The following is a 55,507-nucleotide window of genomic DNA, read 5'->3' on the forward strand; positions in this document are numbered from 1 at the left end:
GACGCGGCGCTGGCCGAGGCCGGCTACGTGATGCTGATGGGCAGCACCGGCGAATCGCCGGAGCGCCAGCACAGCGTGCTGGCCTCGCTGATCGAACACCAGCCGGCGGCGCTGATCCTGTCGCCGACCGAGAACACCGACGCGGCACGGCTGCGCCAGTTGCTCGGCACGCGGCTGCCGGTGCTGCTGTTCAACCGCGCGCTGGACGGCGACTGGCCGCTGCTGGCGCTGGACAACCGCCGCGGCGCACGCCTGGCCACCGAGCACTTGCTGGCGCTGGGCCACCGCGCGATCGCGTTCTTCGGCGGCCACCGCCAGTCCAGTTCCTGCGCCGAACGCCGCGCCGGCTACTGCGACGCGCTGGCCGCCGCCGGCATCGCCGCCGATCCGGCGTGGCTGATCGAATGCGCGCCGACCCGGCTGGACGCCGCGCGCCAGGCCGGCGCGCTGTGCGTGCGCGATCCCTTGCCGACCGCGCTGGTCTGCTACAACGACGTGGTCGCGCTGGGCCTGGCCAGCGGCCTGGCCGAACGCGGCCGCCACGCCGGCCGCGACTATGCGCTGATCGGCTTCGACGACATCGCCGAAGCCGCCGTCGCCACCCCGCCGCTGTCCACCGTCGCGGTCGCCCCGCGCGAACGCGGCATGCAGGCCGCGCAGCTGGTGCTGGACGCGCTGCGCCAGCAACGGTCACTGCCTGCGCTTACCATCGCCCCGTCCCGGCTGTGCCTGCGCGCCAGCAGCCGGGTCGTCCTATCGTCCGTTCCCGGAGTCGCTGCATGAGCCGTCGTCCGCTGTCCAACACTGCCGCCATCGCGGTGGTCAGCATGATCTTCTTCACCTGGGGCGGGTTGACCAGCCTCAACGATGTGCTGATCCCGCATCTGAAAGCCGTGTTCCAGATGAACTACGCGCAGTCGATGCTGATCCAGTTCACCTTCTTCGGCGCGTACTTCCTGATGTCGCTGCCGGCCGGTGCGGTGGTGGCGCGGACCGGCTACAAGGCCAGCATCGTGATCGGCCTGGTGGTCGCGGCGATCGGCGCGGCGATGTTCTATCCGGCGGCGCGGCTGCCGTCGTATCCGCTGTTCCTGACCGCGCTGTTCGTGCTGGCCAGCGGCATCACCCTGCTGCAGGTGGCGGCCAATCCGTACATCAGCCTGATCGGCGAACCGAGCAAGGCGCCGAGCCGGCTGAACTTCGCGCAGGCGCTGAATTCGCTGGGCACCACCGTGTTCCCGCTGCTGATCGGCCCACTGATCCTGGCCACCGCGGTGCTGTCGGCCGACAAGATCGCGGCGATGAGCGCGCTCGAACAGGCGGCCTATCGCGGCGCGCAGGCGCAATCGGTGCAGGTGCCGTACCTGCTGCTGGCCGGCGGCCTGTTACTGCTGGCGGTGTTCGTGCTGGTGATGCGCATTCCCTCGCTGCGCGAAGACGATGCCGGCAGCGCCGAATCGCATCACAGCTTCGGCGATGCGCTGCGCCAGTCGCACCTGCTGTGGGGCGTGGTGGCGATCTTCATGTACGTCGGCGCGGAAGTGTCGATCGGCAGCTTCCTGATCAACTACATCTCCGGCCCGACCACCGGCGGCCTGACCGAAGCCACCGCCAGCCGCTACCTGGCGTTCTACTGGGGCGGCGCGATGGTCGGCCGCTTCGCCGGCGCCGCGCTGCTGCAGGTGATCCCGGCGCGCAAGCTGCTGGCCGCGTTCGCCGGCGTCGCCTCGCTGCTGCTGATCGTGACCATGATCAGCACCGGCCACGTGGCGATGTGGAGCGTGATCGCGATCGGCCTGTTCAACTCGATCATGTTCCCGACCATCTTCACCGTGGCCATCGAACGCCTGGGCCCGCTGACCAGCAAGGCCTCGAGCCTGCTGATCATGGGCATCGTCGGTGGCGCGCTGGTGCCGCTGGCGCAGGGCGCATTGGCCGACGTGGTCGGCATCCAGCACGCCTTCGTGATCCCGCTGCTGTGCTACGCCTACATCCTCTGGTACGGCCTGCGCGGCTCGCGGCTGTCGGCCAACCTGCCGGCCGAGGCGCCGGGCGCCAAGCCGGTGGCGCGCGCGATGCATTGATGCGCGAAACGGGCGCGGCGGCGCGTTGCCGCCGCGCCCTGCGCGTGCCCGTCCCTCCCCTTCCCCCACTCACATGGCTCCCAGCGACCGCATGAACCTGCCTGCCACGCCCCTGCCCGACTTCGCCGATGCCGCCGTGCTGCGCGCGCATATCGCCGACACCATGGCCTTCTACCATCCGCGCGCGATCGATCCGGCCGGCGGCTTCTTCCACTATTTCCGCGACGACGGAAGCGTGTACGACGCCGGCCACCGCCACCTGGTCAGCAGCACCCGCTTCGTCTTCAACTACGCGATGGCGGCGAACGAATTCGCCGATTCGCCGCTGGCCGCCGAGTACCTGGACGCCGCGCGCCACGGCCTGCGCTACCTGCGCGAGGTGCACCGCGATACCGCCAGCGGCGGCTACGTGTGGACCCTGCGCGACGGCGTCGCCGAGGACCGCACCCAGCACGCCTACGGCGCCGCCTTCGTGCTGCTGGCCTATTCCACCGCGAAGAAGGCCGGCCTCGACACCGACGCGTGGATGGACGAGACCTGGCAGCTGCTGGAAACCCGCTACTGGGACGCCGCCGCCGGCCTGTACCGCGACGAGGCCACGCCGGAGTGGCAGTTCTCCAGCTACCGCGGGCAGAACGCCAACATGCACCTGTGCGAGGCGCTGATCGCCGCCTACGAGGCCAACACCGAACCGCGCTACCTGCAGCGCGCGCTGCTGCTCGCCGACCACATCACCCGCCGCCAGGCCGCGCTGGCCGGCGGCCTGGTGTGGGAGCACTACGATGCGAACTGGCAGGTGGACTGGGACTACAACCGCGACAATCCCAAGCACCTGTTCCGGCCATGGGGCTTCCAGCCCGGCCACCAGGTGGAGTGGTCGAAGCTGCTGGTGCTGCTGCAAGGGCATCTGCAGGCCGCCGAGGGCAGCGCGCCGGACTGGCTGCTGCGGACCGCCCGCCACCTGTTCGACACCGCGCTGGCGCACGGCTGGGACGCGCAATACGGCGGCATCGTCTATGGCTTCGCCTCCGGCAGCGAGGACGCGCCGGTGGTCGGCGTGCCCGACGTGGCGCGCCACCCGACCTACTTCTGCGACGACGACAAGTATTTCTGGGTGCAGGCCGAAGCGATCGCCGCCGCCGCGCGGCTGCTGGCCGCCAGCGGCGATGCGTCCTACCGCAGCGCCTACGACAGGCTGTGGGCGTATTCGTGGGAGCACCTGGTCGACCACCGCTACGGCGCCTGGTTCCGCATCCTCAGCCGCGACAACCGCAGCTACAGCGACGAGAAGAGCCCGGCCGGCAAGACCGACTACCACACCATGGGCGCCTGCCACGACGTGCTGGCGGTGATGCGCGGCAGCAAGGCGTTCGCGTAGGCGGATAGCGCGGAGATGCACTGTGGGAGCGACTTCAGTCGCGACGAGGCTTTACTGGGAATGCCCGTCGCGACTGAAGTCGCTCCCACAAGGGGTGGCTGACTGCTGACATGACAGCGCATGGCTGCGGCATGCACCGCCACCATGCGCAACATCACCAACGCCACGCCCACAAAAAAGCCCCGCACCTGGCGGGGCTTTTCGTTGCCGCGAACCGCGCTCGATCAGTCGATATCGAGGAAGCTGCGCAGCTGCTCGGAACGGCTCGGGTGACGCAGCTTGCGCAACGCCTTGGCCTCTATCTGGCGGATGCGCTCGCGGGTGACATCGAACTGCTTGCCGACTTCCTCGAGGGTGTGGTCGGTGTTCATGTCGATGCCGAAGCGCATGCGCAGCACCTTGGCCTCGCGCGGGGTCAACCCGGCGAGCACGTCGCGCACGGTCTCGGACAGGTTGATGTTGGTGGTGTTCTCGATCGGGGACTCCACGTTGGTGTCCTCGATGAAGTCGCCCAGATGCGAATCCTCGTCGTCGCCGATCGGGGTTTCCATCGAGATCGGCTCCTTGGCGATCTTCATCACCTTGCGGATCTTGTCCTCCGGCATGTCCATTTCCTTGGCCAGCTCCTCCGGCGTGGCCTCGCGGCCGTACTGCTGGAGCATCTGCCGGGAAATGCGGTTCAACTTGTTGATCGTCTCGATCATGTGCACCGGGATGCGGATGGTGCGCGCCTGGTCGGCGATCGAACGGGTGATGGCCTGGCGGATCCACCAGGTCGCATACGTGGAGAACTTGTAGCCGCGACGGTATTCGAACTTGTCCACCGCCTTCATCAGGCCGATGTTGCCTTCCTGGATCAGGTCGAGGAACTGCAGGCCGCGGTTGGTGTACTTCTTGGCGATCGAGATCACCAGGCGCAGGTTGGCCTCGACCATTTCCTTCTTGGCCTTGCGCGCCTTGGCTTCGCCATAGGCCATCGCCCGGCTGATTTCCTTCAGCTCGGTCAGGCTCAGGTAGGTCGCCTGCTCCACCGCCACGGTGGCTTCCTGCTCGGCGACGATCTGGTCCTTGACGTCGCGCAGCGCCGAGGACCACTTCTGCTTGCGCTTCAGGGCGTCGTCGACCCAGGCCACGTTGGTCTGGTTGCCTTCCCAGGAACGGATGAAGTCCTTGCGCGGCATCCGCGCCACGTGCGTGGCCAGGTGCAGCACGCGACGCTCGTGGTCCTTGACCTGGGCCATGGTGTCGCGCAGCTTGCGCACCAGCACGTCGGTCAGCGGCAGCGGCAGCTTCAAGGTGACGAACACCTCGGCGATGTCGGTGCGCAGCTTGGTGACCAGCTTGTGCTCGGCGCCGTTCTTGGCGTGCGCCTTCTTGAACTTGGCGTATTCGGTGGCCAGCACCTCCATGCGCCGCGCGACCTCGGCCGGGTCCGGACCGGTCGGGCCGGCCTCTTCCTCGGCGGCTTCGACTTCCTCGTCGTCGTCGTCGGCATCGGCATCGGCGGCATCGTCGTCGCTGGCGACCACCGCCGGCGGCACCGGCTCTTCCTCGATCAGGTCGTTGAAGCCGACCACGATCTCGGCCAGGCGCTTCTTGCCTTCCTTGTGCTGTTCGTAGTCCTCGAGCAGGGTCTCCACCGCCAGCGGGAACGCGCCCAGCGCGGCCTGGACCTGGCTGAGGCCTTCCTCGATGCGCTTGGCGATGGCGATTTCGCCTTCGCGGGTCAGCAGCTCGACCGTGCCCATCTCGCGCATGTACATGCGCACCGGGTCGGTGGTACGGCCACCTTCGGTGTCGAGCGCGGTCAGCGCCGCGGCGGCTTCTTCTGCCGCGGTGTCGTCGACTTCGCGGTTGCCGGTGTTGCCGTCGTTGAGCAGCAGGGTCTCGGCGTCGGGAGCGACTTCATGGACGTCGATGCCCATGCCGTTGATCATGCTGATGATGTCTTCGATCTGCTCCGGATCGACCAGGTCGTCGGGCAGATGGTCATTGACTTCGGCGTAGGTCAGATAGCCCTGTTCCAGGCCCTTGCTGATCAGTAGCTTGATGTCGGATTGCTGGGCAGGACGTTCGTTGGCCATGAGTGCTCGCGCCACCGGCAGGTAGATGAATGAGTGAACCTAGCATTATAACAGCCCGGACCGCCGCTTGCCGGACAAGGAGCGTGAATCGCTCCGCCAGGAGCGCCCCGGCTTAAGGCCGGAGCAGGAAAGTGACCGGGCCGTCGTTGACCAGGCTGACGATCATATGGGCACCGAAGCGCCCGCTTTCCACCCCTGGCGGGTGCCGCTCGCGGCAGATGTCCAGCAATCGGTTGAAGCCGCGTTCAGCCTCGGCCGGCGGCGCGGCGGTGGTGAAGCTGGGGCGCATCCCCGAACCGGTGTCCGCAGCCAGGGTGAACTGGCTGACCAGCAACAGGCCGCCGCCGGTGTCGCGCAGCGAGCGGTTCATGCGCCCGCTGGCGTCGGCGAACACGCGATAGCCGAGCAGGCGCTCGGCCATGCGCTGGAACTTGGCCTCGTCGTCGCCCGGCTCCACCGCGACCAGCGCCAGCAGGCCGGGACCGATACGGCCGACCACCGCATCGTCGACGCGGACTTCGGCTTGGCTGACGCGCTGGATCAGGGAGAGCATAGGCGGGACTCGGGACTCGGGACTCGGAAGCATCCGGGTTCGGTGGGGCGCTGTCACCCGCCGGGATCATGGCCGAATTGCAGCGACTGGCGAAAGCCGGGCCGTGCGCGACCGGGCCGATTCGTGACGCCGGGGCGGGCGGGTGCGGACGCGTCAACCTGACGCGATCGGCGCAGCGGATAAACTGGGGCGATGAAACCCGTAACGTTTGCGACTCTGCTGTACCGCTGCGCCACCGCCGTGGCGCGTCTGCCCTGGCCGTGGCTGCGGCGCCTGGCCGACGGCCTGGCCGGCCTGTGGCTGCGCCTGGACGCGCGCGAAAGCCGGGTCACCCGCCGCAACCTGGAGCTGGCCTATCCGGAGCTGCTGCCGAGCGAGCGCATCGCGCTGCACCGCGACGTGCTGCGCTCCACCGCGCGGCAGGCGTTCGAGACCCTGGTGCTGTGGACCCGGCCGCCGGCGCAGAACCTGGCGCGGCTGCGCCAGCGCAATGGACAGGACCTGTACGACGCCGCGCTGGCCTCCGGCCGCGGGGTGATCGTGGCCGCGCCGCACTTCGGCAACTGGGAGCTGCTCAACCAGTGGCTGGCCTCGCGCGGGGACATCGCCATCGTCTACCGCGCGCCGGCGTCAGACGTCGGCGACGCCTTCCTGCAGCTGGTGCGCAGCGGCGACAACGTGCGCCAGGTGCGCGCCGAGGGTCCGGCAGTGCGGCAGCTGTTCAAGGTGCTCAAGGACGGCGGTGCGGTCGGCATCCTGCCGGACCAGCAGCCCAAGGCCGGCGACGGCGTGTTCGCGCCGTTCTTCGGCGTGCCGGCGCTGACCATGACCCTGGTCAACCGGCTGGCCGAACGCACCGGCGCGATCGTGCTGTTCGCCTGGTGCGAGCGCGTCGGCAACGCACTGGAATTCGCGCTGCACGTGCAGCCTGCGCCGGCCGCGATCGCCGACCCGGATCCGCTGCGCGCCGCGACCGCGTTGAACGAGGGCGTGGAACGGGTGGCGCGCCGCGACCCGGCGCAGTACCAGTGGACCTACAAGCGCTACACGCTGCGTCCGGATCCGGCCGAAGCCAACCCCTACGCCACGGCCAGGCACCCGCACTAGCGGTGTCGCGCCTCCCGCGCAGCGGCTAGTCGTCGTGCGGGTCCGCCGGCGTGGCGAGGATGCGCTGGTAGAAGGCCAGATCCAGCCAGCGCCCGAACTTGAAGCCGGCCTCGCGCACGGTGCCGGCATGCACGAACCCCAATTGCTCGTGCAGCGCGATGCTGCCGGCGTTGCTGGCGTCGATGCCGCCCACCAGCACGTGCACGCCGCGTGCCTGCGCCGCCTCGACCAGGGCCAGCAGCAGGCGCCGCCCCAGGCCCTTGCCGCGATGGTCGCGGTGCACGTAGACCGAATGCTCGACGCTGTACTTGAACGCCGGCCAGGCGCGGAACGTGCCGTAGCTGGCGAAGCCGAGCAGGGTCCCGGCCGCATCCTCGACCCCGATCACCGGGAAACCGCCGGCACGCTTGGCCGCGAACCAGCCGGCCATGCTCTCCGGCGGACGCGGCCGGTAGTCGTACAGGGCGGTGGAATGCGCGATGGCCTCGTTGAATATCTCCAGGATCGCGGTGGCGTGGCGGTGTTCGGTGCATTCGACGAGATGCATGCGCGGCTCCTGGAAACGGGTCCTGCGTAGTAGAAATGAATCGCCCGCCCTTGAACATGCCCGCCCCCGGCTGCCGGGCGGTCGCGGCCGCGACCGGGTGAGTGACCGCGCACAGGTGGGCGGTTGCATGCGCCGCCTGCCGTCGCGGCGCACAGTGCGTTCCATCTTGCGCAGGCTGGCGGCGCGGCCAAACCACGCGACAATGGCCGCCCGGACGCGCCGCCCCACCCGCTTCCATGCGCCGCGACCGGGGTGCGCCGTCGCCGACCAGCCTTGAAGCGGCGCCGGATATCCCCATTTGGAGTCGTGCATGACCAGCCCCGCCCCCCCCTCCGCGCACCCCTTCGGCGATCCCGCCGCAATCCGCAGCGAGCGCGCGGCCTCGGAGCTGCGCGCCGGCCGCCCGGTGGTCATCGAGCACCATGGCCAGGCGCGCGCGGTGCTGGCGCTGGACAGCAGCACTGCGCAGTCCTACCTGAGCTTCGCCCAGGCGGCGGCGCAACGGCATTACCTGTTCCTGACCCCGACCCGCGCGCAGGTGCTGGGCCTGGCCGCGCCGCAGGGCGCGCGCATCGCCCTGGCCGGCCAGTCCTACGACACGCTGGCGGCGCTGGCCTACCTGCGCGACGGCGCGCTGCCGGCGCACTGGCTGCCGGGCGATGCGCTGGATGCCGGCGCGGTGGAGATCGCGCGCCTGGGCCTGCTGTTGCCGGCGATGATCGCGGTGGACCTGGGCGCGGACAGCAGCGCCTTCCAGGGTTGCCAGTCGCTGCAGCTGGACGACCTGGAACACGGCTGCGCGACCACCACCGCCGGCAGCTACGAACTGGTGACCCGCACCCAGGTGCCGCTGCGCGAGCTGGGCAGCAGCGAATTCGTGGTGTTCCGCGGCGGCGTGGCGCAGCGCGACCAGGTCGCGATCGTGATCGGCCAGCCCGACCTGTCCGTGCCGGTGCCGCTGCGGGTGCATTCCTCCTGCCTCACCGGCGACCTGTTCGGCTCGCTGAAGTGCGACTGCGGCGACCAGCTGCGGCATGGCCTGGCCAAGCTCAAGGACCTCGGCGGCGGCGTGCTGCTGTACCTGGACCAGGAAGGCCGCGGCACCGGCATCGCCACCAAGATGCGCGCCTACGGTTATCAGCACGACGGGCTGGACACCATCGACGCCGATGCGCAACTGGGCTTCGGCGCCGACGAGCGCCGCTACGGCAGCGCGGTGGCGATGCTGCGCGGGCTCGGCATCCAGCGCGTGCGCCTGCTGACCAACAATCCCTCCAAGGCCGAGCGCCTGCGCGCGGCCGGCATCGAGGTGGTCGAACGCATCCCGATCACCGGCGCGATCACCGCCGAGAACGAGGGCTATCTGCGCACCAAGGCCGCCCGTGCCGGCCATGCGCTGGACGTGGACGCACTGCTACACGCCGCGCGCTGAGCCGCGACGGCGTTAGCATCGGCGACGGCGACAGCGGCGCACGCCGAACGACCGGGCGTGCTGTGGATGGGGCCTCCAGAAGCCTCGCGCCCGCGCGCGAAGCACGCCGGGTGCCGCCCGCGTTACGATCGGGACCTACGCGGCGCGCGTGCGCAGTGCCCGCCCATCGCTTCGAGAGCCCACCGTGACCGCACCGCCGTCCCTGGACCCTTCCGCCGCCGCGCTTGGCGCCGCCCCCCAGGCCGCCAGCGCGTTCGCGCCTGCGGACGGCTGGCTGCCGCTGCCGCTGCGCGGCGCCTGGCTGGCCGCGCTCGGCGGCGGCTGCATCCTGGGCCTGTGCGTGCTGATCGGCGCGGCCATCTTCGGTTTCTCGTTGCACAGCCGCCAGGCCTTGCTCATCGGTGCCGGCGCCGCGGCGCTCGGCGCGCTGTTCGGTGCGTGCATCGGCTTCGTACGCCATCGCCGGATCCGCTGGCGGCTGAACGCGCAGGGCCTGGACCTGCGCCGCGGGCGGTTGTGGCAGAGCGAAGTGCATGTCCCGATCTCGCGCGTGCAGCACCTGGACCTGCGCCGCGGCCCGCTGGAACGCCTGGCGCGCCTGGCGACCCTGGTGGTGCATACCGCGGGCACCCGGCACACCGCGGTGGCCGTGCCCGGCCTGCACCAGGCCGACGCCGAGCGCCTGCGCGAACGCCTGGCGCACCAGCTCGACCACGACGACGACGCACTGTGAGCGCCGCCCTGGACGCCGAGGACACCGCGGTCCGGCGCCTGCATCCGTGGTCGTGGCTGTTCGTGCTGCTGCAGCACCTGCGGCATTTCCTGCTGCCGCTGCTGGCGCTGCTGGTGTTCGGCGGGCGCGACGGCCGCAACGACCATGTCGACCAGCTGCTGATGCTGCTGGTGGGCAGCGCGCTGATCGCGGTGTCGCTGCTGCGCTACCTCACCTACCAGTACCGGATCGGCCGCGACAGCCTGAGCATCCGCAGCGGCTGGCTGGAACGCAGCCTGCGCGAGATCCCGTTCGCGCGCATCCACAACGTGGTCGTGCACCAGTCGCTGCTGCATCGGCTGTTCGGCGTGGCCGAGGTGCGGCTGGAATCGGCCGGCGGGACCAAGCCGGAGGCGCAGATGCGGGTGCTGCGGCTGGACCAGGCGCTGGCGCTGGAGCGGCAGATCCGCCACCGCGCGCATGCCACCGGGACCGGGACCGCGGCGGTGGACGCCGCGCCGGCCAGCGACGTGCTGCTGGCGCTGCCCACCGCCGAGGTGCTGCGCCAGGGACTGATCTCCAACCGCGGCATGGTGGTGGTGGTGACCGCGTTCGGCGCCACCTACCACCTGTTCCCCGAGCGCATGGTCTCCAATGCGATCGAGCATTACGGGCGGCAGTTGTTCGGCTACGCCAGCCACCTGCAACTGGGCTGGATGGCCGGCGCGGTCACCGTGACGCTGATGCTGGCCACGCTGCTGCTGATCATGCGCGTGCTGTCGATGGCGCTGGCGCTGCTGCAGTACCACGGCTTCCGGCTCAGCGAGAGCGAGCGCAGGCTGACCGTGGAGCGCGGCCTGCTGACGCGGCTGCGCAGCAGCGTGGCGCGGCGCCGGATCCAGGCCTGGACCCTGCACGAGGGCGTGCTGCAACGCCTGCTGCGGCGGCGCAGCCTGCATATCGACACCGCGGTGATGGATGGGCACGGCGAGCAGGGCCGTGCGCTGAAGGAATTGGCGCCGCTGGCGACCCCGGCCGCCTGCGATGCCCTGCTGCACCGGCTGCTGCCGCAGATCGCGTGGCCGCCGCCGCACTGGCAGGGGATCGCCACGCGCTGCTGGTGGCGGTTGTGCCTGCCGGCGCTATGCCTGGTGCCGCTGCTGTGCGCCGGACTGTGGCAGGCCGTCGGCGCCTGGGCCGCACTGTCGCTGCTGTGGCTGCCATGGTCGGCGTTCAAGGCCTGGCGCCACACGCAGCGCATGGGCTATGCGCTGGACGCGCGCTACGTGGCGGTGCGCGGCGGCTGGTGGACGCGCTGGTGGCGGCTGGCCGAGATCGACAAGCTGCAGGCGCTGCAGCTGACCCGTTCGCCGCTGGACCGCTACTGCGGCACCGCCACGCTGTGGCTGGATACGGCCGGCGCCCGCCATGGCGAGCCGCCGTTGCGAGTGCGCCTGGTGCCCGCGGCCGACGCGCAGGCGCTGTATCTGCAACTGAGTCACGCGCTGGCGCGGCGCCGGCTGCGCTGGTAGCGGCAAGCGCCGCGCGCGGCCACGCGATGGCTCAACGCGCGCCGCGGCCCCAGTAGCCGATGCGCCGGCGGATCTTCAGCTTGCGCCAGAAATTCCAGGGCTTGCGCCTGGGATTGCGCGCACCCTCGGCGACGAAGGCGTCGATCGCGCGCAGCACGCGCTCGCTGGACTGGCCGTCGCGGTAGGGATGCAGGCCGTCGGCGAAGTCGCGGATCGCCGCCATCAGTTGCGGCGGCCGCGCCAGCGCGCGGCGGATCGCCGGCTCGAACTGCGCGGGGTCGTCGATGTCGATCAGCTGCGGGCCCGGGCGCCGGTTCTTGAACGTCACCACCGGCTTGTAGGTGAGCAGGAACTCGTTGAGCGCCGAGGAGGTGTCCGAGCACATCAGGTCCACCTGCGGGAACAGCTCCAGGATGTTGTCGTTGTCGGCGAAGCGCAGATAGTCGTTCTCCAGCGCGCGATAGCGCGCCACCACCTCCGGATCCATCTTCGGATGGAAGGTCACGATCCAGCGCCACTCGCCGCTGCGCGACAGCCGCTTGACCTCGTCGTGGAGGATGCCGGCCGCGCTCCACGACGGCGAGAACGTAGAGTGGTACAGGATCACCGGCGGTTGCCGCACAGGCGCGAGTTCGGCGCCGATCTCGCGCATGAACGGGTCGATCTTGGGGAAGCCGGTTTCCTTCACCGCGAAGTGGCCGAGCTTGCGCGCCAGCGCGCCGAACGCGGCGGTGTCGCGCGGGCCGGTGGTGCAGTACAGGTCGAAGAAACCGCGCACGTAGATGTGCCGCGGCTTGCCGGCGTCGAAACCGTGGAAGGTCTCGACCTTCACCCCGGGGAAGAAGTGCGGCACCGCGTTGCTGGAGGTGATCACCGCGTACGGATTCCACGCCAGCACGTCCTCCACGGTCGCCAGGTGGCGCTCGTCGGCGCTCAGATCGGCGGCGCCGGGACCGTCGAAGAACCACGCCGCCTGGTCGCCGCGCGCGCGGATCGCGGCCTGCAGCGGACGCAGGATCGCCAGCGCATAGCGTTCGGATCCGTACAGCAGGTAATGCTTGCTCATCAGTGCTCCAGATCGTGCCGTTGCAGCTGCGCCCGCGCCTGCTCCACCGAGGCCGGGTTGACCTGCATCTCGTAGTAGCGCATGCGCTTGTACAGCGCGTAGCTGGCCGCGGTCTGCGCCACCACGAAGCCGCGCCAGCCATCGAGCACCGCCAGGCGCAGCAGGTAATCCTTGAGGAAGGCGCCGGCGAACACGAACGGGCTCTGCCACATTCTCACCGGCTTGCGCTTGTCGCGCCAGCCGAGCGCCTTCAGTTCGGCGTAGCGCAGCACCTTCAGCTGTTTGTGCACCAGGGTCGGGTTGTGCAGGTGGTTGAACGGCGGCGCGAACTCGGCGCTGGCGCCGTCGAAGCGCAGCGATTCGTGCACCCGCGCATCGCTCCAGCGCGCGCGCCCGCGGTGGTACAGCCGCGCCAGGCGTTCGCCGACCATCGGCCGGTACCAGCGCATCGGCGCGCCCATGTACCAGGTGCTGCGGCGCAGCCACACCGCGTCCAGCCGATCCTCGGCCAGGAGTTGCGGCAGCCGCGCCAGGCATTGCGCGCGCAGCGCGTCGGACAGGAATTCGTCCGCGTCCAGCACCAGGATCCAGTCGTGCGCGGCCTGGGTGGAGGCGAAATTGCGCTGCGCGCCGAAGCCCAGCCAGGCCTGCTCGACCACGCGCGCGCCGTGCGCGCGGGCGATCGCCACGGTGGCGTCGGTGCTGCCGCAGTCCACCACCAGCTTGTCGGCGGCGAACGGCACGCTGTCCAGACAGCGCGCGATGTTGGCGGCTTCGTTGTAGGTCATCACCACCAGGCTGAGCGGCAGGGTGGTCGCGGCGGCGTCGGCCATGGCGCTCGGTATCCGGGGCAGCGGGGCACCTCGTGGGGCGCGGCGCGGACGGCGCCGTGCCGGTCGGCGGTGCGGGATCGGCAGTCTACCGGCTTCCGGCAGCGCCTTCAGCGGCATCGGCGCGCGCCCGCGGCGCCTGCGCATCGCAGGCCGCCAGCCCGATCAGCACGCCGACCAGCGCCACGTAGAAGCCGGTGGTGACCTGATGCGCGAACATCGACTGGGTCATGCCGCACAGGATGTAGCCGGCCACCACCATGATCCCGGCCGCGGCCGGGCCATGGAACTCGCGCTGCGGCCGCCGCCGGTACAGGCGCAGCAGCAGCCACAGCGGCACACCGTAGACCAGCAGGATCAGCACGGTGCCGGGCAGGCCCTGGGTCGCGCTCCACTCGGCCAGGTCGTTGTGCGCATGGCCCAGGTGGCAGCGCTCCACCCAGGTCTTGCTGCGGCAATCGGGCAGGCGCAGCATCGCGTTGTCGAAGCGGCCCACGCCGACCCCGACCAGCGGATGCTCGACGAAGGTCGCGGCCGCCACCTGCAGCCGTTCGATGCGCGCCCCGGCCGAGGAATCGCTGTCGCCGCGCTCGTAGCGCTGCACGTCGTGATGCAGTTCGGCCAGGCGGGTCTGCCGGGTCAGCGCCGGCACGCTCAGAACCAGGGTCGCCGCCAGCACGGTGAGCACGCCCAGGATCACCAGCCGCGCGCGGCCGCTGCGCCAGCGCACGCACAAGGCGATGGCCACCAGCAGCAACAGCACGCCCAGCCACACGCCGCGACTGCCGCTGAGCAGGATGGTCGCGCAGCCGGCGACGGTCGCGACGATGGTCCATGGCCAGCGCCCATGCGGCCGGCAGAACACCGCCACCATCATCAGCACCAGCACCACGTCGGCGAGCACGATCGCATTGGTCCAGCCCTCGGCACGCGGCTGGCCCTGCAGCACCTGCACGAGCGCCAGCACCAGGGTGGCGAAGATGCCAAGCAGCGCGCCCCACCACAGCAACTGCCGCGGCGGACGCAGCGCGTAGACCCACAACGCGGTCCAGGGCAGCACCAGGAAGCGGGTGCGGTTGTCGATGTCCTTCAGCGCCTGGCCGAAGTACAGCAATGAGAACACCGACAGCACGATCACCAACACCGCCAGCACCGTCAGCCAGCGCAGCGAGGGCTGCAGCCCGGCCGCCGCGCGGCGCATGCGCTCCAGCGCCAGCAGGCTGCTCGCCAACAGCAGCAGGCCGAACGGCAGCAGCCCGCCCGGCATGCTGACCACCAGCGCCGGCAGGCACAGCAGGCCCAGCGCGGCGCCCCAATCGGCCAGCGTGTGGCGATGGGACGGGAACGCGGCCAGCGGCGGTGCGGCGCGGGGCGGTGTGGCTTCTTCGGTCATCTAGGAGAGAACGGACGGAAAGACGATGGGGGGCGATGATCCAAGTGCGACCCCTAACCCGACCTGACCTGCACGCGGCCGGTCTCGGCCGGCGCCGACGTGGGCGCCGGCGGCACATCGCCGAGCAGATCGGCGACCGCCGACCGCAGGCGCTCGCCGAACTCGTGCTGGCGCGACTCGAAGAACGCTCGCGCCGCGGTGCCCAGCGCATCGCATTGCATCGGCGCCAGGGCCAGCGCCTGCGCCATCGCCCGTTCGATGCCGGCCGCGTCGATCCGGTAGCGCACGCCGAAGTTGTCCTCGCGCTCGTCACCAGGCTCGATCAGCACGCCGCGCTCGGCGGTCACCAGTTCGTTCATCGGCGCGCCATCGGTGGTGATCACCACCGCGCCGACGCTCAGCGCTTCCATGATGTAGTGGCCGAAGCCCTCGACCTCGGACGGGCACAGGTGGAAGCGATGCGCGTTCTGCAACCGGCGCAACTCGCGCTGGTCCAGATAGCCGGTGAGGTAATCGATGTTCTCGGCCTCGATCGGGCGCGACTTCTTCGCGCTCTGCACCACCGTCAGCCGCGGCCATTCCGGGTGCCGCGCCCAGGTCTGCAGCAGCACCGCGGTGCCCTTGGCCGAGCTGCGCCCGGCCACGTGCAGGCAGGCGCGCTCGCGCGGCACCTCCGGGCGGTAGCAGTCGTCGCTGCAGAACCCGATGAACGCGGTCGCCGGACCCAACGCGGCAAAGCGCTGCTCGGCCTGCCGGGTCTTGCACAGCACCCGCTCGAAACGCGGCAGCCAGCGCAGCCACTTGCGGCGGAACCACTCCGGATTGGGCACCAGGGCGTTGCGCCTGCCGGCGCCCAGGCAGCGCGGATAGACCCGCTCCAGGAAGATCTGCAGGTCGGCGCGGCCGCGCAACAGGCTGCGCAGGACCAGGCGCAGTTCGCGCAGATGGTTGGCGAAGCGCACGGTGCCGAAACCAAGCACCTCCACCCGGTAGCGGCCGCTGCTGCGCAGGACCTCGGCGACCACCTGCAGGTCGCGGCTCAGGCCGCCGCCGTTGTCGCGGCTGATGACCCGGATCAGGCGCATCGGCACGGCACACCTCCCACCAGCAGGGCGCCGAGGTCGAGACCGGAGGCGCGGCCGCGGCTCACTCGAAGCGGTCCTTGTCCTGCTCGCGCAGGCGGTCGCGGTCGCCGCTGGTGACCGTGCATTGCCCGTGCACGGCAGCGGCCGGCACCAGCCACCAGTTGCGGCGATTGGATACGCCGGCCAGGGTGCTGGCGCGGCGATCGACGCAGCCCAGCATCGCCGCCTCCTGCACCAGCAGCCAGCGCCGCTGCGGCGCCTGCGCCTGCCAGGCCACACCGCGGCGCAACTGCTCGTCCCACGGCACCACGAACCCGAAGGTGGTCGCGGCGCGATCGGCCATCAACAGGTTCTGTTCCTTCCATGCCACCAGGCCCAGTTCCGCGTCCGGACCGATGCGGCGGCCGGCCGCCTCCATCACCCCGCGTGCGGAACTGGAGAGATTGATCAGCGGATACACCATCAGCCCGATCAGCACCCACAGCACGCTCAGCGTGGACACCATCGCCAGCTCCGGACGCCGCCGCGCGAACACCGCCAGGCTGGCCACGCCCCACAGGCCGATCGCCAGCAGGATCCAGGCCAGCGCCTGCACGGTCGGCAGATCGACGCCGCGCTGCTCCATCATCTGCGCGCGGAAGCCGTGTCCGGCCAGGATCGCCGCGCCGACGCCGCCCAGCGCCACGGTCAGCACCACGGTGAACGCCAGCAGCAGCCGCCTGACCCCGGTCTTGCGCAGCAGCCCCGGGACCAGCGGCGCCATCGCCAGGCACAGCATCGGCAACGCCGGCAGGATGTAGACGTCGCGCTTGCCGGTGGGGATCGAGAAGAACAGCAGGATCAGCGCCCACCAGGCCAGCGGCAGCAGGTAGCGCGGATCGCGCCGGCGCAGGCGCCGCGCCCAGGCCGGGATCGCCCACGGCAAGGCCAGCAGCAGCGGCAGCCACATGCTCGGCATCACCCCGAAGAAATACAGCGGCCCGTGCGGGTGATCCCAGGACCTGGTGTAACGCCCGGCGGTCTGCCGGAACAGGATGTCGTCGAGGTAGGCGCGGTATTCGGGTTCGTGCGCCGACAGCGCCGTGGTCACCATCGGCAGCAGCCAGATCGACACCGCCGCCAGGAACGCCAGCGGCCCCAGCCAGAAGCGCGGATTGCGCGCGCCGATCCTGACCCCGCGCCACTGCGCCAGCGATGCCGCCGCGGCCGGCAGCAGGATCAGCAGCGCCAGCGCGCCCACGCCCTTGGTGATCGTGCCCAGGCCGGCGGCGAACCAGCCCAGCGCCCACATCCGCCAGTCGGGCCCGCGCAGCACGTGGCGCAACAGGCCGTAGTTGGCCAGGGTGATGTAGAACACCACCAGCGGATCGATCTGCGCCTTCTTCGCCTGGTAGGTGAAGTGGAACGCGAACAGCAGCGCATACGCCGCATACATGCCGACCCGGCGCGTCCACAGGCGCCGGCCCAGATCGTAGACGCAGGCCAGCGTGCCCAGCGCGGCCAGCAGCGACGGCAGCAGGAACGCCACCCGCCAGTTGCCGAACAGCTCGTAGAACGACGCCTGCAGCCACATCAGCATCGGCGGCTTGTCCGAGTACAGCTCGGTGCCGCGGTGCGGGAACAGCCAGTTGCCGCTGTCCACCATCTGCTTGGCGACCAGCGCGAAGCGCGGCTCGTCGGCCGGGTGCGGATCGCGCAGGCCGAGGCCGGCGCCGAGCACCAACAGCGCAAGCAGGGCCAGCAACCAGAATTCTCGGGACGCGCGGGTCTTCAGCATGGGACGGGATGATACCGGGGCCGCTTCACGCCGTCTTGCGCAGCCGCGCATAGAAGAACCCGTCGCGGTCCTGCTCGCCGGGCAGGCGCTGGCGGCCGCCGCCGGCCGCGTGGCCGCAGGCGGCGCCGGGATCCTCGGCCACGGCATCGGCGCTGCGCGCCAGGAACGCCTGCAACTGGCGCTCGTTCTCGTCCTTGAGCAGCGAGCAGGTGGCGTAGACCAGCACCCCGCCCGGCCGCAGCACCTGCCAGCCGGCATCCAGCAGCCGCGCCTGCAGCGCCTGCAGCGCGACCACGTCCTCGCGCCGCCGGTGCAGCAGCACGTCGGGCTGGCGGCGCACGATGCCGGTCGCCGAGCACGGCGCGTCCAGCAGCACCGCATCGAACGCCTCGCCGTCCCACCAGTTGTCCAGCTGCGCCGCATCGGCCGCCTGCAGCAAGGCCTGCGCGCCGGCACCGGTGCGTTCGAAGGTCTCGCGCACCCGCGCCAGGCGCCGCGCATCCACGTCCAGCGCGGTCAGGCGCAGGGTCGGGTCGCGCTCGAGCAGGTGCGCGGACTTGCCGCCGGGCGCGGCGCACGCGTCCAGCACGCGCGCGCCCGGCGCCTGCGCCAGCACGTCGGCGACCTGTTGCGCCGAGCCGTCCTGCACCGACACCCAGCCGTCGGCGAAGCCGGGCAAGGCGCTCATTGCCACCGATTCGGCCAGGCGGATCGCATCGGCCAGGTCCGGCACCGCCTGCGCGCCGATGCCGGCGTCGGCCAGCCGCTGCAGATAGGCGTCGCGCGTGCTGCGCTGGCGGTTCACCCGCAGCCACAGCGGCGCCGCCTGCTGGCTGGCAGCGAAGATCGCCTCGGCCTGCCCGGGCCAGTCGGCGTGCAGCGCATCGCGCAGCCACAGCGGCCAGCCGGCGTCGGCGGCGACCGCCGGCAGCCCGTCGCGCAGCGCGCGGCGCAGCAAGGCGTTGACCATGCCGGCCTGGCGCGGCCGGTCCAGCGCCCGCGCCGCCTCCACCGTCGCCGACAGCGCCGCGTGCGGCGCCAGGCCGAGCACGTCGAGCTGGGCGAAGCCGGCCATCAGCAGCGTGCGCAGTTCGGCGTCGCGCTGCGGCAACTGCTTCTGCAGCCACAGCCGCAGCGCGGCCTCGTAGGCCGGGCGCCGGCGCAGCACGGCGAAGCAGATCGCCTCGACCAGGGCGCGGTCGCGCGGATCGGGCAAGGCCGGCAGCGCGGTGGCCAGTTCGGCCTTCAGCGAACGGCCGCGGTCGATCACCGCGGCCAGCACGCGGGCGGCGGCCACGCGCGGGGCGACGCCCGGCGGCGGGGCGGCGGCAGGCATCGCGGCAGGCGCGTCGGTCATGGCCGGTCGCGCCGGTTCAGGCCAGCACCGGCAGATCGCGCCGGGCGTTGAGGTAGTCGGCGGCGGTGATCGCCTTGCCGCCTTCGCGCTGCAGCACGCGCAGGCGCAACGCGCCCTGGCCGCAGGCGATGTCGATGCCCTGTTTGGACGCAGCCAGTACCGTGCCCGGCGGCTGCGCATGCGCCAGCTCCAGCGCCACCGCGCCGTGGATGCGCACGCGTTCGCCGGCCAGCACCGCCTCGGCGATCGGCCACGGATTGAACGCGCGCACCCGCAGCGCCAGCTGCGCCGCCGGCTGCTGCCAGTCCAGCCGCGCCTGCGCCTTGTCCAGCTTGTGCGCGTAGGTGACGCCGGCCTCCGGCTGCGGCTGCGGCACCGGGCGGATGCCGGCGCGCAGCAGGCCCAGGCCGTCGGCCAGCACCTGCGCGCCGAGCGCGGCCAGGCGGTCGTGCAGCTGTCCGCCGGTCTCGCTGTCGCCGATCGGGGTGCGCTGCGACATCAGCACCGGGCCGGTGTCCAGGCCCGCTTGCATCTGCATCAGGCACACCCCGGTCTCGCTGTCGCCAGCCTCGATCGCGCGCTGGATCGGCGCGGCGCCGCGCCAGCGCGGCAGCAGCGAGGCGTGCACGTTCCAGCAGCCATGGGTCGGGATCGCCAGCACCGCCTTGGGCAGGATCAGGCCGTAGGCCACCACCACCATCAGGTCAGGCTGCAGCGCGCGCAGGGTCTGCAGCGCCTCCGGCGAGCGCAAGGACTCCGGCTGCAGCACCGGAATGCCGCGCGCGACCGCCTCCAGCTTCACCGGCGACGGCGTCAGCCCGCGGCCGCGCCCGGCCGGCCGGTCCGGCTGGGTATAGACCGCGATCACTTCATGGCGCTGCGCGGCCGCGCGCAACGACGGCACGGCGAAGTCCGGCGTACCGGCGAAGACGATTTTCATGGAGGCTGGGAACCGGGAATAGGGAATGGAGAATGGCAAAAGCGCGGACCCGGAAATGGACGGACACCGCTCTTACGATTCCCGTTTCCCCATTCCCGTCTCCCGGCTTCAGGCCACGTGCTTGCGCGCCTTGGCCAGCTTCTTGCGCACCATCTCGCGCTTGAGCGGGGAGAGGTAGTCGACGAACAGCTTGCCGTCCAGGTGGTCCATCTCGTGCTGCACGCACACCGCCAGCACACCGTCGGCGGACAGTTCCTGCGGCTGGCCGTGGCGGTCCAGGTAGCGCACGACGATGCTGTCGGCACGGGTCACGTCGGCATAGATGCCGGGCACCGACAGGCAGCCTTCCTGGTACACCTGCTCGCCGTCGCGCTGCACGATCTGCGGGTTGATGAACACCTGCGGGGTGTTCTTCTCCTCGCTGACGTCGATGACCATGAAGCGCTGGTGCACGTCCACCTGGCTCGCGGCCAGGCCGATGCCGGGGGCCTCGTACATGGTCTCGAACATGTCGTCGAGCAGGCGCTGGAACGCCGGCGCGGTCACGTCGGCAGGGTCGACCGGCACCGCCTTGGTGCGCAGGCGGGGATCGGGGAATTCGAGGATGGGAAGCAGGGCCATAGCGGTACCCAGATGGGGGCGCCGGAAAATTCGGCAAGACGTGGCAATTCTACCCCGTTCTGGCGCGAACGCTTGCGCCGCGCCCAGGGTTCTGGACTATAGTGCGCGGACCTGTTGGGGAATCAGGCTCCGCACTCATGTTCAATCGACTCCGTACGGTCGTCGCCGTGGCGATGCTCACCGTGGCGACCTATGCCGCTTCCGCGAGCATGGCTGCCGAACACCCTGACACCTACGTGGTGCGCAAGGGCGACACGCTGTGGGACATCGCCGGGCGCTTCCTCGGCAAGCCGTGGCTGTGGCCGGAAATCTGGCAGGCCAACCCGCAGGTGCAGAACCCGCATCTGATCTACCCCGGCGACGTGCTCAGCCTGGCCTACCTGGACCGCGTGGCGCGTGCCGCGGTCAAGCCGGGCCCGCGCCAGGACGCGCCGATCGATGCGATCCCGCTGTCCGACGTCGAGCCGTTCCTGAAGAACCTGCGCGTGGCCGACAGCATCGACGGGCTGCCCTATGTGGTGGGCTTCGAGGACAACCGGCTGCGCGCCACCATCGGCCAGGTGGTCTACGCGACCGGGCTCGGCGATGCGCAGGTCGGACAGCGCTACGCGGTGGTGCGCCCGACCGTGCGCTACGAGCTGCCCAGGCTCAGCGACGACCTGAACAACGAGGGCCGCAGCACCCAGGGCACCGGCAACCTGTGGCAGACCTTCGTGGCGCCGGACAACAAGCGCCGCGAGACGCTGGGCTACGAGCTGGCCCAGGTCAATATCGGCACCGTCACCCGCGCCGCCGCCGACAGCCAGACCACCGCCCTGCTGCTGCAGGACAGCGCCCGCGAAGTGCGCGCCGGCGACCGCCTGATCGCGGTCGAAGCGCAACCCTACGACCTGCAGTTCGTCCCGCATCCGCCCTCGGCGCAGGCGCTCGAGGTCGGGCTGCGGGTGCTGGCGGTGGCCGACGCGTTCAGCGCCGCCGGTCCGCGCGACGTGATCGCGCTCTCCGGCGGCCGCCGCGAAGGCATCGACAACGGCACCGTGGTGTCGCTGTGGCGCCATGGCACCCGGGTCAACGACCGCGTGCGGCGTCCGAACACCTCGCGCGCCGACGACGGCTTCACCGGCGGCAGCGGCACGGTCGCCCTGCCCGACGAATACGCCGCGCACGCGATGGTGTTCCGCACCTTCGACAAGGTCAGCTACGCGCTGGTCATGGACGGCATCAAGCCGACCCGGATCGGCTACGACGTGAAGCACCCGGACGCACGCTGACCCGCGCACGCGGGCAAGTCCTACATCCGCAACAGACGGCGCCCGAGGGCGCCGTCTGCGTTTGCGGCCTAGCCTGGGGCCCATGTCCGCCCTGCCCGACCACGCACACCCCACCCCCGCAGACCCCGCATTGCTGGCGCTGTCGCTGGCCGGCGGCGCCAGCGCCCCGCGCAGGCGCCTGCTCGAGCGACACGGCAGCCCTGCCGCCGCGCTGGCCGCCGGCGCGGCGGCCTGGCAGGCGGCGGGACTGGATCCGGCGCAGAGCGCGGCCCTGCGACAGCCCGACCGCGCCGCGGTGGACGCCGCGCTGGCCTGGCTGGCGCAGCCGCGCCGGCACCTGCTCGGCTGCCACGACCCCGACTACCCGGCGCTGCTGCTGCGCAGCCCCAATCCGCCGCTGGCGCTGTATCTGGAAGGCGACCCGGCGGCGCTGTGGCATCCAGCGGTGGCGGTGGTCGGCAGCCGCGCGCCCAGCGCCGGCGGCCGCGACAATGCGCATCGCTTCGCCCTGGCGTTGGCCGCGGCCGGGCTGGCGGTGACCAGCGGCATGGCCGCCGGGGTCGATGCCGCCGCGCATGCGGCGGCGCTGTCGCGCCAGGATGGGCTCACCGTGGCGGTGGTCGGCACCGGCGCGGACCTGGCCTATCCGCGCCAGCATGCCGCGCTGCGCGAGCGCATCGCCGCGCGCGGCGCGGTGGTCAGCGAGCATCCGCCCGGCACCCCGGCGCGGCCCGGCCACTTCCCGGCACGCAACCGGATCATCGCCGGGCTGACCCTGGCCACCCTGGTGATCGAAGCCGCCACCCGCTCCGGCGCGCTGATCACCGCGCGCCTGGCCGCCGAGGCCGGGCGCGACGTGTTCGCCGTGCCCGGCTCCATCCACAACCCCATGGCGCGCGGCTGCCACCGCCTGATCCGCGACGGCGCAGGACTGGTCGAGAACGCCGAGGAGGTGCTGGCCGGGGTTGCCCCGCTGGCCGCCGAACTGGCCGATGCCTTGCGCGGACGCCTGCGCGCCCCCACTGAGAGGAGCGCCGACGACCCCGGCGCCATGCCGCCCTTCCCCGATCCCGACTACCAGCGCTTGTGGCAGGCGCTGGGCCACGACCCCACCTGTATGGATTCAGTGATCGCGCGCACCGGATTGACGGCTGCGGCGGCCTCCTCCATGCTGCTGGCCATGGAACTGGATGGCTACGTGGCGGTCGAACGAGGTCGTTACACCCGCAAACCCTAGTTTCTTCACCTCCACAGCGTCTAGCGACGCAGGCCGAGGGGCAATGAAAGAGAGCATTCTGGATGTCCTGCTGTACCTGTTCGAACATTATTTCAGCGAGGATGCGGACCCGGTCCGCGATCGCGACTCCCTCCAGAATGGCCTGATCCAGGCCGGCTTCAGCCCCACCGAGATCAGCAAGGCGTTCGATTGGCTCGATGCCCTGGCCGACCAGCGGCCGGCCGTGGCGCAACCGCGCATCGACGGCCCGATCCGCATCTACCACGGCCCGGAGCTGGACAAGCTCGACGTGGAATGCCGCGGTTTCCTGCTGTTCCTGGAACAACACGGCATCCTCGACAGCGACCAGCGCGAGCTGGTGCTGGACCGGGCGATGGCGCTGGACCAGGACGAACTGGACCTGGACGACCTGAAATGGGTGGTGCTGATGGTGCTGTTCAACCAGCCCGGCGCCGAGGCGGCCTACGCGTGGATGGAAACGCAGATGTTCGTCGACGAGCCGGAGCCCGTGCACTGACGCACTGACGGGCCCTGTCCGCATGCACGAGGAACCCGCCCACAGCGCCTGGTACTACGCCGACGCGGCACGCCAGCGGCACGGCCCGCTGAGCACCGCGGTGCTGCTGCAACGCCTGCGCGACGGGCTGCTGGAGCGCAGCACCCTGATCTGGCGCGAAGGCATGCCGGAGTGGCGGCCGCTGCACGCGCTTGCCGACGAACTCGGCCTGCCGGCGACAGCGCCGCCGCCGCTGCCAGCAGCGGCGAGCGCCGCCCCGACCCTGCCCGCCGCGGCTCCGCGCAACGGCCTGTCCGGCTGCGGCATCGGCGCGATCGTCGCGGTCGCGGTCGGCGTGGCGCTGCTGGCGATGATCGGGATTCTCGCCGCCATCGCCTTGCCCGCGTATCAGGACTACACGCTGCGCACCAGGGCCACCCTGGCGATCGGCAGCGTCGCCCCGCTGAAGTCCCGGATCTCCGGCTTCGCCGCGCAGCAGGGGCGCTGTCCGGTCAACGGCGATCCCGGCTTCGGCACCGCCGCGAGCTATGCCAGCGAATTCGTCGCGCAGGTGCGGATCGGCCGTTTCGACAACGGCCATTGCGGCCTGGAAGCGACGCTGCACGCGCCCGGGAAGGCCAAGCTGGATGGCAAGGCGCTGTGGCTGGACTACGATGAGCGCGCTTCGGCCTGGAACTGCAGTTCCGAGCTGGACGACCGCTATCTGCCTGCGCATTGCCGCGGCGGTTGAGCGGAAATGGATTTTTCATCGCACCTCAGGGGAACAGGAATGAGTGAGTGGTACTACGCCGACGCCGCGCAGCAGCGTCATGGACCGATGCCGGCCGCCGACCTGCAGCAGCGTTTCCAGCGCGGCGAGGTCGGCCTGACCACGCTGGTGTGGCGCGACGGCCTCAGCGAATGGCATCCGCTGGCCGATTTCGTCGACGAACTGGGCCTGGCCCAGGCACCGGCGGCGATCGCGCCGAGCGACGCCGCCGAGGCGCCGCCGGCGCCGCCCGCGCAGGCATTGCCGGCGGCCTGGACCTCGCCGGAACCCGACGCCGCCGCGCATTCGCCCTACGCCGCCCCCGCCGCCCCGCTCAGCGAGGAGCCGCGCTTCGTCGCCGGCGGCGAGGTGGTGCAGGCCGGCTTCTGGAAGCGCACCGCCGCCTACCTGATCGACGGCATGCTGGTCGGCATGGTCTCGCAGGTGATCCAGTTCGCGGTGATGCTGGGTTTCTTCGGCTTCAGCAGCCTGGGCAGCGGCAGTCCCGATTTCAGCACCCCCGGCGGCATCGTCATGCTGGTGCTGGTGTACCTGCTGCCGCTGGCGATGTCGGCGCTGTACTTCGGCCTGTTCCACGCCTCGACCAAGCAGGCCACGCTGGGCAAGATGGCGGTCGGCATCAAGGTGGTGCGCACCGACGGCAGCCGGATCAGCCTGGGCCGCGGCATCGGCCGCTATTTCGGCTTCCTGCTGAGCAGCCTGACCATCTTCATCGGCTTCCTGATGGCCGCCTTCACCGAGCGCAAGCAGGCCCTGCACGACATGCTCTGCGACACCCTGGTGGTGGACAAATGGGCCTATACCGACCACCCGGAGTGGCAGCAGCACAAGCTGGGCACGGTCACCGTGGTGATCCTGTCGCTGTTCGGCGTGCTGATGGTCGGGGTGCTGCTGCTGGTGATCCTGCTGATCGGCGTGGCGGCCAGTGGCAATTGGCACTGAGGTCGGGAGTCGGGAGTCGGGACTCGGGACCGGGGACCCGGAGAACGGAAGTCGGTGAAGCCCCATGGCCGGTACTGGCCGGGCGACGGCGCTTGACAGCCGCGACCGGACATGTCCACTAATAAAAAAGAGCCGCAGCTGAACGCCCGGGGTACCCGCCTCGGGCGTCGGCCTCTCTGAACACCGCAACGCTTCACTAACCGGAGCAATTGCGCCACCCTACCGCCCCCAGGGCGCCCGCCCCGCCCATTCGAAGCCCACCCCATCATGTCCAAGCACCTGCTCATCGTCGAATCGCCCGCCAAGGCCAAGACGATCAACAAATACCTCGGCAAGGACTTCCACGTCCTGGCCTCGTATGGGCACGTGCGCGACCTGATCCCGAAAGAGGGCGCGGTGGATCCGGACGACGGCTTCGCGATGCGCTACGCGCTGATCGAGAAGAACGAAAAGCACGTCGAAGCCATCGCCAAGGCCGCCAAGCTCGCCGACGACATCTATCTGGCGACCGACCCGGACCGCGAGGGCGAGGCGATCAGCTGGCACATCGCGGAGATCCTGAAGGAGCGCGGGCTGCTCAAGGACAAGCCGCTGCACCGGGTGGTGTTCACCGAAATCACCCCGCGCGCGATCAAGGAGGCGATGGCCAACCCGCGGCAGATCGCGGTGGACCTGGTCGATGCGCAGCAGGCGCGGCGCGCGCTGGACTACCTGGTCGGCTTCAACCTGTCGCCGGTGCTGTGGCGCAAGGTGCAGCGCGGCCTGTCCGCCGGCCGCGTGCAATCGCCGGCGCTGCGCATGATCGTGGAGCGCGAGGAAGAGATCGAAGCCTTCCTCGCCCGCGAATACTGGAGCATCGGCGCCGACTGCCTGCACCCCTCGCAGCCGTTCGCGGCCAAGCTGGTCAAGCTCGACGGACAGAAGTTCGAGCAGTTCACCATCACCGACGGCGACACCGCCGAAGCGGCGCGGATGCGCCTGCAGAAGGCCGCGCAGGGCGCGCTGCACGTCACCGACGTGGCCAGCAAGGAGCGCAAGCGCCGCCCGGCGCCGCCGTTCACCACCTCCACGCTGCAGCAGGAGGCCTCGCGCAAGCTCGGCTTCACCACCAGCCGCACCATGCGCGTGGCGCAGAAGCTGTACGAAGGCGTGACCCTGGGCGAGGAAGGCACGGTCGGCCTGATCAGCTACATGCGTACCGACTCGGTGAACCTGTCGCAGGACGCGCTGGCCGAGATCCGCGACGTGATCGCGCGCGACTTCGGCACCGGCGCGCTGCCGGACAAGCCGAACATGTACCAGACCAAGTCCAAGAACGCGCAGGAAGCGCACGAGGCGATCCGCCCGACCAGCGCGCTGCGCACCCCGGCGCAGATGGCCAGGTACCTGGACGACGACGGCCGCCGCCTGTACGAGCTGATCTGGAAGCGCGCGGTGGCCTGCCAGATGGTGCCGGCGACGATGAACACCGTCACCGTGGAACTGGCCGCCGGCAACGAGCACAGCTTCCGCGCCAGCGGCACCACGGTGATCGACCCGGGCTTTTTGGCGGTGTACGAGGAAGGCAAGGACCAGAAGGCCGCCGAGGACGAGGACGAGGGCCGCAAGCTGCCGCCGATGAAGCCCGGCGACCGCATCCCGCTCGACCGCATCCACGCCGACCAGCATTTCACCGAGCCGCCGCCGCGCTACTCGGAAGCCTCGCTGGTCAAGACGCTCGAGGAATACGGCATCGGCCGCCCGTCGACCTATGCCTCGATCATCCAGACCCTGCTGTTCCGCAAGTACGTGGAGCTGGACGCGCGCCGTTTCCGCCCCTCGGACGTGGGCCGCGCGGTCAGCAAGTTCCTGTCCGGCCACTTCACCCGCTACGTCGACTACGACTTCACCGCCAAGCTCGAGGACGAGCTGGACGCGGTGTCGCGCGGCGAGGAGGAATGGCGGCCGCTGATGGAGAAGTTCTGGGGCCCGTTCAAGGAACTGGTCGAGGAGAAGAAGGAATCGGTGGACCGCTCCGAGGCCACCGGCGCGCGCGAGCTCGGCACCGACCCCAAGACCGGCAAGCCGGTCAGCGTGCGCCTGGGCCGGTTCGGACCGTATGCGGCGATCGGCAGCACCGCCGAGGACGCCGAGGACAAGCCCAAGTTCGCCTCGCTGCGGCCGGGCCAGAGCATGCACACCATCACCCTGGAAGACGCGCTGGAGCTGTTCCTGATGCCGCGCGCGCTGGGCCAGGACAAGGGCGAGGACGTCAGCGTCGGCATCGGCCGCTTCGGCCCGTTCGCCAAGCGCGGCAGCGTCTATGCCTCGCTGAAGAAGGAAGACGACCCGTACACCATCGACCTGGCGCGCGCGGTGTTCCTGATCGAAGAGAAGGAAGAGATCGCGCGCAACCGCATCATCAAGGAGTTTCCCGGCAGCGACATCCAGGTGCTCAACGGCCGCTTCGGCCCGTACATCAGCGACGGCAAGCTCAACGGCAAGATCCCCAAGGATCGCGAGCCGGCCACGCTGAGCCTGGAAGAAGTGCAGAAGCTGCTGGAAGAGACCGGCAAGCCGGCACGCCGCGGCTTCGGCGCCAAGAAGGCCGCGGCCAAGAAGGAAGCCGCGCCGAAGAAGAGCGCGGCCAAGAAGGCCGCGGCCGACGCCCCGGCCAAGCCCGCGGCGAAGAAGGCGGTCAAGAAGGCGGTCAAGAAGACCGCGAAGAAAGCCGCCAAGAAAGTGGTCAAGAAGGCCGCGACCAAGCGCGCCTGAGCCCGCGCCGCTGCTGCGGATGCGACATCCGCAGCAGCGCCCCCGGATGGCCGCGATGGCCATCCATCGCGCCACGCGATCGGACAACGCCTGCCGCGAAGCAGGCCCACCGGACCTGCTTCGGCCGCAGCGCCGCAGCGACTGAAACAATCGGGATGGCCGCAGCCTGCCCACCAAGCCCGCCCTCGCACCGCCCGCAAGCGATCAACCCCGGAACCGCAGCAAAGCGCGCTTCGCTCTTGCCAATCCCCAATCCCCAATCCCGGCCCCCCGCCGTTGCCGCAAAGCAACCGCCTGCCGCATCATGCGCGCATGACCGATCTGTCGCTCCGCCAAGCCGTCGCCGCCCTGCAGCAGGGCGGGGTCGTCGCCTACCCGACCGAAGCGGTCTGGGGCCTGGGCTGCGATCCGTACGACCAGGCGGCGGTGACGCGCCTGCTGCGGATCAAGCAGCGGCCGGTGGAAAAGGGCCTGATCGTGGTCGCCGCCGAACTGGAGCCGCTGCGCCCGCTGCTCGAGCTGTCGGCGCTGCCGCCGGCACGCCTGGCCGAGGTGCTGGCCAGTTGGCCCGGGGCGCACACCTGGGTGCTGCCGGCCGCGGCGCAGGCGCCGCCCTGGATCACCGGCGCGCACCGCAGCATCGCGGTGCGGATCAGCGCGCATCCGCAGGTGGCCGCCCTGTGCCGCGCCTGGGACGGCGCGCTGGTGTCGACCAGCGCCAACCGCGGCGGCGAGCCGCCGGCGCGGCAGCGCGGCGAACTGGATCCGCAACTGCTGGCCGCGCTGGACGGCGTGCTCGATGGCGAAACCGGCGGCCTGGCCCAGCCCACCCCGATCCGCGACGCGGTCAGCGGCGAGATCCTGCGCGCCTGAGCGCGTTGCCGATCCCCGCCCGCCTTCGCTTTCCCTGGCCGGCGAAGGCGCGCAAGATGCGCGCATGTCCTGCCTCGTTCGCCCTGCCCTGCTCCTGACCGCGCTGTTGCAGCTGGCCGGCGCCGCCTGGGCGCAAAGCACGCAGACCGTCAGCAGCGATGGCATGCAGGGCGCGGTGCGCATCTACCGCTGCATCGGCCACTCCGGCGCGGTCAGCCTGCAGAACGCGCCCTGCGAGAACGCACGCCAGCAGCAGGTGCTGGACATGCAGCGCCCGCGCGATCCGCCGCCGCGCCCGACCACCACGCTCAGCACCGATCCGGCGCGCGCCGCGGCCTCGCCGGCGCCGCTGCCGCAGCGCGAGATCCGCATCGTCAGCGTGCAGCCGCCGCAGCCGATGTACGAATGCGTCACCAGCGAGGGCCAGCGCTATACCAGCGACGACAACGAAGGCAATCCGCGCTGGGTGCCGCTGTGGACCATCGGCTATGCCGGCGGCGACGGCGACGGCTATCGCCACGGTCATGGCGGCGGCAATGGCGGCCGCCCACCGCCGGTGTATCCCGGCGCCGGCGTGGTGGTGCCGGCCGGCAGCACCCTGATCCGCGACACCTGCAATGCGCTGCCGCCGCAGGAAGTGTGCGCACGCCTGACCGACCGCCGCTGGGAACTGATCCGCCGCTACAACAGCGCGCTGCAGAGCGAGCGCCGCGCGCTGGAGACCGAACAGCGCGGCATCGACGCGCGGCTCGACCGCGACTGCGGCAGCGGCTGAGATGCGCGGCGGCGCCTGCCTCGCCGCGCTCCTGGCCTGCGCCGGCGCCGCGCAGGCCGAGCAAGTGGCGTTCTATCGCTGCACCGACGCGTACGACAACCTGACCGTGCAGAATCAGCCATGCCCCAAGGGCATGAGCCAGGAAAAGAAGATCATGCAGGGCGTCGGCCGCGCCCCCGCGCAGGTGCCGGTTGCCCCGCCGGTTGCACCGGCCGCGCCCGCACCGCCGGCGCCCGCACCCGCCGCTGTGGCCGCCACGCCCGATCCACCGGCACCGCCGCCAGCGCCACCGGTGCCGAGCGCGCCGCGCCTGCCGCCGCCCACGCTGTACGCCTGCACCACCTACGAGCAGCAGCGCTACGTCGGCGAAACCGCCGAGCCGCCGCCGCGCTGCGTTCCCATGCGCACCATGGGCCTGGACGGCGGCCCCGACAAGACCGGCGGCAGCGCCTGCGAGGTGCTTCGCGACCGCTGCGAGGCGCTGCCCGAGGCAGGCAGCTGCGAGGCCTGGAAGAGCTACGTGGCCGAAGCCGAGACGCACTGGCGCTTCGCGGTGCCCGAGCACGCAGAGCCGCTGCGGCAGGAATTCCGGCGCCGCCAGCAGGTGTTGGACGCCAGCAGCTGCGGCGCGCCGGAGCAGGACGCCAGCGCGCCGCCTCGCCCCCTGTAGGAGCGGTTTCAGCCGCGACAGCCGCTCCGGCAACGCCCCTGTCGCGGCTGAAGCCGCTTCTGCAAGAGCAAGGCGCCGGGCTCAGCCCTGCGCGTCCGGCTGCCGCTCCGGCCGCGCCGCCTCGACCGCAGGCAGCGCCAGGCAGGCCTGCTCGATCCGCGCGATGGTCGGATACGCCTGCATGTCCACGCCGAAACGGCGCGCGTTGAACACCTGCGGCACCAGGCAGCAATCGGCCATTCCCGGCTGTTCGCCGTGGCAGTAAGTGCCGGTATCGGGCGACTCGGCAAGCAACTGCTCCAGCGCATCGAAGCCCAGCACGATCCAGTGCAGCATCCACTCTTCGCGCTCGGACTGCGGCACGTTCCAGACGTTCTCGAAGAACCGGGTCACGCGCAGGTTGTTGAGCGGATGCACGTCGCTGGCGATCAGTTGCGCCAGCCCGCGCACCCGGGCACGGTCGATCGCCGCGTCGGGCAACAACGGTGGCTCCGGCCAGCGCTCGTCCAGGTATTCCAGGATCGCCAGCGACTGGCGGATCGGCTGGCCGTCGTGGCACAGCGTGGGCACCAGTTCCTGCGGATTGAGCCGCGCGTACTCGGGCGAATGCTGCTGGCCACCGTCGCGCAGCAAGTGCACCGGCAGCGCCTGATAGGCCAGCCCCTTCAGATTGAGGCCGATGCGGACGCGATAGGCGGCGCTGGACCGCCAGTAGGTGTACAGCTGCAACGCCTCTTCCACGCTCTGCCCTCTCCGCATCCGGACGATCACGATACCGGTGGACACCGCCGCCGCGGCGCCGCCGGTCGTCTTGGCACCGCCGCTGGCCGGGTCAGGGGCGGGACGCCGGCTCGATGCGCTGCTCGATCGCACCGAAGATGCTTACTCCGTCACGGTCCAGCATCTCGATCCGCACCACGTCGCCGAACTTCATGAACGGCGTGCTGGGCTGGCCGTCGCGCAGCGTTTCCACCACGCGCAGCTCGGCGAAGCAGGAGGCGCCGCGCGTGGTGTCCTGGTTGGCGATGGTGCCCGAGCCGATCACCGCGCCGGCCGCCAGCGGCCGGGTCTTGGCCGCGTGCGCGACCAGTTGCGCGAAATCGAACTGCATGTCCTCGCCGGCTTCCGGCGCGCCGAACCAGGCGCCGTTGATGTGGGTCAGCAGCGGCAGATGCAGCTTGTTGTCGCGCCAGGCCTCGCCCAGTTCGTCCGGGGTGACGAACACCGGCGACAGCGCCGAGCGCGGCTTGGACTGCACGAAGCCGAAGCCCTTGGCCAGCTCGGCCGGGATCAGGTTGCGCAGCGACACGTCGTTGACCAGCCCGACCAGCTGGATATGCGCGGCGGCCTGCTGCGCATCGACCGCCATCGGCACGTCGTCGGTGACCACCACGATCTCCGCCTCCAGGTCGATGCCGTAGTCCTCGCTGACCACCTTGACCGCATCGCGCGGGCCGTAGAAGCCGGCGCTGACCGCCTGGTACATCAGCGGATCGGTGTAGAAGCTCTCCGGCACCTCGGCGCCGCGCGCGCGCCGCACCCGCTCCACGTGCGGCAGGTAGGCGCTGCCGTCGAGGAATTCGTAGGCGCGCGGCAGCGGCGCGGCCAGCGCGGCCAGGTCCAGGTCGAACTGGCCATCGGCGCTGCCGTCGTTGAGCGACTCGGACAGCGCGTTCAGGCGCGGCGCCAGATTGCTCCAGTCCTCCAGCGCGCGCTGCAGGGTCGCGGCGATGCCGGTGGCGCGCACGGCGCGGGTCAGATCGCGGGAAACGACGATCAGGGTGCCGTCGCGACCGCCTTCCTTCAGGGAACCTAGCTTCATGTCCGTCCAGTGCTGGGGAGCCGATCGGGCGATTGTACGGCCAGACCGGATATTGGTTGCAACTGAAACGGAATCGCCGGCTGTCGGATGGCCCACTGCGGCTTTTGTGCAACGCGCCAATTCAGCGTAGACTGGCGCGGTCTGCATGCGGCCGTCCGTTTCCCTTAGGGATCGCCGGCGAGGCCAGGATCGTTCGATCCGCTCGCCCGCCCCGCCCGACGCCTTTCGTGGTGCCGACAAACCCGAGCGCTGTCTGCTCCGGGTTGATCCACCCTCTCGCAGCGCGGTTCACGGGAACGCTCCGAGCCTCACCCTACTTGCGTCTGCACGCCGGCACGTCCCGGCGACGGCGCGTTATCCGGAGCTTTCCTCGATGTCGTTCGAATCCCTGGGCCTGGCGCCCTTCCTGCTGCGTGCGTTGGCCGAGCAGGGTTATGAAACCCCCACCCCGATCCAGTTGCAGGCGATTCCGCTGGCGCTGGCCGGCCACGACCTGATGGCCGGCGCGCAGACCGGCACCGGCAAGACCGCCGCGTTCGGCCTGCCGCTGCTGCAGCACCTGGGCACCTCGCCGCAGCCGGTCGGCAATGGCGCACGCAAGCCGCGCGCGCTGATCCTGACCCCGACCCGCGAGCTGGCCACCCAGGTGCACGACAGCCTGCGCGGCTACAGCAAGTACCTGCGCATCCCCAGCACCACCATCTACGGCGGCGTCGGCATGGGCAACCAGCTCGACGCGCTGCGTCGCGGCGTGGACCTGCTGATCGCCTGCCCGGGCCGCCTGCTCGATCACCTCGAGCGGCGCAGCGTGGACCTGTCGGGCATCGAGATCCTGGTGCTGGACGAAGCCGACCGCATGCTCGACATGGGCTTCCTGCCCTCGATCAAGCGCATCCTGGCCAAGCTGCCCAAGCAGAACCGGCAGACCCTGCTGTTCTCGGCCACCTTCGAGGAAGGCATCAAGCAGCTGGCCCGCGAGTTCATGCACGACCCGCAGGAAATCCAGGCCACGCCGAGCAACACCGTCGCCGACACCATCACCCACCGCGTGCACCCGGTCGACGGCACGCGCAAGCGCGAGCTGCTGCTGCATCTGCTGGCCGCCGATTCGCGCATGCAGACGCTGGTGTTCGCGCGCACCAAGCACGGCGCCGACAAGCTGACCATGTTCCTGGACAAGTCCGGGCTGAAAACTGCCGCGATCCACGGCAACAAGAGCCAGGGCCAGCGCCTGCGCGCGCTGAGCGACTTCAAGGCCGGCCGCATCACCGTGCTGGTGGCGACCGACATCGCCGCGCGCGGCATCGACATCGACCAGTTGCCGAAGGTCATCAACTACGACCTGCCGATGGTCGCCGAGGACTACGTGCACCGGATCGGCCGCACCGGCCGCAACGGCTCGCAGGGCGAGGCGGTATCGCTGGTGGCGCAGGACGAGGCCAAGCTGCTGCGCGCGATCTCGCGCATGCTCAAGCGCGAGATGGACATTCGCGACGTGCCGGGCTTCGAGCCGTCCACGCCGATCCGCTGGGGCAACAACAATCCGGCCGACGAGCGTCCGGGCGGCCAGCGTCCGCCGCGCAAGAGCACCCATGCGCGGCGTCCGCACGGCGATGCGCCGCGCCCGCACGCGCATGCCGGGGCCAAGCCGGCCGGCGCCGCCCAGCCGGGTGGCGCACGCCGCCAGGGCGAGCGCCGTCGCGGCGGCGGCCAGCCCAGCGCCGCACGCTGAGCGCAGTTGACCGCAGCACCGCGAACGCCGCCTCCGGGCGGCGTTCGTGTTTTCGCAACGCGTCGCTGGCGCGACACCACGCCTCCGTTCCGGCGAGCCGCCGGCCGATTCCCCCGCCACTTACAATGACGCCATGGATATCTTCAAGATCTTCACCCTCGAAGCGGCGCACCGCCTGCCCAACGTCCCGCCCGGCCACAAGTGCGCGCGGCTGCACGGGCATTCGTTCCGGATCGAGCTGCACGTCAGCGGCGAACCTGGCGCCGACACCGGCTGGGTCATGGACTTCGGCGACATCAAGGCCGCGTTCCGTCCGATCTACGACCGCCTCGACCACCACTACCTCAACGACATCGAGGGACTGGAGAACCCGACCAGCGAACGCCTGGCGGTGTGGATCTGGGAACGGCTCAAGCCGGCATTGCCGCTGCTGAGCGAGGTGGTGGTCCACGAGACCTGCACCTCTGGTTGCCGGTATCGCGGTCCTGCTTGAGGCAGGGATTGGGGATTGGGGATTCGCAAGGGCGGGATGACGGGACCTGACGGATGTCCGGTGGCCGGCCCGCTCCGAGGGGCCGGCGGCGCAATCGGTGTCTGTCCGAGGGGCGGGCGAGCCGCGCCGGAGCTGCTCGACTCGGCGCCAACCCGTTGATCCGAAAGCCAGTTTGAACGAAACCTGAGCGGCTTCAGAAAATAATGTTGCATTGCAGCAGAATGCGCGTATGTTGCACTGCAACAGCAAATCGGCATTCCCCTGGAGTTGCATGATGTCCGCTCAATTCAACGATCAGTTCAGCAGCTACACCCAGCAGTTCGCCGCCGCCGCTTCGCGCGCCAACCGCCTGGCGTTGGAAAGCGCTGAAAGCGTGTTCGGCGTGCAGCTGAAGACCTTCGAGAAGAACGTCGCCGCGACCACCGGCTTCCTCGGCGAACTCACCGAAGCGCGCGACCTCGGCAGCGTGCAGTCGCTGTGGCCGAAGGGCCTGCAGATCGCCCGCGACAATTTCGAGCGGCTGGCCACGGCCAACCAGGAAGTGTTCGGGCTCGGCCTGAAGACCTCCGAAGCCATCGGCCAGCTCGCCAAGAGCCAGTTCGAGGCGGCCAGCGATCAGGCCGCACCGAAGGCCAAGACCAAATAAGTCCACTGCGGCGCAGCCGCACGACTGACCAGTGGTACGCGCGGGTCCCTCCCCCCGTGCAGCCAAGACCCGGTAGATCCCTCCCTCTACCGGGTCTTTTTTGTGGCCGGGATTCGGGATTCGGGATTTGGGATTCGCAAGTGCGGGCGTTCCTGCGCTGCCTGCCAGGGCCTAGGGCCGAAGTTTTCCAGTCCAGCATCCGGGCTGAAAGCCCCTCCTTCACAACAGTCCTTTCCTCGCGGAAGCGGCTCCTGCGCTGCGCGCGCTTCCGCCCAGGCGCCGGCTCAGTCCTGCGCCATCTGCGCGCCCTGCCATGGGCGCAGCGACGCCGCCAGCGCCGCCGGGTCCGGCTGCGGCCGATACGGCAAGCGCCCCCAGCAGGGTATCGGCAGCCGCTCCTGCAGCATGCGCATGTTGGCGTCGATGCGCTCCATCGCCGGATCGATCTCGTTGCCGATCCAGCCGATGCAGCGCAGGCCGTCGGCGGCGATCGCCGCGGCGGTGAGCCGGGCGTGGTTGAGGCAGCCCAGCCGCAAGCCGACCACCAGCACCACCGGCAGCGCCAGCGCGCGCGCCACATCGGCCTGCTCCAGGGTCGCCGACAGCGGCGCCGCCCAGCCGCCGACGCCTTCCACCACCACCACGTCGGCTTGCGCCCGCAACCGCGCGAAGGCGTCGGCGATCGGCCCCACTTCCACGCACACCCCGGCGTCGGCGGCCGCCAGTTCCGGCGCCAGCGGCAACGGCAAGGCGTAGGGGTTCAGATCGGCGTAGTCCGGCCGCGGCATGCTCGCCGCCTGCAGCGCCAGCGCGTCCTCGTTGCGCCAGCCGTCCGCGCTGCGCTCGCAGCCGCTGGCGACCGGCTTCATGCCCACCGCCGTCTGCCCGCGCGCGCGCAACGCGTGCAGCAACGCGGTGCTGGCGACGGTCTTGCCGATGCCGGTATCGGTGCCGGTGACGTAGAAGGCGGGGAAGCGCATCGTGGCAGGATCCTCGAGGTCGGCGCATGCGGCGCGGGCGCGCAGGATAGCCGGCGCGCCGCGGCGCGTCAGCGCTGCCGCGCCTTTCGCCGGTGCGCTCGGGACTGGCGCCTCGGGCTGCGGTCCTGCCTCGCGCCTCGACAGGCGCCGGCGCACAGGCCGCCATCGGCCGCTGCTAGACTCGCGTGATGTTCGCTTCCTCTTCGCTCACCGGCAGCAAGCCGGAACAGTACGCCCAACTGCTCGCCCAGGCCCGTTCCCTGGTCAGCGGCGAGCCCGACCGCATCGCCAATGCCGCCAACCTGGCGGCGCTGGTGTACCACGCGCTGCCGGCACTGAACTGGGTCGGCTTCTACCTGTACGACGGCAAGGAACTGGTGGTCGGGCCGTTCCAGGGCCTGCCCGCCTGCGTGCGCATTCCGCTGCACAAGGGCGTGTGCGGCGCCGCCGCCAGCACCGGCCAGACCCAGCGCATCGACGACGTCGAGGCCTTTCCCGGGCATATCGCCTGCGATGCGGCATCGCGCTCGGAGCTGGTGGTGCCGCTGCTGCGCGCTGGCGAGCTGATCGGCGTGTTCGACCTGGACAGCCCGGACCTGGCACGCTTCGATGCCGACGACCAGCGCGGCCTGGAAGCGATCGCCCAGGTCTTCGTCGACGCGCTGCGATGAGCCGGCGATGAGCACCGAGAAACTGCGCAACATCGGTCCCAAGAGCGCGGCCTGGCTGCGCCAGGTCGGCCTGCGCACGCAGCAGGACCTGGCCGCGGCCGGCGCGGTCGGCGCGTTCCTGAAGGTCAAGCGCGCCGGCTTCAAGCCCAGCCTCAACCTGCTGTATTCGCTGGAAGGCGCACTGACCGGCTGCCATTGGCAGGAACTGCCCGAGGCGCGGCGCGCGCAACTTCTCGGCGAGCTTGACGCCGCGGCGGCGCAGTTGCCGGCGCAGCGCGGCCTGCCGGTGGCCGGACCGGTGGCGACCACCCATTTCGACCGCGATGGCGACCGCAGCGACACGCCCTATGCGCACGACACGCACGACGCACCCGACGACCACGAACGCGACGACGGCCACGCCAGCGAGCGCGACGACGACTGATCCGCGCGCAACAGCGGCGATCGCGTACAATCGCGCCGCTTCAAGGTGACCTCCCGGCTCCGGCCTGCAGGTTGAAACGGGAAGCCGGTGCGTCTTGCGACAAGGCCGGCGCTGCCCCCGCAACGGTAAGCGATCCGCGCTGACGACTTGCGCCACTGTGCCTCGGGCATGGGAAGGCGTCGCAGCCGGGAGTCCGACTCCCAGATCGCCAGCCCGGAGACCGGCCTTGCAGTTCACTGGTTGCGATGCGGAGGGCGTCGCGGCGTGCCGCGCCGCGCCTGGCGCCGTCCGCTTGCACCTTCCGTTCGCGACTCCTTCGCCGTCACAGCGCGCCCGCGCGCCGGAGTTGCCCCATGTCGTCCCGCCTGCTTTCGGTCGCGATCGCGTCCGCCCTGTCCCTGCCCTCGCTGGCGCTCGCCGCCGATGCCGCCACCGACCTGGACCAGGTCCTGGTCACCGCCACCCGCACCCAGATCTCGGTCGAGGACAGCGTGGTCCCGGCGCAGGTGATCGACCGCGCCGAGATCGAACGCAGCCAGGCGACCTCGCTGGCGCAGCTGCTGCAGGGCCGCGCCGGCATCGGCGTCTCCAACCAGGGCGGGCTGGGCAAGCTGACCACGCTGAGCCTGCGCGGCAGCGAATCGGACCACGTGCTGGTGCTGGTGGACGGCGTGCGCATCGGCTCGGCCAGCGCCGGCCTGGCCGCGTTCCAGGACCTGCCGCTGAGCCAGATCGAGCGCATCGAGATCGTGCGCGGCCCGCGCTCGAGCCTGTACGGCTCCGATGCGATCGGCGGCGTGATCCAGATCTTCACCCGCCGCGGCGGCCAGGGCCTGCAGCAGAACCTGAGCCTGGGCGCCGGCAGCAACGGCCTGCGCGAGGCCAGCGCCGGCTTCAGCAACCGCGGCGAGCGCGGCTGGCTGTCGGTGCAGGGCGGTTACCAGAAGACCGACGGCATCAACGCCTGCAACGGCTCGGCCACCCTGTTCGCCGGCTGCTACGTCGACGAGCCGGACCGCGACGGTTACCGCAACACCTCGCTCAGCGCGCGCGGCGGCTATGCGCTGAGCGACACGCTGCGCCTGGAAGGCCAGGCGCTGAACATCGACAGCCGCAACGAGTACGACGGCGATCCGCTGTACGCCGGCAACGAAGCCGACAACACCCAGCAGGTGTTCGGCGGCAAGCTCGACTGGACCCCGTCCGAGCGCGTGCACCTGGCCGCGCAGCTCGGCCGCAACACCGACCAGGCCGACAGCTACTACCACGCCGCCGGCAGCGGCACGCGCAGCTTCGTCAGCACCTTCGACAGCCGCCGCGACACCGCCTCGCTGCAGGGCGATTTCGGCCTGGCCGAGGATCAGTTGCTCAGCGCCGGCGCCGACTGGCAGCGCGAGGAAGTCACCGGCACCACCGCCTACGACGTGGACCAGCGCGACAACACCGGCGTGTTCGCCGAGTACCAGGGCCGCTTCGGCGCGCAGCAGGTGCAGGCCAGCGTGCGCAGCGACGACAACGAGCAGTTCGGCCAGCACACCACCGGCAGCCTGGGCTGGGGCCTGGCGCTGGACGGCGGCTTCAAGCTCACCGCCAGCCTCGGCACCGGCTTCAAGGCGCCGACCTTCAACGACCTGTACTACCCGTTTTCCGGCAATCCGGACCTGAAGCCGGAGAAGTCCAAGAGCGGCAACCTGGGCGTGGCGCAGTACGCCGACAGCTGGAACTGGACGTTCAACGTCTACGAGACCCGGGTCGACGAGCTGATCTCCTACGACGCCGCCAGCTTCCTGCCGGTCAACGTGGACAAGGCGCGGATCCGCGGCGCCGAGCTGACCGGCTACGCCACGCTGGCCGGCTGGGAGCTGTCGGCGCAGCTGAGCCACACCGATCCGCGCAACCGCAGCGACGGCGCCAACCGCGACAACTGGCTGGCGCGGCGCGCGCGTGACACCGCGCGGCTGGACGTGGACCGCGGCTTCGGCCCGGTCAAGCTCGGCGTCACCGCATTCGGCAGCGGCCACCGCTACGACGACGCAGCCAACAGCGTGCGCCTGGCCGGCTACGGCACGCTGGACCTGCGCGTGGAATATGCGTTCGCGGCGGACTGGACGCTGCAGGCCAAGGCCAGCAACGTGTTCGATCGCGACTACCAGACCATCAGCTGGTACAACCAGCCGGGCCGCGAGTACGCGCTGACCCTGCGCTACGCGCCGGCGGCGCGCTGAGCCCCTGCAGCGGGCTGCGCCGGACGGCGCGGCCCGCTGCACATGCAGTCATCGCAGGCATGCGCGGGCGACGCGACGCGCCTCGCCCCGCGCGGCATGGCCCAGGCACCGCCGTCAGGGCATGGGGGACGACGCCCGCGCTTCCTCGATGAGCCAGTCCGCCAGCATCTGGATTGGCGCATCGTTCAACCGGATCGGTTCCGGCAGCACAAGACAGAAGGTCTTGGAGATCGAGGTGGCGTCGGGCCATGGCGCGACGAGCCGGCCGGCGGCCAGCTCGGCCGCGACATAGAGGCGTGGTACCAGCGCGACACCGAGGCCGGCCAGCGCCGCCTCGATCGACATGGCGTGGAGATCGTAGCGGGCGCCGATCGCTGGATGCGTCAGCCCGATCCCGGTTTCCTGCGCATAGCGCTGCCACGCGTCCGGGTTCTGGCGGCGATGCAGGCGCGGCAACGTATCAAGCGCGGTCGCGGCGTCTTTCCCAGCGAGCAGCGCCGGATGGCAGACCGGCACCAGCACCTCCTGCCACAACCGATGCGTGCGCATTCCCGTCCAGGCCGGGTGCTCGAAATGGAGGGCCGCATCGAAACCGCTGCCGGCCAGGACGAACGGCTGCATGCGCTCGGCCAGGTGCACGGTGATGTTCGGGTGCCGGGTCTGGAAGTGTTTCAGGCGGGGAATGAGCCAGCGCGTGGCGAAGGTCGGGAGCACGGCGATGTCGAGACTGGCCCCGTCGCTGCGCTGGCCCATCAGGTACTGGCTGTCGCGTTCCAGCCGGTCGAGCGTCTCGCGCACCTGTGCCGCATAACGCTCGCCGTTCGGCAAGAGCCTGACCCGGTTGCCGATCCTGGCGAACAAGGTGACGCCCAGAAAAGCTTCCAGCCGGCCGATCTGGCGGCTGATCGCGCCTTCGGTCAAGGCCAGTTCCTCGGCCGCACGCGCGAAGCTGGCATGCCGGGCAGCCGCCTCGAATGCCATGAGCGCGGAGTGGCTGGGAAGCTTGCGGCGCATGTACGGCTCCAGGGCGGTGGTACGGCATTCGACCCGTCCACCATGACATCGCGTCACTGAAGCGTGATCGAATATCGATATTCGCGCTGAAAACGCCGGCCTACCATGAGCGGACATCAACGAAAGGCAAGGCCGACGCAATGATCTACACGGTGGAATGCAGCTTCGCCGATCCCGCCAGCGAAGCGGAATGGAACGACTTCTACAGCCTGGACAAGCTGCCGGCGCTCATCTCGGTGCAGGGCTTCCACAGTTCGCAACGCTTCAAGGCCTTGCGCGGCGGCTACCCCACCTATCTGGCAGTGCACGCGATCGATGGCCTGCACATCCTGACCGGCGAGGACTATCGCCGGAAGGGCGGCGGCAACTTCGCACGCTGGCAACGGCACATCGTCGACTGGCACCGCAACCTCTACGCCGGCCTCGATCGGGCCCCCGCCGTGGGCCGCCACGACGTGCTGCTGTCGAGTGCCACCGGCGCCGAGCCGCTGATCGGGCTGGGACTGACTCCATGCGCCATGCATGCGGTGGAACTGGAGAAATGTCCGGAACGCCGCTGGCTGGCGACGCTCGACCGCACCAGGCTGCCTGCGATGGATCGGCTGCCGGAGGACGTGCACGTCTACGCGCCCATGACCGCGCAATTGACCAGCGGCCTCGGCAGCGCCTCCGACGTGGCGCGCTAGGACCGCCGATGCCGAACGTCACCCTCTTCCTGCCGGCGCACACGATGCCGCCGGACACGGCGCTTTCGGACCTGACCGAGCAATGCACCGCACTGTGCACAGGCCTGCTTCTCGCCGCGCTGGAGAACGTGCATGTCATCTACGTCCCCGTCCTGCATGGTCGCGGCCGCCCCATCTTCGCGGACGTCCGCTACCGGCTCGCCGCGACGCGCACGCCGACGGTCATGGCACAGTTCATGGAAGGGCTCGATGACGCCATCCGGCGAGCGACCGGCTTCGCGGCCCGCATCCGTTGTTTCGGCTACGCGGCGCACTGCATTCATGCACGCAACTGATCGGCGATCCGGAGAAATGCGATGACGAAGGACGTTTTCCCGAGCCAGCGGATCGGCGATTTCACCATCACCGCCATCAGCGACGGCTATCTCGGCGTCGGCCTGGACGCGCTCATGAACGTGGAGCCGGCCGACGCCCTGCAGCTGCAGAACGATGGGCGGGTGGAAGACGCTTCCGCAGTCCATATCAACTGCTACCTGGTACAAGGCCGTGGCCGCACGATCCTGATCGATGCCGGTGCCGGCGGCTTCAAGCAATGGGGCGGTCGGCTGCTGCGCAACCTGTCGCTGGCAGGCCTGCGCCCCGCACAGATCGATGCGATCCTGCTGACCCATGCCCATCCCGATCATGTCGGGGGACTGATCGACGCCTCCGGAGACGTCGCCTTTCCGAATGCCGAACTCGTCGTGCAGCGTCGGGAGATCGCGTTCTGGCAGGACGACGGCAACCTGAGCCGCGCCGCCGCGCGCGCGCGCGGCAATTTCCTGCTCGCGCGCCAGGTGTTCGACGGCTATCGCGACAGGCTGCGCATCTTCGATGCAGGCGAGGTGTTGCCTGGCATCGCCGCCCTGCCGCTGCCAGGGCACACAGCCGGACACACGGGCTATCGTCTCGACGCCGGCGAGCGCAGCCTGCTGGTCTGGGGCGACATCGTGCATTTCCCGCAGATCCAGGTGCCGCACCCGGAGGTGTCGATCGTCTTCGACCATGATCCGGCGCTTGCAGTCGCGACGCGGTCGCGGCTGTTGGATCTGGTCAGCACGGAGCGGCTCCTGATCGCCGGCATGCACTTCGGCGAACTCGGCTTCGCACGCATCGAACGAACCAACGCGGCCTACGCTGTGACCTATGAGGCATGACAGTGGCGTCTTCTCCGTCTGCGGATCGGGAGGCCACGGCAGATCCGTGATGGCTGAGGCGACGACCGCCGGGTCGGCGCCGGCCAACGCGGCCACGCCGCTGCGGTTACGTTGCAGGCGGCGAAACGCTCCCCTGAGCGCGATTGGCGGCCCGCCTCACCCCAGCGCCAGCAGCTCGCGCATGTCGTCCATCCGCAACACCACGTCGGCGGTGGCCAGGTCCAGCTCGCGCGGATAACCGTAGCGCACCAGTGCCGCCGGCATGCCGGCGGCGTGCGCGGCCTGCAGGTCGGTGCCGGAATCGCCGACCATCAGGCAGCGCGCCGGCGGCTGCGCGAAGTGCTGCGCCAGGTGCAGCAGCGGCAGCGGGCTGGGCTTGCGCTCGGGCAGGCTGTCGCCGCCGAGCGCCGCGGCGAACGCATCGGCCACGCCGAGATGGCGCAGCAACGGCTGTACGAACGCCGAGGGCTTGTTGGTGCACAGCGCCAGCGTGACGCCGCGCGCGCGCAACTGCGCCAGCGCCTCGGCCACGCCCGGGTACAGGCGCGGGCTGCGCAGCAGGCATTCTTCGTAGTGGCGCATGAAAGCCGGCATTACCGCGTCGATCGGAGTGGCGTCGTGCGCATGCCGCCACGCGGTTTCGACCAGCTTGCGCACGCCCTCGCCGATCCAGCCGAGCACGGTGGCTTCGGGCACGCGCGCCAGGCCGAACTCGGCCAACGTGCGGTTGAGCGCTTCGGCGATATCGGCGCCGCTGTCCACCAGGGTGCCGTCCAGATCGAACACCACCAGCGCGTACGGAAATGTCATGTCGTTCCCGGGTGCGAAAGCAGCGCCCATTGTAGGCGCCGCGCTCAGTCGCGATCCCAGTACGGCACCTCGCCGAAACGCGCGACCAGGAAATCCAGGAACGCGCGCACGATCGCCGGCTGCTGCCGGCGCGAGGCGTACACGCCGAAGATGTCCATCGTGTCCAGTTCGTGGTCGGGCAGCACGCGCTGCAATTCGCCGCTGCGCAGCAGCGCCGCGGCCTGGTAGGTCGGCAGCATGGCGATGCCGGCGCCGGCGCGCACCGCCTCCAGCAGCACGGTGGCCTCGTTGGCGGTGAAGTTGCCGCTCACCGCCACCGACACCGGTTCGCCGCGGTAGCGCAGCGGCCACTCGTGCCTGCCCACGTAGTGATGGCCCAGGCAGTTGTGTGCGGCCAGGTCGGCGGCGCTGTGCGGCGCGCCGCGCCGCTGCAGATAGGCCGGCGCCGCGCACAGCACCGAGCGGCACACGCTCAGGCGCCGCGCGATCAAGCCCGGGTCGACGCGATGCGAGATGCGCACCGCCAGGTCGATGCGTTCCTCGACCAGGTTGACCGTGCGATCGGCCAGCAGCATGTCCACCCGCGCCTGCGGATGGCGGGCCACGAACTCGGCCGCCGCCGCGGCCAGATGCGCCTGGCCGAACGAGGCCGAGGCGGTGACGCGCAGCTGTCCGTGCGGCTCCGGGTCGTCGCTGGCCAGTTCGTCGCGCAGCGAGGCGCCGATCGCCAGCATCGGCCGGAACCGCGCCAGCGCGGTCTCGCCGGCGCCGGTCAGGGTCACCCGCCGCGTGGTCCGGTGCAGCAGGCGCGCGCCCAGCCAGCGCTCCAGTTCGGCCAGGTGGCGCGAGACCATCGCCCGCGACAGCTCCAGCGCCTCGGCGGCCGCGGTGAGACTGCCGCGCTCGGCGACCTCGACGAACACGGCAATCGCGGTCAGACGGTCCATTCGCTCGTTCCATGCAACAAATAATCGACTTATACGCGGTTTATCGCGCTAATTGCCGGGACTAGGCTGTGCGCATCCCATCCGTCCCCTGGAGTCCCTCGATGCACATCGCCCTGATCGGCGCAACCGGCCATATCGGCCGCCACATCGCCCGCGAAGCCCTGCGCCGCGGCCATGCCGTCACCGCGCTGGTCCGCAATGCGCAGCCGCGGCCGCCGGAACTGGACGGCGCCAGCATCGTGCTCGCGTCGCTGGACGACCGCGCCGCGCTCGCCGCCGCGGTGCGCGGCCACGACGTGCTGGCCAGCGCCTACGGCCCCGGCGCCGCCGCGGCCGACACCATTCCGGGCGTGGCCCAGACCCTGATCGATGTTGCCCGCAGCGCCGGCGTGCGCCGCCTGCTGGTGGTCGGCGGCGCCGGCAGCCTGGAAGTGGCGCCGGGCCTGCAACTGGTGGACACGCCGGACTTCCCCGACGCCTACAAGCCCTACGCGCTGGCCCACCGCGCCGCCCTGCAGCACCTCCAGGCCGCCGCCGACCTGGACTGGACCTTCTACGCGCCGGCCGCGGAAATCGGCCCCGGCGACCAGCGCGGCGGCGTGCGCACCCAGGCCACCGCCCTGCTCGGCGACGCGCAGGGCCATAGCGCGATCAGCTACGCCGACTACGCCAGCGCCTTCGTCGACGAGATCGAGCGCCCGCAGTACCTGCGCCAGATCGCCACCGCCGCGTACTGAGCGACGCACCGGGCGTTCGGCGTCGCCTCGGCGCCGGTCAGCGGCGCCAGGGACGCGATGCTGGTCGATGCGCAGTTCTCCGCGGCGCAGGACCTGACCGCGGTGCGCTTCACCGCCGCCTGCATCCGCGCGTTCGACGAGCAAACCGCCAAGGCGACGGACGCCGCCGCGCTGGTCGCAGCGAGGCAACAGCGCTATCCGCAGCTGGGCGGCGTGGACGCGCTGCAACTCAGCGCGCAGGTCGCCAAGGACGAACTGCGCTGGCCGTGAGCGAACGGCCGGCGCGCGGCGGTGCACGGCACCGCCCGCGTCGGCATGCCGCTCAACGGAACAGCCGCCCCTGCGCCTGCACCGGTTCGGGCTCGTGGAAGCCGGCCAGGCCCACGCCGACCAGGCGGTAGCGCGTGGAGGCGGGCAAGTCGACGCGCTGGCGCAAGGCCAGCGCGATGTCGGTCAGCGCCTGCAGCGATTGCGGCGGTTGCTCCGGGGTGAAGCTGCGGGTCAGGATGCGGAACTGCGCGGTCTTCAACTTCAGCACCACGGTGCGCGCGACGCGCTCGGTGCGGCGGGTCGCGTTCCAGGTCTTTTCCGCCAGCTGCCGGATCGCCGGTTCCAGCGCGTCCAGCGCCAGGTCCTCGGCGAAGGTGTCTTCGGAAGAAATCGACTGCACCTGCTGGTCCGATTCCACCGGACGCTCGTCGATGCCGCGCGCACGCTGATACAGGCGCAGCCCGAAGCTGCCGAAGCGCGCTTCCAGTTCCGCTTCGGCATGCGCACGCAGGTCGCCGACGGTGACGATGCCCAGCGCCGCCAGCCTGGCCTGCATCACCTTGCCCACGCCCGGCACCTTGCTGACCGGCAGCGGGGTCAGGAACGCCTCGACGCGGTGCGGACGGATCACGAACTGGCCATCGGGCTTGCGCCAGTCCGAGGCGATCTTGGCCAGGAACTTGTTCGGCGCGATGCCGGCCGAGGCGGTCAATGCGGTTTCCTCGCGGATCTGCGCGCGGATGGTCTGCGCGATCTCGGTGGCGGTGGCCAGATCGCCCTTGGGCGCGGTGACGTCGAGATAGGCCTCGTCCAGCGACAGCGGTTCGATCAGATCGGTGTGGCGCTGGAAGATCTCGCGCACCTGCCGCGACACGGCCTTGTAACGCGCGAAATCCGGCGGCACGAAGATCGCGTCCGGGCACAAGCGCTCGGCACGCAACGCCGGCATCGCCGAGCGGATGCCGAACACGCGCGCCTCGTACGACGCGGCGCACACCACCGAGCGCATGCCGCGCCATGCCACCACCACCGGCTTGCCGCGCAATGCGGGATCGTCACGCTGCTCCACGGACGCGTAGAACGCATCCATGTCGACGTGAATGATCTTGCGCATCGGCCCTGCACCCTACGCCAGCGAACGGTAGCCGCATGATAAGCCAGGCCTGCGCATGCACTGCGAACGCATGCCTTGATTTCGCTCAGCGCGCCGCATTGCAGCACTGCCTACGCTACGCGTGCGTACGGATAAAACGTTTGATTGAAAGCGCGGGCGTCGTGCACGCTTGCGCGCCTCGACTGTCTGCCCTGGGAAATTCGCTCATGAGCCGCCTCACTTCGTATTCACGCGAACACCTTCTCGCCAGCGCGCGCGGCGAACTGTTCGGCGCCGAGGCCGCACGCCTGCCCAACGATCCGATGCTGATGTTCGACCGCATCACCCACATCGACGACAACGGCGGCGCGCACGGCAAGGGCGTGGTCCGCGCCGAACTCGACGTGCGCCCGGACCTGTGGTTCTTCGGCTGCCATTTCATCGACGATCCGGTGATGCCCGGCTGCCTGGGCCTGGATGCGCTGTGGCAACTGACCGGGTTCTTCCTGACCTGGATCGGCGCGCCCGGCCGCGGCCGCGCGCTGGGCGTGGGCGAAGTGAAGTTCAGCGGACAGGTGCTGCCGAGCGCCAGGCAGGTGGTCTACGAACTGGACATCAGCCGGGTCATCAACCGCAAGCTGGTGATGGCGGTGGCCGACGGCCGCATGTCGGTGGACGGCCGCGAGATCTACACCGCCAAGGATCTGCGCGTGGGCCTGTTCACCTCGACGGAGGCGTTCTGATGCGCCGCGTCGCGATCACCGGCATGGGCATCACCTCATGCCTGGGCAACGACCTGGACACGGTGTCGCGCGCGCTGCGCGACAGCCGCGCCGGCATCCGCGCCAACCCCGAGGCAGCCGAACACGGCCTGCGCAGCCAGGTCGGCGGCGACGTGCAACTGGACCTGGAGGCGCTGATCGATCGCAAGCTCAAGCGCTTCATGGGCGATGCGTCGGCGTATGCGTACCTGGCGCTGCGCGATGCGATCGCCGATGCGGGCCTGGACGAGGCCGTGGTCAGCGACGTGCGCACCGGCCTGATCGCCGGGTCCGGCGGCGGTTCCAGCCACTGGCAGGTGGAAGCGGCGGACCTGCTGCGCAACCGCGGCGTGCGCAAGGTCGGCCCGTACATGGTGCCGCGCACGATGTGTTCGGCGGTCTCGGCCAGCCTGGCCACCGCGTTCAAGATCAAGGGCGTGAGCTACTCGCTGTCGGCGGCGTGCGCGACGTCGGCGCACTGCATCGGCGCGGCCGCGGACCTGATCCGCCACGGCCAGCAGGACGTGATGTTCGCCGGCGGCGGCGAGGAACTGGACTGGACCATGAGCCTGATGTTCGACGCGATGGGCGCGCTGTCCAGCGTCTTCAACGACCGCCCGGCGGTGGCCTCGCGCCCGTACGACGCCGAGCGCGACGGTTTCGTCATCGCCGGCGGCGGCGGCATGCTGGTGCTGGAAGACTACGAACGCGCGGTGGCGCGCGGCGCGCGCATCCATGCCGAACTGCTCGGCTACGGCGTGACCTCCGACGGCGCCGACATGGTCGCCCCGTCCGGCGAAGGCGCGGTGCGCTGCATGCAGATGGCGATGCAGGGCGTGGACGCGCCGATCGACTACCTCAACACGCACGGCACCTCGACGCCGCTGGGCGACGTCACCGAACTGGGCGCGGTGCGCGAAGTGTTCGGCGATGCGGTGCCGCCGCTGTCCTCGACCAAGGCGCTGTCCGGGCATTCGCTGGGCGCGGCCAGCGTGCACGAGGCGATCTACTGCCTGCTGATGATGCGCGACGGCTTCATCGCCGGCTCGGCCAACATCGACGCGCTGGACCCGCGCGCCGAGGGCTTCCCGATCGTGCGCGAGAGCCGCGAGGCGACCTTGCGCACGGTGATGTCCAACAGCTTCGGCTTCGGCGGCACCAACGCTGCGCTGGTGTTCGGCAAGGTGGGCTGAGGGCGGACTCCGGACTCCGGACTCCGGACTCGGGACTCGGGACTCGGGACTCGGGACTCGGGACTCGGGACTCGGGACTCGGGACTCGGGATGCTGTCCCGGGGCAAATCGCTGTCAAGCGATTTGATGAAAAAAGCGCCGATTTTTTAGAAAAAGAACGATCTTTTCTTGCTGTTGCAGCACAGCCGCTTTTCTGTGGCAGGGGCTTGAGCCCCTGCCACAGAAAAGCGCAACTGCAGCGCACTTGCGAAAATCCCGAGTCCCGAGTCCCGAGTCCCGAGTCCCGAGTCCCGAAGAGCCCCTTTACCCCGCCATGCCGCTGTGCCGCAGCAAGGCGTCCAGTTCCGGCGCGCGGCCGCGGAACGCGGTGAAGTTCTCCAGCGCCGGACGGCTGCCGCCGCGCGCCAGGATCTCCTGCAGGAAGCGCGCGCCGGTGGCGGCCAGTTGGTCCGGCGCTTCCTCGAACGCGGCATAGGCGTCGGCGCTGAGCACTTCGGCCCACTTGTAGCTGTAGTAGCCGGCGCCGTAGCCGCCGGCGAAGATGTGGCTGAACTGGTGCGGGAAGCGGTTCCATGCCGGCGGCCGGTTCACCGCGACTTCGTCGCGCACGCGTTCGAGCAGCTGCAACATGCTGTCGCCGGCCGCATCGAAGGCGTGGTGCAGCTGCATGTCGAACAGCGCGAATTCCAGCTGGCGCACGGTGAACATGCCGCTCTGGTAGTTCTTCGCCGCGAGCAGCTTGTCGAACAGCGCACGCGGCAGCCGCTGCCCGCTGTCCACGTGCGCGGTCATCGCCTGCAGCCGCGGCCATTCCCAGCAGAAGTTCTCCATGAACTGGCTGGGCAGTTCCACCGCATCCCATTCCACGCCGTTGATGCCGGCCACGCCGAGTTCGCCGACCTGGGTCAGCAACTGGTGCAGGCCGTGGCCCATCTCGTGGAACAGGGTGGTGACGTCGTTGTGGGTGAAAGTCGCCGGCTTGCCGTCGCTGCCGCGGCCGAAGTTGCACACCAGGTATACCAGCGGCGTCTGCACGCCGTCGACGCGGTCGCGGCGGTTGCGGCAGTCGTCCATCCAGGCGCCGCCGCGCTTGCCCTCGCGCGCGTACAGGTCGAGGTAGAACTGCCCGACCAGGCGGCCACGCGCATCGCTGACGCGGAAGAAGCGCACGTCCGGATGCCACAGCGGGGCGCTGTCGGCCTGCACCTGCAGGCCGTACAGGTCGCCGATGACGCCGAACAGGCCATCCAGCACCTTCGGCTCGGTGAAGTAGCGCTTCACTTCCTGCTCGGAGAAGCTGTAGCGCGCCTGCTTGAGCTTTTCGCTGGCGTAGGCCAGGTCCCAGGCCTGCAGTTCGTCCAGGCCCAGATGCTCGCGCGCGTACGCTTCCAGCTCGGCGCGGTCGCGCTGCGCGTAGGGCTTGGCGCGCGCGGCCAGGTCGCGCAGGAAGCCCAGCACCTCGTCGGGGTTCTGCGCCATCTTGGTCGCCAGCGAATACTCGGCGTAGCTGGCGAAACCGAGCAGGCCGGCCAGTTCGCCGCGCAGCGCCAGGATGCGTTCGATCGCCGCGCTGTTGTCCAGCGCCGGGTCGCCGAACTCCGAGGCGCGGATCGCGTTGGCGCGGTACAGGGTCTCGCGCAGCGCGCGGTCGTCGGCGTACATCTGCACCGGCAGGTAGCACGGCATCTGCAGGGTCAGCTTGCAGCCGGCCTGGCCGTCCTTGTCCGCGGCCGCGCGCGCGGCGGCGACCACGTCCTCGGGCAGGCCGGCCAGGCGCGCACTGTCGTCGATCTGCAGCGACCACGCATCGGTGGCGTCGAGCACGTTCTGCGAGAACTTCGCCGACAGTGCCGACAGCTCTTCCTGGATCGCGGCGAAACGCTGCTTGTCGGCATCGCCCAGTTCGGCGCCGCCCAGGCGGAAATCGCGCAGCGCGTTGTCCAGCACCTTGCGTCGCGCCGCGTCGTAGCCGGCGGCCTCGGGCGAGGCGGCCAGCGCGCGGTATTGCGCGAACAGCGCCAGGTTCTGCCCCAGCGCGCTGGAGAAGCGCGTCAGCTTGGGCAGGTTGGCGTTGTAGGCCTCGCGCAGCGCCGGCGTATTGACCACGCCCTGCAGGTGGTTGACCTGGCCCCAGGCGCGCCACAGGCGCTCGGTGGCGTCGTCCAGCGGCACCACGAAGCGGTCCCAGCTCACCGGCGCGACCTGCTCGGCCTGCGCGACCGCGGCTTCGGCGGCGGCCAGCAGCGCGTCGATCGCCGGGCCGATGTGCTCGGGCTGGATCGCATCGAAGCGCGGCAGGCCGGAAAAATCGAGCAGGGGATTGGTCATCGCGGGAATCTCGGTAGCGGAGGAAGGGCCGGCGCTGCCGGCCTCGAGGGGGATATGGCGGTCAGGACAGCGCGGCACAAGCCAGCGGCGGCAGCCCGGCGCCGGCCACCGCCGCGGCCAGCTGCGCGTCGGCCTGCTCCACGTCGATGCCGTGCTGGCGGTACCAGTCGGGCTGGTAGTAGCTGTGCCCGTAGCGCTCGCCGCTGTCGCACAGGATGGTGACGATGGAACCGCTGCGGCCCTGCTCGCGCATCCGCGTCGCCGCCTGCAGCACGCCGACGAAGTTGGTGCCGGTGGAGCCGCCGACGCGACGGCCCAGGCGCGCGCTCACGTAGCGCATCGCCGCCAGGCTCAGCGCATCGGGCACCTTGACCATCGCATCGACGCAGCTGGGGATGAAGCTCGATTCCACCCGCGGCCGGCCGATGCCCTCGATGCGCGAACCGCCGGTGCTGGCCAGGCCGGCGTAGTCGCGCCCGGCCAGCGCTTCGCAATAGCCTTCGAAGAACACCGACACTTCCGGATCCGCGCACAGGATGCGGGTGGCGTGGCGGCGGTAGCGCACGTAGCGGCCCAGCGTGGCGGCGGTGCCACCGGTGCCGGGGCTGCACACGATCCATTCCGGCACCGGGTGCGGTTCTTCCTGCATCTGCCGGAAGATCGACTCGGCGATGTTGTTGTTGGCGCGCCAGTCGGTGGCGCGCTCGGCGTACAGGAACTGGTCCATGAAGTGGCCGCCGCTGGCGCGCGCCAGCTGCACCGAATCGGCGTGCAGGTCGCAGGCGCGCTCGACCAGGTGGCAGCGCCCGCCCTGGAACTCGATCGCGGCGATCTTCTCCGGCGAGGTCGCGGCCGGCATCACCGCGATGAACGGCAATCCCAGCAGGCGCGCGAAATAGGCTTCGGACACCGCGGTGGAGCCGCTCGAGGCCTCGATCACCGGCCGCCCCTCGCGCAGCCAGCCGTTGGCCAGCGCGTACAGGAACAGCGAGCGCGCCAGGCGGTGCTTGAGGCTGCCGGTGGGATGGCTGGACTCGTCCTTGAAATACAGGTCGATGCCGGGGAAACCGGGCAGGTCCAGCGGGATCAGGTGGGTGTCGGCCGAACGGTTGAAATCGGCTTCGATCTTCTGGATGGCGTTGGCCACCCAATCGCGAGGGGTCATGGCGGTGCGCAGGACGGGAAAATCGCGTCCACGATACACGCACGCCCCGCGCCCTGGGGCTGCGCCGGGGCGGCAAGGCCGGCGACGTTCACCTGGCGGCGGCGCCTTGGCCGCCCCGGCGCACCGCCGCTCAGTCAGCCTGCCGCGACGCCGAAGCCGGCATCGGCGATGGCGCGCTCGATCGCCGCGGCGTCGGTGCGGGTCTCGTCGTAGTCGACGCCGACGCGGCCGCCGTCCAGCACGACCGCGGCCGCGGCGACCCCGGCGCTGGCCTCCAGCACCCGTTGCAGCCGCGCCGAGCAGCCGCCGCAGGTCATGCCCTGGACCGTGAGTTCGAGATGGCGCATTGCAGTGTCCTCGTTTGGAAATAACGTTGCCGCCGCGCCGCGCTCAGCGCGGCCGCCAGCGGTTCAGCAGCAGGGAATTGGCCAGCACCGAGATCGAACTCAGCGCCATCGCCGCGCCGGCGAGCACCGGATTGAGCAGGCCCAACGCGGCCAGCGGGATGCCGAGCACGTTGTAGAAAAAGGCGAAGAACAGGTTCTGGCGGATCTTGCGCAAGGTCGCCGCGGACAGGTCGATGGCGGTGGCCACGCCGTCCAGGTCGCCATGCACCAGCACCACGTCGGCCGCTTCCACGGCGATGTCCGAACCGGCGCCGATGGCGAAGCTGACGTCGGCGGCGGCCAGCGCCGGCGCATCGTTGATGCCGTCGCCGACCATGCCGACGTGCGCGCCGCGCTCGGCCTGCAGGCGCCGTACTTCCTCGGCCTTGTGCTGCGGCAGCACCTCGGCCAGCACCCGCGCGATGCCGGTCTGCGCGGCCACGGCCTGCGCGACATGGCGGTTGTCGCCGCTGAGCATGACCACCTCGATGCCGCGCGCCTTGAGCCGCGCCACCGCCTCGAGGGCACCGGCGCGCAACGGATCGGCGATGCCGATGTAGCCGGCCAGGCGGCCGTCCAGCGCGACCGCGACCAGGCTCTGGCCCTTGGCCTGCGCCGCCTCGGCCCGCTGCAGCAGCGCCGCGTCCGGCGCCTGCACGCACAGCTCGCGCAGCCACGCCAGCGACCCCAGCGCCACCTCGCGGGTATCGACGCGGCCGCGCACGCCCTTGCCGGGCACCGTCTCGACCGCCGCCACCGGCAGCGGCAGCGTCCCGCGCACGCCGTCGTCGGCGGCGCGCCGCACGATCGCTTCGGCCAGCGGATGCGCCGACCCGACCTCCAGCGCGGCGGCCAGTCGCAGCAGCGCCGTCGCATCGCCGCCTTGCGCCACGCCGATCGCGGTCACCTGCGGCCGGCCTTCGGTCAGGGTGCCGGTCTTGTCCAGCACCAGCGTGCTCAGCGCGCGGGCGCGCTCCAGCACCTCGGCGTTGCGGATCAGGATGCCGGCCCTGGCGCCCACGCCGGTGCCGACCATGATCGCGGTCGGCGTGGCCAGGCCCAGCGCGCACGGACAGGCGATCACCAGCACCGCCACCGCATGCACCAGCGCGGTGGCAAAACTGCCGCTCAGCCACCAGGTCGCGGCCAGGGTGAGCATGGCGATGGCGATCACCGCCGGCACGAACACGCCGGCGATGCGATCGACCAGATGCTGGATCGGCGCCTTGGAGCCCTGCGCCGCATCGACCATGCGGATGATCTGCGCCAGCAGCGTGTCGGCGCCGACCCCGGTGGCGCGCGCGCGCAGCATGCCGAACTGGTTCACGGTGGCGGCGAACAGGCGGCTGCCCGGCTCCTTGGCCACCGGCATCGCCTCGCCCGACAGCATCGCCTCGTCCACGCTGGAACGGCCGTCGAGCACCTCGCCGTCCACCGGCACGCGCTCGCCGGCGGCGACCACGAACACATCGCCGACGACCAGCTCGGCGACATCGATGTCCACGATCGCGCCGTCGCGCTCCACCCTGGCGGTCTTGGGCTTGAGGTCGAGCAGCGCACGGATCGCCGACGAGGTCCTGCGCCTGGCGCGCGCTTCCAGCAGGCGCCCGAGCAGGATCAAGGTGATGATCGACGCGCTGGCCTCGAAGTACACATGCTGCCCGGCCAGGCCGAACACGGTGACCGCGGCGCTGTACAGATAGGCCATGCCGGTGCCGAGCGCGACCAGCACGTCCATGTTGGCGCGGCCGTTGCGCAACGCCCTGAACCCGGCGCGGTAGAAGCGCGCGCCAATCCACAATTGCACCGGCGTGGCCAGCAGCAGTTGCAGCCAGCGCGGCAAGGGCTCGGCGTGCGCGCCGCTGAGCGCATGGGCGATGCCGGAGATGTCGAACATGCCGAACATCTGCACGAACAACGGCAGGGTCAGCAGCGCCGATGCGGCGAACAGGCCCAGTTCGCGATGCCAGGCGCGGCGCTCGGCCCGTTCGCGTGCCGCCACCTGCGTCCCGTCCATTTCGCCGATGGCGCTGGCGCCGAAGCCGGCGCTGCCGATCCGCGCGACGATGTCGGCCGGCGCGATCAACTCCGGCACGTACGCCACGCGCGCCTTGGCCGAGGCCAGATTGACGCCGCCGGCGACCACCCCGGGCGTCTTCGCCAGCACCGCCTCGATCGCGGCCGCGCAGGACGCGCAGCTCATGCCGCTGAGTTCCAGGGTCAGCGTCTGCGTCGGCACCGTGTAGCCGGCCTGCGCGATGCGCTGCAGCAGCGTCCGCGCATCGACCTGCTGCGGGTCGTAGTCCAGGCGGACGCGCGCGGCGGCGTAGTTGGCCTGGGCATCGACTCCGGGCAATTGCCGGAGCGCCCGCTCCAGGCCGACTGCGCAGGAGGCGCAGCTCATGCCCTGCACCGGCAGGCTCAACGTGGTGGTGGTCGCAGCGTTCATGGCTGCAGTTTGCCCGCCGCCGCGTCGCCGCGGATATCGCCGAGGATCGGGCAGCATTCGGGCTCCCCGCTGCCCGGGCAGTCGGCGACCAGCACGGCCAGCGCATCGCGCATCTCGGTCAGCTGCGCGATGCGCCGATCCAGTTCGTGCAGGCGCTTGCTGGCGCGCTGCTTGATGCCCTGCACGCCATGCAGGCGGTCGTCCTGCAGCGCGAGCAGGTCGCCGATCTCCTCCAGCGAGAAGCCCAGGTCCTTGGCGCGGCGGATGAAACGCACCCGCTCCACGGCGCCAGCGTCGTAGTCGCGGTAGCCGGACGCGCGCCGCGGCGGCGCCGGCAGCAGGCCCTGGCGCTCGTAGTAGCGGACCGTGTCGATGGCGACGTCGGCCTGGCGCGCGAGCGCGCCGATGGTGAAGCGGGACGGAGGGGCGACCGGTTTCATGCGTCCAACCTACTCCCTGGACGTCGGTCCAGGGTCAAGCCGGTGTCCACGATTGTGCGCGAAGCGTTCATTGGCGGCTCACGCAGCGGCCAACGCCTTGCCCGGCGGGCATCGCCGCGCCAACTCGCCCGCCCTGGACCCGGCTCCAGGGTGCCGCGCCGGCGAACCGCGCGCTTGCCGGCCGCGATCACTCCAGTATTCTCTGCACGTCCCCCCAGCGGCTTTTGCGTTCCGTGCCGATCTTCGCCCTGCTGACCCGCCTGCTGCTGTGCCTGAGCCTGCTGCTCAATGGCGCCGGCACGGCCGTGGCGATGCCGGGCATGCACGGCATGGACGACGCAGCGCCAGGCACGGACCATGACCATGCCATGGCCGCAGGCCATGCCGGCAGGCACCTGCATGCCGCGCAGGTCGCCAGCGCGGCGATGCCCTGTCATGAAGCCACGCCGGCGCAGGTACGCGAACACGAGCACGACGGCGACGGCCACAGCAAGGGCGGCAAGCACGGCTGCTGCGGCACCGCGGCCGGATGCCAGTGCCCGCATGCGCAGCCGCTGCCGGCGCTGATCGCGCTGCCGCTGGCCTTGCCGGTCGCCGCGCAACGCCTGTTCCCCGGCGGCCGCCAGGATGGCCGCGGTGCGCCCGGCCTGCCCCGGCTGGAGCGACCTCCCAGCGCCTGATCGCGACGCCGCCGCCCGCTCGGGCGGCGCCACGGCGACCGCGCATCCGCGCG

52 protein-coding genes, 1 pseudogene and 1 riboswitch (1 of these 54 running past the window's edge) are annotated in these 55,507 nt (G+C 70.6%); of the genes and pseudogenes, 30 read left to right on the forward strand and 23 right to left on the reverse strand.

Annotated elements, in window-relative coordinates:
- The 3 genes from NRY95_19100 to NRY95_19110 form a co-directional block, all read left to right on the forward strand.
- Nucleotides 1-783 carry the 3' portion of a LacI family DNA-binding transcriptional regulator gene (locus NRY95_19100; protein UYC15774.1) on the forward strand. 267 nt of this gene lie to the left of the window's left edge, so only the last 783 of its 1,050 coding nucleotides appear in the window; the start codon falls outside the window, past its left edge; it ends in the stop codon at nt 781-783.
- On the forward strand, nt 780-2,084 hold the full coding sequence (locus tag NRY95_19105) for a sugar MFS transporter (protein ID UYC15775.1): 1,305 nt from the start codon (nt 780-782) through the stop codon (nt 2,082-2,084). Before NRY95_19100 ends, NRY95_19105 begins: the two co-directional genes overlap by 4 nt.
- Before the next feature lie 91 nt (nt 2,085-2,175).
- Nucleotides 2,176-3,462 carry an AGE family epimerase/isomerase gene (locus NRY95_19110; GenBank protein ID UYC15776.1) on the forward strand — a complete coding sequence of 429 codons (1,287 nt, stop codon included), beginning with the start codon at nt 2,176-2,178 and terminating at the stop codon, nt 3,460-3,462.
- A gap of 224 nt (nt 3,463-3,686) precedes the next feature.
- On the opposite strand, the gene rpoD is transcribed toward NRY95_19110, so the two are convergent.
- Nucleotides 3,687-5,546: an RNA polymerase sigma factor RpoD gene (gene rpoD / locus NRY95_19115; protein ID UYC15777.1), complete on the reverse strand. Its 1,860-nt coding sequence runs from the start codon at nt 5,544-5,546 to the stop codon at nt 3,687-3,689.
- Nucleotides 5,547-5,658: 112 nt separating this feature from the next.
- On the reverse strand, nt 5,659-6,099 hold the full coding sequence (gene dtd / locus NRY95_19120; protein ID UYC15778.1) for a D-aminoacyl-tRNA deacylase: 441 nt from the start codon (nt 6,097-6,099) through the stop codon (nt 5,659-5,661).
- Between the two features lie 192 nt (nt 6,100-6,291).
- Here dtd and NRY95_19125 point away from each other — a divergent pair, with 192 nt between their 5' ends.
- A complete protein-coding gene (locus NRY95_19125; GenBank protein ID UYC15779.1) occupies nt 6,292-7,206 on the forward strand; it encodes a lauroyl acyltransferase in 915 nt (304 codons plus the stop codon).
- 25 nt (nt 7,207-7,231) lie between these two features.
- Here the strand turns inward: NRY95_19125 and NRY95_19130 are convergent, their stop codons facing one another.
- The gene (locus NRY95_19130; GenBank protein ID UYC15780.1) at nt 7,232-7,753 is read right to left on the reverse strand and encodes a GNAT family N-acetyltransferase; all 522 of its coding nucleotides are present in this window, start codon (nt 7,751-7,753) and stop codon (nt 7,232-7,234) included.
- Nucleotides 7,754-8,063: 310 nt separating this feature from the next.
- On the opposite strand from NRY95_19130, the gene ribA reads away from it, so the two are divergent.
- From ribA to NRY95_19145, 3 genes are all read left to right on the forward strand, one after another.
- On the forward strand, nt 8,064-9,185 hold the full coding sequence (gene ribA / locus NRY95_19135; protein ID UYC15781.1) for a GTP cyclohydrolase II RibA: 1,122 nt from the start codon (nt 8,064-8,066) through the stop codon (nt 9,183-9,185).
- Between the two features lie 184 nt (nt 9,186-9,369).
- Complete coding sequence (locus tag NRY95_19140) at nt 9,370-9,918, forward strand: PH domain-containing protein (GenBank protein UYC15782.1); 549 nt, start codon at nt 9,370-9,372, stop codon at nt 9,916-9,918.
- A complete protein-coding gene (locus NRY95_19145) occupies nt 9,915-11,429 on the forward strand; it encodes a PH domain-containing protein (protein ID UYC15783.1) in 1,515 nt (504 codons plus the stop codon). Before NRY95_19140 ends, NRY95_19145 begins: the two co-directional genes overlap by 4 nt.
- A 31-nt stretch (nt 11,430-11,460) precedes the next feature.
- On the opposite strand, the gene NRY95_19150 is transcribed toward NRY95_19145, so the two are convergent.
- From NRY95_19150 to def, 8 genes are all read right to left on the reverse strand, one after another.
- A complete protein-coding gene (locus NRY95_19150; GenBank protein UYC15784.1) occupies nt 11,461-12,495 on the reverse strand; it encodes a CDP-glycerol glycerophosphotransferase family protein in 1,035 nt (344 codons plus the stop codon).
- Nucleotides 12,495-13,328 (reverse strand): glycosyltransferase family 2 protein, encoded by an 834-nt coding sequence (locus NRY95_19155; GenBank protein ID UYC15785.1) that lies wholly within the window; start codon nt 13,326-13,328, stop codon nt 12,495-12,497. Before NRY95_19155 ends, NRY95_19150 begins: the two co-directional genes overlap by 1 nt.
- 85 nt (nt 13,329-13,413) lie before the next feature.
- On the reverse strand, nt 13,414-14,718 hold the full coding sequence (locus NRY95_19160) for an O-antigen ligase family protein (protein UYC15786.1): 1,305 nt from the start codon (nt 14,716-14,718) through the stop codon (nt 13,414-13,416).
- A gap of 53 nt (nt 14,719-14,771) precedes the next feature.
- Nucleotides 14,772-15,803, reverse strand: coding sequence for a glycosyltransferase (locus NRY95_19165; protein ID UYC18641.1), 1,032 nt, complete (start codon nt 15,801-15,803; stop codon nt 14,772-14,774).
- A 61-nt stretch (nt 15,804-15,864) separates the two neighbouring features.
- Complete coding sequence (locus NRY95_19170) at nt 15,865-17,580, reverse strand: glycosyltransferase family 39 protein (protein ID UYC15787.1); 1,716 nt, start codon at nt 17,578-17,580, stop codon at nt 15,865-15,867.
- Nucleotides 17,581-17,605: 25 nt separating this feature from the next.
- Nucleotides 17,606-18,916 (reverse strand): 16S rRNA (cytosine(967)-C(5))-methyltransferase RsmB, encoded by a 1,311-nt coding sequence (gene rsmB / locus NRY95_19175; GenBank protein UYC18642.1) that lies wholly within the window; start codon nt 18,914-18,916, stop codon nt 17,606-17,608.
- A 37-nt stretch (nt 18,917-18,953) separates the two neighbouring features.
- The gene (gene fmt, locus NRY95_19180; protein UYC15788.1) at nt 18,954-19,877 is read right to left on the reverse strand and encodes a methionyl-tRNA formyltransferase; all 924 of its coding nucleotides are present in this window, start codon (nt 19,875-19,877) and stop codon (nt 18,954-18,956) included.
- A gap of 108 nt (nt 19,878-19,985) precedes the next feature.
- Nucleotides 19,986-20,498 (reverse strand): peptide deformylase, encoded by a 513-nt coding sequence (def, locus tag NRY95_19185; protein ID UYC15789.1) that lies wholly within the window; start codon nt 20,496-20,498, stop codon nt 19,986-19,988.
- A 137-nt stretch (nt 20,499-20,635) separates the two neighbouring features.
- Here def and NRY95_19190 point away from each other — a divergent pair, with 137 nt between their 5' ends.
- From NRY95_19190 to NRY95_19230, 9 genes are all read left to right on the forward strand, one after another.
- On the forward strand, nt 20,636-21,769 hold the full coding sequence (locus NRY95_19190) for a LysM peptidoglycan-binding domain-containing protein (GenBank protein UYC15790.1): 1,134 nt from the start codon (nt 20,636-20,638) through the stop codon (nt 21,767-21,769).
- A gap of 82 nt (nt 21,770-21,851) precedes the next feature.
- The gene (dprA, locus tag NRY95_19195) at nt 21,852-23,006 is read left to right on the forward strand and encodes a DNA-processing protein DprA (GenBank protein UYC15791.1); all 1,155 of its coding nucleotides are present in this window, start codon (nt 21,852-21,854) and stop codon (nt 23,004-23,006) included.
- A 43-nt stretch (nt 23,007-23,049) separates the two neighbouring features.
- A complete protein-coding gene (locus NRY95_19200; GenBank protein UYC15792.1) occupies nt 23,050-23,523 on the forward strand; it encodes a DUF494 family protein in 474 nt (157 codons plus the stop codon).
- A 22-nt stretch (nt 23,524-23,545) separates the two neighbouring features.
- Complete coding sequence (locus NRY95_19205; protein UYC15793.1) at nt 23,546-24,253, forward strand: GYF domain-containing protein; 708 nt, start codon at nt 23,546-23,548, stop codon at nt 24,251-24,253.
- A 39-nt stretch (nt 24,254-24,292) separates the two neighbouring features.
- Nucleotides 24,293-25,234, forward strand: coding sequence for an RDD family protein (locus tag NRY95_19210; protein UYC15794.1), 942 nt, complete (start codon nt 24,293-24,295; stop codon nt 25,232-25,234).
- A gap of 267 nt (nt 25,235-25,501) precedes the next feature.
- Nucleotides 25,502-27,988 carry a DNA topoisomerase I gene (locus tag NRY95_19215; GenBank protein UYC15795.1) on the forward strand — a complete coding sequence of 829 codons (2,487 nt, stop codon included), beginning with the start codon at nt 25,502-25,504 and terminating at the stop codon, nt 27,986-27,988.
- A gap of 312 nt (nt 27,989-28,300) precedes the next feature.
- On the forward strand, nt 28,301-28,861 hold the full coding sequence (locus tag NRY95_19220; GenBank protein ID UYC15796.1) for a Sua5/YciO/YrdC/YwlC family protein: 561 nt from the start codon (nt 28,301-28,303) through the stop codon (nt 28,859-28,861).
- A 64-nt stretch (nt 28,862-28,925) separates the two neighbouring features.
- The gene (locus NRY95_19225; protein ID UYC15797.1) at nt 28,926-29,636 is read left to right on the forward strand and encodes a DUF4124 domain-containing protein; all 711 of its coding nucleotides are present in this window, start codon (nt 28,926-28,928) and stop codon (nt 29,634-29,636) included.
- A 1-nt stretch (nt 29,637) separates the two neighbouring features.
- Nucleotides 29,638-30,306, forward strand: coding sequence for a DUF4124 domain-containing protein (locus NRY95_19230; protein UYC15798.1), 669 nt, complete (start codon nt 29,638-29,640; stop codon nt 30,304-30,306).
- 81 nt (nt 30,307-30,387) lie between these two features.
- On the opposite strand, the gene maiA is transcribed toward NRY95_19230, so the two are convergent.
- Together maiA and NRY95_19240 are read right to left on the reverse strand one after the other, a co-directional pair.
- Nucleotides 30,388-31,047, reverse strand: coding sequence for a maleylacetoacetate isomerase (gene maiA, locus NRY95_19235; GenBank protein ID UYC15799.1), 660 nt, complete (start codon nt 31,045-31,047; stop codon nt 30,388-30,390).
- Nucleotides 31,048-31,138: 91 nt separating this feature from the next.
- Nucleotides 31,139-32,128, reverse strand: a complete 990-nt coding sequence (locus tag NRY95_19240) for a fumarylacetoacetate hydrolase family protein (GenBank protein ID UYC15800.1) — start codon at nt 32,126-32,128, stop codon at nt 31,139-31,141.
- A gap of 373 nt (nt 32,129-32,501) precedes the next feature.
- Between NRY95_19240 and NRY95_19245 the strand changes: the two are divergent.
- The 3 genes and pseudogenes from NRY95_19245 to NRY95_19255 all read left to right on the forward strand — a co-directional run bounded on the left by NRY95_19245 (nt 32,502) and on the right by NRY95_19255 (nt 34,999).
- Nucleotides 32,502-33,812, forward strand: a pseudogene (locus NRY95_19245) (DEAD/DEAH box helicase).
- Nucleotides 33,813-33,993: 181 nt separating this feature from the next.
- A complete protein-coding gene (gene queD / locus NRY95_19250; protein ID UYC15801.1) occupies nt 33,994-34,353 on the forward strand; it encodes a 6-carboxytetrahydropterin synthase QueD in 360 nt (119 codons plus the stop codon).
- A gap of 274 nt (nt 34,354-34,627) precedes the next feature.
- Nucleotides 34,628-34,999: a phasin family protein gene (locus NRY95_19255; GenBank protein ID UYC15802.1), complete on the forward strand. Its 372-nt coding sequence runs from the start codon at nt 34,628-34,630 to the stop codon at nt 34,997-34,999.
- 284 nt (nt 35,000-35,283) lie between these two features.
- On the opposite strand, the gene bioD is transcribed toward NRY95_19255, so the two are convergent.
- Complete coding sequence (bioD, locus tag NRY95_19260) at nt 35,284-35,979, reverse strand: dethiobiotin synthase (protein UYC15803.1); 696 nt, start codon at nt 35,977-35,979, stop codon at nt 35,284-35,286.
- Nucleotides 35,980-36,167: 188 nt separating this feature from the next.
- Between bioD and NRY95_19265 the strand changes: the two genes are divergently transcribed.
- The 3 genes from NRY95_19265 (at nt 36,168) to btuB (ending at nt 39,299) form a co-directional block, all read left to right on the forward strand.
- Nucleotides 36,168-36,650 (forward strand): GAF domain-containing protein, encoded by a 483-nt coding sequence (locus tag NRY95_19265; protein ID UYC15804.1) that lies wholly within the window; start codon nt 36,168-36,170, stop codon nt 36,648-36,650.
- Nucleotides 36,651-36,657: 7 nt separating this feature from the next.
- Nucleotides 36,658-37,074 carry a TfoX/Sxy family protein gene (locus NRY95_19270; GenBank protein ID UYC15805.1) on the forward strand — a complete coding sequence of 139 codons (417 nt, stop codon included), beginning with the start codon at nt 36,658-36,660 and terminating at the stop codon, nt 37,072-37,074.
- A gap of 26 nt (nt 37,075-37,100) precedes the next feature.
- Nucleotides 37,101-37,318: riboswitch (cobalamin riboswitch) on the forward strand.
- A 109-nt stretch (nt 37,319-37,427) separates the two neighbouring features.
- The gene (gene btuB, locus NRY95_19275) at nt 37,428-39,299 is read left to right on the forward strand and encodes a TonB-dependent vitamin B12 receptor (protein UYC15806.1); all 1,872 of its coding nucleotides are present in this window, start codon (nt 37,428-37,430) and stop codon (nt 39,297-39,299) included.
- A gap of 114 nt (nt 39,300-39,413) precedes the next feature.
- Here the strand turns inward: btuB and NRY95_19280 are convergent, their stop codons facing one another.
- Entirely contained in the window at nt 39,414-40,313 is a 900-nt protein-coding gene (locus tag NRY95_19280) for a LysR substrate-binding domain-containing protein (GenBank protein ID UYC15807.1), read from the reverse strand.
- Between the two features lie 140 nt (nt 40,314-40,453).
- On the opposite strand from NRY95_19280, the gene NRY95_19285 reads away from it, so the two are divergent.
- From NRY95_19285 to NRY95_19295, 3 genes are read left to right on the forward strand one after another with little or no spacing between them, the layout of a single operon-like run.
- Nucleotides 40,454-40,999, forward strand: coding sequence for a hypothetical protein (locus NRY95_19285; GenBank protein ID UYC15808.1), 546 nt, complete (start codon nt 40,454-40,456; stop codon nt 40,997-40,999).
- 8 nt (nt 41,000-41,007) lie between these two features.
- On the forward strand, nt 41,008-41,334 hold the full coding sequence (locus NRY95_19290) for a hypothetical protein (GenBank protein UYC15809.1): 327 nt from the start codon (nt 41,008-41,010) through the stop codon (nt 41,332-41,334).
- Nucleotides 41,335-41,355: 21 nt separating this feature from the next.
- Nucleotides 41,356-42,195: an MBL fold metallo-hydrolase gene (locus tag NRY95_19295; protein ID UYC15810.1), complete on the forward strand. Its 840-nt coding sequence runs from the start codon at nt 41,356-41,358 to the stop codon at nt 42,193-42,195.
- A gap of 156 nt (nt 42,196-42,351) precedes the next feature.
- Here NRY95_19295 and gph read toward each other — a convergent pair whose 3' ends face one another.
- Together gph and NRY95_19305 are read right to left on the reverse strand one after the other, a co-directional pair.
- Nucleotides 42,352-43,005, reverse strand: coding sequence for a phosphoglycolate phosphatase (gene gph, locus NRY95_19300; protein UYC15811.1), 654 nt, complete (start codon nt 43,003-43,005; stop codon nt 42,352-42,354).
- A 44-nt stretch (nt 43,006-43,049) separates the two neighbouring features.
- The gene (locus tag NRY95_19305; GenBank protein ID UYC15812.1) at nt 43,050-43,952 is read right to left on the reverse strand and encodes a LysR family transcriptional regulator; all 903 of its coding nucleotides are present in this window, start codon (nt 43,950-43,952) and stop codon (nt 43,050-43,052) included.
- A 101-nt stretch (nt 43,953-44,053) separates the two neighbouring features.
- Between NRY95_19305 and NRY95_19310 the strand changes: the two genes are divergently transcribed.
- Nucleotides 44,054-44,689: an NAD(P)H-binding protein gene (locus NRY95_19310; GenBank protein UYC15813.1), complete on the forward strand. Its 636-nt coding sequence runs from the start codon at nt 44,054-44,056 to the stop codon at nt 44,687-44,689.
- Nucleotides 44,690-44,746: 57 nt separating this feature from the next.
- The gene (locus NRY95_19315; protein UYC15814.1) at nt 44,747-44,959 is read left to right on the forward strand and encodes a hypothetical protein; all 213 of its coding nucleotides are present in this window, start codon (nt 44,747-44,749) and stop codon (nt 44,957-44,959) included.
- A gap of 52 nt (nt 44,960-45,011) precedes the next feature.
- On the opposite strand, the gene dinB is transcribed toward NRY95_19315, so the two are convergent.
- The gene (dinB, locus tag NRY95_19320; GenBank protein ID UYC15815.1) at nt 45,012-46,073 is read right to left on the reverse strand and encodes a DNA polymerase IV; all 1,062 of its coding nucleotides are present in this window, start codon (nt 46,071-46,073) and stop codon (nt 45,012-45,014) included.
- A 206-nt stretch (nt 46,074-46,279) separates the two neighbouring features.
- Here dinB and fabA point away from each other — a divergent pair, with 206 nt between their 5' ends.
- Together fabA and fabB are read left to right on the forward strand one after the other, a co-directional pair.
- Nucleotides 46,280-46,795: a 3-hydroxyacyl-[acyl-carrier-protein] dehydratase FabA gene (gene fabA, locus NRY95_19325; protein UYC15816.1), complete on the forward strand. Its 516-nt coding sequence runs from the start codon at nt 46,280-46,282 to the stop codon at nt 46,793-46,795.
- The gene (fabB, locus tag NRY95_19330) at nt 46,795-48,006 is read left to right on the forward strand and encodes a beta-ketoacyl-ACP synthase I (GenBank protein UYC15817.1); all 1,212 of its coding nucleotides are present in this window, start codon (nt 46,795-46,797) and stop codon (nt 48,004-48,006) included. Before fabA ends, fabB begins: the two co-directional genes overlap by 1 nt.
- A 303-nt stretch (nt 48,007-48,309) precedes the next feature.
- On the opposite strand, the gene NRY95_19335 is transcribed toward fabB, so the two are convergent.
- From NRY95_19335 to NRY95_19355, 5 genes are all read right to left on the reverse strand, one after another.
- On the reverse strand, nt 48,310-50,334 hold the full coding sequence (locus NRY95_19335) for a M3 family metallopeptidase (protein UYC15818.1): 2,025 nt from the start codon (nt 50,332-50,334) through the stop codon (nt 48,310-48,312).
- Between the two features lie 61 nt (nt 50,335-50,395).
- On the reverse strand, nt 50,396-51,499 hold the full coding sequence (locus NRY95_19340) for a PLP-dependent cysteine synthase family protein (GenBank protein ID UYC15819.1): 1,104 nt from the start codon (nt 51,497-51,499) through the stop codon (nt 50,396-50,398).
- A 134-nt stretch (nt 51,500-51,633) separates the two neighbouring features.
- A complete protein-coding gene (locus tag NRY95_19345) occupies nt 51,634-51,846 on the reverse strand; it encodes a heavy-metal-associated domain-containing protein (protein ID UYC15820.1) in 213 nt (70 codons plus the stop codon).
- A gap of 43 nt (nt 51,847-51,889) precedes the next feature.
- Nucleotides 51,890-54,334: a heavy metal translocating P-type ATPase gene (locus tag NRY95_19350; protein UYC15821.1), complete on the reverse strand. Its 2,445-nt coding sequence runs from the start codon at nt 54,332-54,334 to the stop codon at nt 51,890-51,892.
- Nucleotides 54,331-54,774 carry a heavy metal-responsive transcriptional regulator gene (locus tag NRY95_19355; GenBank protein UYC15822.1) on the reverse strand — a complete coding sequence of 148 codons (444 nt, stop codon included), beginning with the start codon at nt 54,772-54,774 and terminating at the stop codon, nt 54,331-54,333. The genes NRY95_19350 and NRY95_19355 overlap by 4 nt, the downstream gene beginning before the upstream one ends.
- Before the next feature lie 233 nt (nt 54,775-55,007).
- On the opposite strand from NRY95_19355, the gene NRY95_19360 reads away from it, so the two are divergent.
- Complete coding sequence (locus NRY95_19360; protein ID UYC15823.1) at nt 55,008-55,454, forward strand: CopL family metal-binding regulatory protein; 447 nt, start codon at nt 55,008-55,010, stop codon at nt 55,452-55,454.
- Nucleotides 55,455-55,507: the final 53 nt, after the last annotated feature.

The organism is Xanthomonas campestris pv. phormiicola, assembly GCA_025666215.1.
In the GTDB taxonomy this organism is placed as follows: domain Bacteria; phylum Pseudomonadota; class Gammaproteobacteria; order Xanthomonadales; family Xanthomonadaceae; genus Xanthomonas_A; species Xanthomonas_A campestris_A.

What these genes read in the sequence shown, in the direction of transcription:
- NRY95_19290 (UYC15809.1), top strand. Translation starts at nt 41,008, where the DNA reads ATGCCGAACGTCACCCTCTTCCTGCCGGCGCACACGATGCCGCCGGAC.
- NRY95_19190 (UYC15790.1), top strand. Translation starts at nt 20,636, where the DNA reads ATGTTCAATCGACTCCGTACGGTCGTCGCCGTGGCGATGCTCACCGTG.
- def (UYC15789.1), bottom strand. Translation starts at nt 20,498, where the DNA reads ATGGCCCTGCTTCCCATCCTCGAATTCCCCGATCCCCGCCTGCGCACC.
- NRY95_19210 (UYC15794.1), top strand. Translation starts at nt 24,293, where the DNA reads ATGAGTGAGTGGTACTACGCCGACGCCGCGCAGCAGCGTCATGGACCG.
- NRY95_19125 (UYC15779.1), top strand. Translation starts at nt 6,292, where the DNA reads ATGAAACCCGTAACGTTTGCGACTCTGCTGTACCGCTGCGCCACCGCC.
- NRY95_19205 (UYC15793.1), top strand. Translation starts at nt 23,546, where the DNA reads ATGCACGAGGAACCCGCCCACAGCGCCTGGTACTACGCCGACGCGGCA.
- NRY95_19340 (UYC15819.1), bottom strand. Translation starts at nt 51,499, where the DNA reads ATGACCCCTCGCGATTGGGTGGCCAACGCCATCCAGAAGATCGAAGCC.
- gph (UYC15811.1), bottom strand. Translation starts at nt 43,005, where the DNA reads ATGACATTTCCGTACGCGCTGGTGGTGTTCGATCTGGACGGCACCCTG.
- NRY95_19255 (UYC15802.1), top strand. Translation starts at nt 34,628, where the DNA reads ATGTCCGCTCAATTCAACGATCAGTTCAGCAGCTACACCCAGCAGTTC.
- bioD (UYC15803.1), bottom strand. Translation starts at nt 35,979, where the DNA reads ATGCGCTTCCCCGCCTTCTACGTCACCGGCACCGATACCGGCATCGGC.
- NRY95_19160 (UYC15786.1), bottom strand. Translation starts at nt 14,718, where the DNA reads ATGACCGAAGAAGCCACACCGCCCCGCGCCGCACCGCCGCTGGCCGCG.
- NRY95_19215 (UYC15795.1), top strand. Translation starts at nt 25,502, where the DNA reads ATGTCCAAGCACCTGCTCATCGTCGAATCGCCCGCCAAGGCCAAGACG.
- fabA (UYC15816.1), top strand. Translation starts at nt 46,280, where the DNA reads ATGAGCCGCCTCACTTCGTATTCACGCGAACACCTTCTCGCCAGCGCG.
- dprA (UYC15791.1), top strand. Translation starts at nt 21,852, where the DNA reads ATGTCCGCCCTGCCCGACCACGCACACCCCACCCCCGCAGACCCCGCA.
- NRY95_19270 (UYC15805.1), top strand. Translation starts at nt 36,658, where the DNA reads ATGAGCACCGAGAAACTGCGCAACATCGGTCCCAAGAGCGCGGCCTGG.
- NRY95_19105 (UYC15775.1), top strand. Translation starts at nt 780, where the DNA reads ATGAGCCGTCGTCCGCTGTCCAACACTGCCGCCATCGCGGTGGTCAGC.
- NRY95_19285 (UYC15808.1), top strand. Translation starts at nt 40,454, where the DNA reads ATGATCTACACGGTGGAATGCAGCTTCGCCGATCCCGCCAGCGAAGCG.
- btuB (UYC15806.1), top strand. Translation starts at nt 37,428, where the DNA reads ATGTCGTCCCGCCTGCTTTCGGTCGCGATCGCGTCCGCCCTGTCCCTG.
- NRY95_19305 (UYC15812.1), bottom strand. Translation starts at nt 43,952, where the DNA reads ATGGACCGTCTGACCGCGATTGCCGTGTTCGTCGAGGTCGCCGAGCGC.
- fabB (UYC15817.1), top strand. Translation starts at nt 46,795, where the DNA reads ATGCGCCGCGTCGCGATCACCGGCATGGGCATCACCTCATGCCTGGGC.
- NRY95_19150 (UYC15784.1), bottom strand. Translation starts at nt 12,495, where the DNA reads ATGAGCAAGCATTACCTGCTGTACGGATCCGAACGCTATGCGCTGGCG.
- NRY95_19310 (UYC15813.1), top strand. Translation starts at nt 44,054, where the DNA reads ATGCACATCGCCCTGATCGGCGCAACCGGCCATATCGGCCGCCACATC.
- NRY95_19240 (UYC15800.1), bottom strand. Translation starts at nt 32,128, where the DNA reads ATGAAGCTAGGTTCCCTGAAGGAAGGCGGTCGCGACGGCACCCTGATC.
- NRY95_19230 (UYC15798.1), top strand. Translation starts at nt 29,638, where the DNA reads ATGCGCGGCGGCGCCTGCCTCGCCGCGCTCCTGGCCTGCGCCGGCGCC.
- NRY95_19315 (UYC15814.1), top strand. Translation starts at nt 44,747, where the DNA reads ATGCTGGTCGATGCGCAGTTCTCCGCGGCGCAGGACCTGACCGCGGTG.
- NRY95_19220 (UYC15796.1), top strand. Translation starts at nt 28,301, where the DNA reads ATGACCGATCTGTCGCTCCGCCAAGCCGTCGCCGCCCTGCAGCAGGGC.
- NRY95_19350 (UYC15821.1), bottom strand. Translation starts at nt 54,334, where the DNA reads ATGAACGCTGCGACCACCACCACGTTGAGCCTGCCGGTGCAGGGCATG.
- fmt (UYC15788.1), bottom strand. Translation starts at nt 19,877, where the DNA reads ATGAAAATCGTCTTCGCCGGTACGCCGGACTTCGCCGTGCCGTCGTTG.
- NRY95_19155 (UYC15785.1), bottom strand. Translation starts at nt 13,328, where the DNA reads ATGGCCGACGCCGCCGCGACCACCCTGCCGCTCAGCCTGGTGGTGATG.
- NRY95_19355 (UYC15822.1), bottom strand. Translation starts at nt 54,774, where the DNA reads ATGAAACCGGTCGCCCCTCCGTCCCGCTTCACCATCGGCGCGCTCGCG.
- NRY95_19265 (UYC15804.1), top strand. Translation starts at nt 36,168, where the DNA reads ATGTTCGCTTCCTCTTCGCTCACCGGCAGCAAGCCGGAACAGTACGCC.
- ribA (UYC15781.1), top strand. Translation starts at nt 8,064, where the DNA reads ATGACCAGCCCCGCCCCCCCCTCCGCGCACCCCTTCGGCGATCCCGCC.
- NRY95_19345 (UYC15820.1), bottom strand. Translation starts at nt 51,846, where the DNA reads ATGCGCCATCTCGAACTCACGGTCCAGGGCATGACCTGCGGCGGCTGC.
- NRY95_19200 (UYC15792.1), top strand. Translation starts at nt 23,050, where the DNA reads ATGAAAGAGAGCATTCTGGATGTCCTGCTGTACCTGTTCGAACATTAT.
- NRY95_19165 (UYC18641.1), bottom strand. Translation starts at nt 15,803, where the DNA reads ATGCGCCTGATCCGGGTCATCAGCCGCGACAACGGCGGCGGCCTGAGC.
- NRY95_19170 (UYC15787.1), bottom strand. Translation starts at nt 17,580, where the DNA reads ATGCTGAAGACCCGCGCGTCCCGAGAATTCTGGTTGCTGGCCCTGCTT.
- dtd (UYC15778.1), bottom strand. Translation starts at nt 6,099, where the DNA reads ATGCTCTCCCTGATCCAGCGCGTCAGCCAAGCCGAAGTCCGCGTCGAC.
- rsmB (UYC18642.1), bottom strand. Translation starts at nt 18,916, where the DNA reads ATGCCTGCCGCCGCCCCGCCGCCGGGCGTCGCCCCGCGCGTGGCCGCC.
- NRY95_19335 (UYC15818.1), bottom strand. Translation starts at nt 50,334, where the DNA reads ATGACCAATCCCCTGCTCGATTTTTCCGGCCTGCCGCGCTTCGATGCG.
- NRY95_19295 (UYC15810.1), top strand. Translation starts at nt 41,356, where the DNA reads ATGACGAAGGACGTTTTCCCGAGCCAGCGGATCGGCGATTTCACCATC.
- NRY95_19130 (UYC15780.1), bottom strand. Translation starts at nt 7,753, where the DNA reads ATGCATCTCGTCGAATGCACCGAACACCGCCACGCCACCGCGATCCTG.
- dinB (UYC15815.1), bottom strand. Translation starts at nt 46,073, where the DNA reads ATGCGCAAGATCATTCACGTCGACATGGATGCGTTCTACGCGTCCGTG.
- NRY95_19280 (UYC15807.1), bottom strand. Translation starts at nt 40,313, where the DNA reads ATGCGCCGCAAGCTTCCCAGCCACTCCGCGCTCATGGCATTCGAGGCG.
- NRY95_19110 (UYC15776.1), top strand. Translation starts at nt 2,176, where the DNA reads ATGAACCTGCCTGCCACGCCCCTGCCCGACTTCGCCGATGCCGCCGTG.
- queD (UYC15801.1), top strand. Translation starts at nt 33,994, where the DNA reads ATGGATATCTTCAAGATCTTCACCCTCGAAGCGGCGCACCGCCTGCCC.
- rpoD (UYC15777.1), bottom strand. Translation starts at nt 5,546, where the DNA reads ATGGCCAACGAACGTCCTGCCCAGCAATCCGACATCAAGCTACTGATC.
- NRY95_19225 (UYC15797.1), top strand. Translation starts at nt 28,926, where the DNA reads ATGTCCTGCCTCGTTCGCCCTGCCCTGCTCCTGACCGCGCTGTTGCAG.